Source organism: Nostoc sp. UIC 10890 (assembly GCF_054786515.1).
On record NZ_JBSGKF010000005.1, the window covers coordinates 1 to 57,671 of the forward strand.

At 39.2% G+C, this 57,671-nt stretch carries 42 protein-coding genes (1 of these 42 running past the window's edge); 26 read left to right on the plus strand and 16 right to left on the minus strand.

Annotated features, from left to right (window positions below; genetic code table 11):
- The coding region (locus ACWATR_RS33625) for a hypothetical protein (protein WP_460342679.1) at positions 1-4,443 on the minus strand (4,443 nt) is incomplete at its 3' end.
- Between the two features lie 49 nt (positions 4,444-4,492).
- On the opposite strand from ACWATR_RS33625, the gene ACWATR_RS33630 reads away from it, so the two are divergent.
- Positions 4,493-5,023, plus strand: coding sequence for a hypothetical protein (locus ACWATR_RS33630; RefSeq protein WP_460342681.1), 531 nt, complete (start codon positions 4,493-4,495; stop codon positions 5,021-5,023).
- A gap of 79 nt (positions 5,024-5,102) precedes the next feature.
- On the opposite strand, the gene ACWATR_RS33635 is transcribed toward ACWATR_RS33630, so the two are convergent.
- On the minus strand, positions 5,103-5,459 hold the full coding sequence (locus tag ACWATR_RS33635) for a hypothetical protein (RefSeq protein ID WP_460342684.1): 357 nt from the start codon (positions 5,457-5,459) through the stop codon (positions 5,103-5,105).
- A gap of 211 nt (positions 5,460-5,670) precedes the next feature.
- The gene (locus tag ACWATR_RS33640; protein ID WP_460342687.1) at positions 5,671-6,090 is read right to left on the minus strand and encodes a hypothetical protein; all 420 of its coding nucleotides are present in this window, start codon (positions 6,088-6,090) and stop codon (positions 5,671-5,673) included.
- 84 nt (positions 6,091-6,174) lie between these two features.
- Between ACWATR_RS33640 and ACWATR_RS33645 the strand changes: the two genes are divergently transcribed.
- The gene (locus tag ACWATR_RS33645) at positions 6,175-6,981 is read left to right on the plus strand and encodes a hypothetical protein (protein ID WP_460342690.1); all 807 of its coding nucleotides are present in this window, start codon (positions 6,175-6,177) and stop codon (positions 6,979-6,981) included.
- A 67-nt stretch (positions 6,982-7,048) separates the two neighbouring features.
- Here ACWATR_RS33645 and ACWATR_RS33650 read toward each other — a convergent pair whose 3' ends face one another.
- Entirely contained in the window at positions 7,049-8,296 is a 1,248-nt protein-coding gene (locus ACWATR_RS33650; RefSeq protein ID WP_460342693.1) for a ParM/StbA family protein, read from the minus strand.
- A 261-nt stretch (positions 8,297-8,557) separates the two neighbouring features.
- Positions 8,558-9,100, minus strand: coding sequence for a hypothetical protein (locus ACWATR_RS33655; RefSeq protein ID WP_460342696.1), 543 nt, complete (start codon positions 9,098-9,100; stop codon positions 8,558-8,560).
- Positions 9,101-9,976: 876 nt separating this feature from the next.
- Here ACWATR_RS33655 and mobV point away from each other — a divergent pair.
- The 17 genes from mobV (at position 9,977) to ACWATR_RS33740 (ending at position 31,696) form a co-directional block, all read left to right on the plus strand.
- Positions 9,977-11,731 carry a MobV family relaxase gene (gene mobV / locus ACWATR_RS33660; protein WP_460342699.1) on the plus strand — a complete coding sequence of 585 codons (1,755 nt, stop codon included), beginning with the start codon at positions 9,977-9,979 and terminating at the stop codon, positions 11,729-11,731.
- Positions 11,732-11,854: 123 nt separating this feature from the next.
- Positions 11,855-13,477, plus strand: coding sequence for an ATP-binding protein (locus ACWATR_RS33665; protein WP_460342702.1), 1,623 nt, complete (start codon positions 11,855-11,857; stop codon positions 13,475-13,477).
- A gap of 5 nt (positions 13,478-13,482) precedes the next feature.
- Positions 13,483-13,998 carry a DUF192 domain-containing protein gene (locus ACWATR_RS33670; protein ID WP_460342705.1) on the plus strand — a complete coding sequence of 172 codons (516 nt, stop codon included), beginning with the start codon at positions 13,483-13,485 and terminating at the stop codon, positions 13,996-13,998.
- A 108-nt stretch (positions 13,999-14,106) separates the two neighbouring features.
- On the plus strand, positions 14,107-14,706 hold the full coding sequence (locus ACWATR_RS33675) for a hypothetical protein (protein WP_460342708.1): 600 nt from the start codon (positions 14,107-14,109) through the stop codon (positions 14,704-14,706).
- A gap of 235 nt (positions 14,707-14,941) precedes the next feature.
- A complete protein-coding gene (locus ACWATR_RS33680; protein WP_460342711.1) occupies positions 14,942-15,247 on the plus strand; it encodes a hypothetical protein in 306 nt (101 codons plus the stop codon).
- The gene (locus ACWATR_RS33685) at positions 15,225-18,041 is read left to right on the plus strand and encodes a hypothetical protein (protein WP_460342714.1); all 2,817 of its coding nucleotides are present in this window, start codon (positions 15,225-15,227) and stop codon (positions 18,039-18,041) included. The genes ACWATR_RS33680 and ACWATR_RS33685 overlap by 23 nt, the downstream gene beginning before the upstream one ends.
- Positions 18,042-18,275: 234 nt before the next feature.
- A complete protein-coding gene (locus tag ACWATR_RS33690; protein WP_460342717.1) occupies positions 18,276-18,998 on the plus strand; it encodes a hypothetical protein in 723 nt (240 codons plus the stop codon).
- Positions 18,999-19,066: 68 nt separating this feature from the next.
- Entirely contained in the window at positions 19,067-20,167 is a 1,101-nt protein-coding gene (locus tag ACWATR_RS33695; protein WP_460342720.1) for a hypothetical protein, read from the plus strand.
- Positions 20,168-20,172: 5 nt separating this feature from the next.
- Complete coding sequence (locus ACWATR_RS33700) at positions 20,173-20,937, plus strand: hypothetical protein (RefSeq protein WP_460342723.1); 765 nt, start codon at positions 20,173-20,175, stop codon at positions 20,935-20,937.
- Positions 20,938-20,942: 5 nt separating this feature from the next.
- Positions 20,943-22,502, plus strand: coding sequence for a TrbI/VirB10 family protein (locus tag ACWATR_RS33705; RefSeq protein WP_460342726.1), 1,560 nt, complete (start codon positions 20,943-20,945; stop codon positions 22,500-22,502).
- The gene (locus ACWATR_RS33710) at positions 22,499-23,227 is read left to right on the plus strand and encodes a hypothetical protein (RefSeq protein WP_460342729.1); all 729 of its coding nucleotides are present in this window, start codon (positions 22,499-22,501) and stop codon (positions 23,225-23,227) included. Before ACWATR_RS33705 ends, ACWATR_RS33710 begins: the two co-directional genes overlap by 4 nt.
- Positions 23,224-24,438, plus strand: coding sequence for a hypothetical protein (locus tag ACWATR_RS33715; protein ID WP_460342732.1), 1,215 nt, complete (start codon positions 23,224-23,226; stop codon positions 24,436-24,438). Before ACWATR_RS33710 ends, ACWATR_RS33715 begins: the two co-directional genes overlap by 4 nt.
- 106 nt (positions 24,439-24,544) lie before the next feature.
- A complete protein-coding gene (locus ACWATR_RS33720) occupies positions 24,545-26,317 on the plus strand; it encodes a type IV secretory system conjugative DNA transfer family protein (protein ID WP_460342735.1) in 1,773 nt (590 codons plus the stop codon).
- Positions 26,318-26,706: 389 nt separating this feature from the next.
- Positions 26,707-27,198 (plus strand): relaxase/mobilization nuclease domain-containing protein, encoded by a 492-nt coding sequence (locus tag ACWATR_RS33725; protein ID WP_460342738.1) that lies wholly within the window; start codon positions 26,707-26,709, stop codon positions 27,196-27,198.
- A gap of 222 nt (positions 27,199-27,420) precedes the next feature.
- A complete protein-coding gene (locus ACWATR_RS33730) occupies positions 27,421-27,831 on the plus strand; it encodes a hypothetical protein (RefSeq protein ID WP_460342741.1) in 411 nt (136 codons plus the stop codon).
- A 216-nt stretch (positions 27,832-28,047) separates the two neighbouring features.
- On the plus strand, positions 28,048-30,879 hold the full coding sequence (locus ACWATR_RS33735; protein WP_460342744.1) for a DUF3854 domain-containing protein: 2,832 nt from the start codon (positions 28,048-28,050) through the stop codon (positions 30,877-30,879).
- Between the two features lies 1 nt (position 30,880).
- On the plus strand, positions 30,881-31,696 hold the full coding sequence (locus ACWATR_RS33740; RefSeq protein WP_460342747.1) for a hypothetical protein: 816 nt from the start codon (positions 30,881-30,883) through the stop codon (positions 31,694-31,696).
- A 223-nt stretch (positions 31,697-31,919) separates the two neighbouring features.
- Here the strand turns inward: ACWATR_RS33740 and ACWATR_RS33745 are convergent, their stop codons facing one another.
- Positions 31,920-32,693 carry a sensor histidine kinase gene (locus ACWATR_RS33745; RefSeq protein WP_460342750.1) on the minus strand — a complete coding sequence of 258 codons (774 nt, stop codon included), beginning with the start codon at positions 32,691-32,693 and terminating at the stop codon, positions 31,920-31,922.
- A 264-nt stretch (positions 32,694-32,957) separates the two neighbouring features.
- Between ACWATR_RS33745 and ACWATR_RS33750 the strand changes: the two genes are divergently transcribed.
- A complete protein-coding gene (locus ACWATR_RS33750; protein WP_460342753.1) occupies positions 32,958-33,641 on the plus strand; it encodes a response regulator transcription factor in 684 nt (227 codons plus the stop codon).
- 52 nt (positions 33,642-33,693) lie between these two features.
- Here the strand turns inward: ACWATR_RS33750 and ACWATR_RS33755 are convergent, their stop codons facing one another.
- The 4 genes from ACWATR_RS33755 to ACWATR_RS33770 are packed head-to-tail and all read right to left on the minus strand — an operon-like array spanning position 33,694 to position 36,892.
- On the minus strand, positions 33,694-34,347 hold the full coding sequence (locus ACWATR_RS33755) for a DUF6753 family protein (RefSeq protein WP_460342756.1): 654 nt from the start codon (positions 34,345-34,347) through the stop codon (positions 33,694-33,696).
- Entirely contained in the window at positions 34,313-35,029 is a 717-nt protein-coding gene (locus ACWATR_RS33760; RefSeq protein WP_460343288.1) for a hypothetical protein, read from the minus strand. Before ACWATR_RS33760 ends, ACWATR_RS33755 begins: the two co-directional genes overlap by 35 nt.
- Positions 35,030-35,045: 16 nt before the next feature.
- Complete coding sequence (locus ACWATR_RS33765) at positions 35,046-36,020, minus strand: nucleotide-binding protein (protein WP_460342759.1); 975 nt, start codon at positions 36,018-36,020, stop codon at positions 35,046-35,048.
- A 41-nt stretch (positions 36,021-36,061) separates the two neighbouring features.
- Entirely contained in the window at positions 36,062-36,892 is an 831-nt protein-coding gene (locus ACWATR_RS33770; protein ID WP_460342762.1) for a hypothetical protein, read from the minus strand.
- A 485-nt stretch (positions 36,893-37,377) separates the two neighbouring features.
- On the opposite strand from ACWATR_RS33770, the gene ACWATR_RS33775 reads away from it, so the two are divergent.
- Positions 37,378-38,031, plus strand: coding sequence for a hypothetical protein (locus ACWATR_RS33775; RefSeq protein WP_460342765.1), 654 nt, complete (start codon positions 37,378-37,380; stop codon positions 38,029-38,031).
- A 167-nt stretch (positions 38,032-38,198) separates the two neighbouring features.
- Here the strand turns inward: ACWATR_RS33775 and ACWATR_RS33780 are convergent, their stop codons facing one another.
- The gene (locus ACWATR_RS33780; protein WP_460342768.1) at positions 38,199-38,504 is read right to left on the minus strand and encodes a hypothetical protein; all 306 of its coding nucleotides are present in this window, start codon (positions 38,502-38,504) and stop codon (positions 38,199-38,201) included.
- 1,436 nt (positions 38,505-39,940) lie between these two features.
- Here ACWATR_RS33780 and ACWATR_RS33785 point away from each other — a divergent pair.
- Positions 39,941-40,156, plus strand: coding sequence for a hypothetical protein (locus tag ACWATR_RS33785; RefSeq protein WP_460342771.1), 216 nt, complete (start codon positions 39,941-39,943; stop codon positions 40,154-40,156).
- A 144-nt stretch (positions 40,157-40,300) separates the two neighbouring features.
- On the opposite strand, the gene ACWATR_RS33790 is transcribed toward ACWATR_RS33785, so the two are convergent.
- On the minus strand, positions 40,301-41,260 hold the full coding sequence (locus ACWATR_RS33790) for a tyrosine-type recombinase/integrase (RefSeq protein ID WP_460342774.1): 960 nt from the start codon (positions 41,258-41,260) through the stop codon (positions 40,301-40,303).
- A gap of 280 nt (positions 41,261-41,540) precedes the next feature.
- Positions 41,541-45,125: a plasmid replication protein, CyRepA1 family gene (locus ACWATR_RS33795; protein WP_460342777.1), complete on the minus strand. Its 3,585-nt coding sequence runs from the start codon at positions 45,123-45,125 to the stop codon at positions 41,541-41,543.
- A gap of 1,131 nt (positions 45,126-46,256) precedes the next feature.
- On the opposite strand from ACWATR_RS33795, the gene ACWATR_RS33800 reads away from it, so the two are divergent.
- The 3 genes from ACWATR_RS33800 to ACWATR_RS33810 are packed head-to-tail and all read left to right on the plus strand — an operon-like array spanning position 46,257 to position 50,575.
- Positions 46,257-47,675, plus strand: a complete 1,419-nt coding sequence (locus ACWATR_RS33800; protein ID WP_460342780.1) for an NB-ARC domain-containing protein — start codon at positions 46,257-46,259, stop codon at positions 47,673-47,675.
- Between the two features lie 12 nt (positions 47,676-47,687).
- Positions 47,688-49,535, plus strand: coding sequence for a protein kinase domain-containing protein (locus ACWATR_RS33805; RefSeq protein WP_460342783.1), 1,848 nt, complete (start codon positions 47,688-47,690; stop codon positions 49,533-49,535).
- 38 nt (positions 49,536-49,573) lie between these two features.
- A complete protein-coding gene (locus ACWATR_RS33810) occupies positions 49,574-50,575 on the plus strand; it encodes a hypothetical protein (RefSeq protein WP_460342787.1) in 1,002 nt (333 codons plus the stop codon).
- On the opposite strand, the gene ACWATR_RS33815 is transcribed toward ACWATR_RS33810, so the two are convergent.
- Complete coding sequence (locus ACWATR_RS33815; RefSeq protein WP_460342790.1) at positions 50,536-53,037, minus strand: CHAT domain-containing protein; 2,502 nt, start codon at positions 53,035-53,037, stop codon at positions 50,536-50,538. The genes ACWATR_RS33810 and ACWATR_RS33815 overlap by 40 nt on opposite strands.
- A 14-nt stretch (positions 53,038-53,051) precedes the next feature.
- On the minus strand, positions 53,052-55,508 hold the full coding sequence (locus ACWATR_RS33820; RefSeq protein ID WP_460342793.1) for a two-partner secretion domain-containing protein: 2,457 nt from the start codon (positions 55,506-55,508) through the stop codon (positions 53,052-53,054).
- 33 nt (positions 55,509-55,541) lie between these two features.
- Between ACWATR_RS33820 and ACWATR_RS33825 the strand changes: the two genes are divergently transcribed.
- Positions 55,542-56,327: an SDR family NAD(P)-dependent oxidoreductase gene (locus ACWATR_RS33825; RefSeq protein ID WP_460342796.1), complete on the plus strand. Its 786-nt coding sequence runs from the start codon at positions 55,542-55,544 to the stop codon at positions 56,325-56,327.
- A 182-nt stretch (positions 56,328-56,509) separates the two neighbouring features.
- Here the strand turns inward: ACWATR_RS33825 and ACWATR_RS33830 are convergent, their stop codons facing one another.
- Positions 56,510-57,671, minus strand: partial view of an FAD-dependent oxidoreductase gene (locus ACWATR_RS33830; protein ID WP_460342799.1) — the 3' portion only. It continues 215 nt past the right edge of the window; only the last 1,162 of its 1,377 coding nucleotides appear in the window; the start codon falls outside the window, past its right edge; its stop codon occupies positions 56,510-56,512.

Sequence of the window (57,671 nt, forward strand, 5' to 3'; positions counted from 1 at the left end):
AGCTTTAAACCCATTAGCCACCTCAATAATCCGTTTTTTGTAATTTTCTGGCTTCCCTAACTTATCTGCGGCATTGTACCAATTTCTCAAATCATCAATAGTAATTGTCGGGGGCTTCTCTACGCCTAAAGGTTCGGTTTTTGCACTATTAGTAATCTCTGGTGTAGGAGGAGTACTAGAGAGTAATGGAGTTGTAGATTGGTTAGGTGGGGATTGTGCTGTTTGTTCTGGCGGTTTTAAAAATTGCGGTCGCGTGGCAAGGGAGCTAACGAGTTGCTGATATTCAGTACTTGATTCAATCACAGCCCCAAATTTCTTGGTCATGTTATCTAAAGTTTTGGGGGGAATTGAACTATTAACCAAGTTAAATACTGCTAAACCTTTTTTGGTTTCTCTAATAACATTTTCGCGTGGGGCAAGCGAGAATTTAACATTTTGAGCAGTTAACCATTTAGCAACAGTATCAGCTTTATGGTTGTCAACAGCCAAGCCCATGACTCCAAGCTTTTTGTTTGATTGGGTAGAAAATAGGAATGTGGGACGCTCTTTAATATGATGTAGAATTGGCTCACTGCTATTAATCATCTCTTGTTGTTGGGGATTAACCGATTGAGTCCCAAAAACTTGGAATTCCTTCGTCCAGTTCTGGGGATACTCAATAGTACTGGGGTCAATTTTGGCGCAGACTAATGAAAAATTACTTTGAATAATAGCGGGTGCAGGTGTCAATTGTCCGCTTTTGAGTAGCCCAAGCTGTTTGAGCGCGTCTTTGTCCTTTTTGAAGTGCAGTACTCCTAATGGTTCACCATTCAAAAACACAGCATCTCTGGTTTTTAAAGGTGGCAAATCGATAGTCAGTTTTCGGTAATCTTGGTCATTAAATGTCTGACCAGAAAAATCATAGAAGTTAATTTTATTAATTTTGAGGAGATTACCATTTGGGGACTCACCCAACAAAAAAGCTTGATCTCCGGTTTCGGAGATAGAAGTAAGTTTCAACTTCAGGGGCAAAGCATTTTTTAGGTAATCAACTTGTTTTAACTGTTCGACAGAATCACTGTCTAACTCACCCAAAGTTTTATTATCAATTTTGAGCTTGACAGTTTTATCAGTCACCGGCACAGTACCAAACTCTAGATTTACGGGTTGGTCGTTAAAAACAAGTCCTGCATAAGAGAAGTTCTTGAGTTCGCGGATGGTAATCTCAGTCGGCTCGTTTCCTGGTATTCCAATAGTGGCCTTTGCAGTAGCAGGTTCCACGCCAACGAAATTAGCTTGTGCCTTTGTGCCAATCGGTAGCTGTCCAGTTCTGGGTTCAAGCATGGCGAATTCTTTATATTCGCCGTCAGTATCCTGTACAAATAACAGTCTGGAAACGTGGCGTTCGTGTCCCGGTGGGTGGTGGCTAGCCCTAATTTCTATCGCGTGTTTTTCGCTGGGATTCCAGTCTCTACCCAAAAATTGATTCGCTTCATTATTCAGCGTGACTAACTTTGGTTCAGTAAATTGCAACTGCTCCAGTCGGGAGATAATCTCATTGGGGAAAGCAGCGAAGGCGAAATTGGAAACTTTTTTAGCGTAAGCCTGGGGGTTTGCGTTTTCTTTACGTGCAACTTCCAGTTCATCTTGGCGGGATGCACAGATGTTCCAAGCGGCGGCAGCCGCAGCAAGTTTGTCTGACTCTGGGATTTTCGCGTAAAATGCAACAGCCGCATCATAAGCCTTGGCAAAGAGTAGTTTAGTTTGGCTTCTAGTAAGTTCTGGTTTAAATTCTAGTACTTTAGCCCCCTGCGTGGCCATCCCCGGTTTGAGGTTATGGTCAGTTATCGACTGTTGGCTAACTGTCCCAAGATGACGGTATGCGGGTTTCCCATCTTTATCAATTTCTCCATTAATCTGGGCGACTGCTAGTAATTTGTGGGGGCGTTCACTACTTGTAAATTTAATTTCTTCTAGGCGAATGTTCAACGTCTCGGCTTTCCAGATTTCAGGATGCCCGTAACGGGTGAGATTGGTAATTTCCAGTTTGCAAGACTGTGGAGTTTGCACAATTGCGGATGGCCCTTTCTCGGTTTCACGCCGTTGGGACATCCGAACCGCTGCGTTGAATTTCTGGTCAAACTCGTACTTCGCCGCGATCGCTGCAAATTTCTGCTGTGGTGTAAATTCTACCCCTTTGAACAAGTCTTTAAACTGGACGATGGGGCGCGATTCTAACTGTGATTCTTGGAAATATTTATTAGTTTGATTAATTAATAATTCTACTGGGGAGTAGCCCTTTGGTGTTATCCCCGTGTTTAAATAAACTGAACGCGACTTTTTATCTTTAATATAGTTAACATCACGATACAAGTAGCGGCTGTTTTCCCTGATTTTATCCATCTCAGGTTTTTTAGCACTTTTGAATAAATCAACCGCTATTTGGTTTTGATAACATCCCTCCTCAATCATACTCCGATACATCAAGCGGTTAATATCCATCGCTTGATGCATATTTTCTGGGGTTCTTTCAGAATGAGCAAGTTCAACAAACCCTTGCATATAAGGCTTGTATTCCTCTCTAATTAACTTTGGCTTTTTGCACTGTTCTTGCTCAAACAGGGTTTCGTAATGGTTAGAAACTTGGTCTAGATAATTTGATTTCTGCTCAAAAGTACCGTAAGTTTTTAGTACCTCAATTTCTGATTCTAATGCCTCCAGTGCAGTAACCTGATTGTTGATTATGCCCACGCTGATGCTATCGCTCATGTGGATAGCAATTTTTTCAAATGGGGGCTGGGTTCCATCGGTGGGATCATAAAATGATTGCTTTTTTAGCTTAACTGTGGGGGAATAAGCGTTTTGGGGAAGATTTCTTCGCTCTGCCTCTGCTGTTAAATTGGGATATAAGCTGGCTTTTGCCACACCAATGCAGTCACCATCAAAATCTCGTGCTTGGCGTTCTGATTCGGTTTCTGCCGGGTCGATAAAATCAACATCGATTCCTTGCGCTTCTAACTCTGTAATTCTGGCTTGTATACGCTTGTGGTCTTCGTCATTGACTACAATTATGCCTTCTAAGGGTTCACCATCTGGCCCTAGCTGATCCTTAACATATTTATTATTAGAAACACACAAACCATTAGAATTAAGAAAAGGAGAACGGAAGTTAAGAATTTTTTCTTGCTCATCAAGCCAAGAGACACAGATTTCACCATTTTTGAGTTCCTTGGATGGAATAATCATTCCTCGGTCAAAAGTAAGCCTTTTCCCTACAGCAATATCTCGCCACTCACTTTGTACAAACCGATTTAATTCCTGTTTGACCTTCTCTGTTTCTAATAACTGCTGATGACCAAGTAAATCGGCTTTAATGAGTTTGTACATGAATAAGTCATCTTTGGCGGGGTCATCATCTAACTCCTGATCTGCATCTAAGTCATCATTTGTCTCTAAGTTTTTAATATCTGTTTCAAGATTTGTGACTTCTCCTGTCTTTGATTTGTTTTGGCTCAATGATTCTTTACGTTTTTCGTATCTTTCACAATAGTATGCAGCAACATTTCTAGGGTCATCTTGAATAGAGGCTAGTTTTTCAGCTTGTACCTCTAGTGACTCGGCAAAATCTTTAATTCCTTGGGGGAAAGATGCCAGCAGTTGGGAGATAGACATCTGACCTTGTTGAGATTGCCCTTTTTCAGCTAACCAAATATTTTGCTGATATAATCCTGGTTGAATTTGAGGTTTAGTGGGGCCTTTGGGTCTATCCTTATCTGTTCCCTTAAAACTGCTTACAGGGAGAATTATATCAATTTTTGGTTTGTTATTTGGATCTGCATATTTGATTTCATCTAGCCTGTATGGTCGCAGTGTTCCTTTGCCAAAACGATATTTAGTAGTATCTTCTCCTACTCCATCTACCCAACCAAATCGATGCTGAATTACACGATAGCTTTTATCTGCTTGGAATTCTCTTAAGGTTACTTTGTCATAAAGTTGTGTTGAAATCTGCCCATAACAGTCACCAACTAATTTATATGCCAAATCATTCGATAATATTCCTCCATTTTCACCCCGGTTATTAGTAGAATCATCTACTACCAGAATGCTTAACTTTTCGTGAATTGAATTTTTACAAGCCCCAAGGAAGATTGAACCATAAGCTCCACGGTCTTTACTATCTGGACAAATTTTTTGAATCGTTTCTAAACATTCTTTATCTCCATAAAGTAAGCGAGTCTTAGAAGATAGCAATAAAATCTGTCCATCTGGATGATTATTTAATTCTTCGGCGGTGCTGTATTCATCTGAGTGTCCAAACGAGAATTCTTTGCCAGGAAAATAAAATTCTAATAAAGTATTACTGAGCTTTTCAGTTAAAATTGATTGAGAGCTAGTTTTGTTATCGTCTATATAGATCCACTGATTTAAACGAGGGTCAAAATGCTTCAATTCTAAAGCCATAACTGTTAAGTGAATTGATGAAAATTAATCAACTTTTGAGGAGATTTATATGTCAAGAATTAAGCGTTGGATAAATATGCACAAGGATGAGTTCCATCCAGATGGCAGCTTGAAAAATGAAGCTCGACAAGAAATGTTATCTGTGGGAATGAGTAATGAGGCAATTGATGATTATGCCTCTAGGCTAAAAGCAAGATACGACGAGTGGAAGCACCTGGACGAGACTGACCCAGAGCCGTGGCCAATCTACACAGCCTACGATTTCTTTACTGAACAAGAGAAAAAGGAATTTAACCCCGATGGTTCTCTCAGACCTGAATATATAGAATATGCTCAGAAAATTGGTATCAGTGAAAGTGCCCTGGAACAGCTTGAGTGGCGCAAGAAAATCGAGGTTGATGATTACAACAAAGTGTCTGCTAAATACGCAGAAAAGGGTATTAATTTTGGTGCATGGCAGATGAGAGGAAGGATTGAAGATAGCAGAACTTACGTTCAACGTCGGCAGCAGATGGAGCAAGACCTGCGTAACTTTGAGGATGCTGACAGTCTGCCTTTCGACAAAGACACAGCATATTAGGTGAGCCTAAGCATAGTGAGGAATAATATAAGCTGAAAGGGTTAGCAGACAAGGCTTTCAGCTTTTTAGCAAAATCTTTTTAATGAGGTTGAACAGCAGGTGGGTTAGCAGCTGTCGATGGTTTGACTCTGGCGAATGCCCCATTAAAAAAGGCAATCATTCCTAAGATGGCGAAGGCTGTAATGATTACTCTTTGCAGTGAATTGAATGTCGAGCGTTCTTTGATTACTTCAGCCCACATCACTTGCAGTTGGTCTTGTGTTGTTTGCTTTGAAGCTAAATAATGGAGAGCTTCAATACAAGGGGATATGTCTTCCCCTTGTTGAACCTTCTGATACAACAGATTTTCTAGTCGCTCTTTCTGTTGAGGGATAGTAAATGAGTCTGTTGCTTTTTGAGAGTGTGTACCGTTGTGGGTTGGTAATTGTAGTGTCATAGCTTTAGTTCAAAGTTGGAAAAAGGTGTAGAACAAATATTTGGAAGAGGGGGAAAGGTTAAAGGGAAAATTCTATCCCTTTCCCCCTAAACTTTCTTCATAAGAGCTACACCTTTAGAGCATGTGAAACGCTAACGAATAAGCCAAAGTTTAGGTCTTCTAGCCCCAAAAAATCAATAACCAGGAGTCTACAAAAAAATCGTACTTTTGGCTAAATTTGGATTTCCAAGTCTTCGTTCTCTTGACTAAAGGATTGAAACTGGTTTTGTTGGGAGGCAAGTACTGATGGTTGATTCGGTTGAAACGGACTTGTACCGTCATTGAAGATTTCTTGTGCAAGTGTGCGTCCATCCCCGTCAGTATCACTCTCCAAGATATATCCTGCAACGTGTTTAGGCATTCCTGCTGTTATGGCTTGCGCTAGTAGAGCTTTAGTAAATTCTGGTGATGCTTCACTCTCGCTCAAGACTTGCAATACAGACTCAGCATCAGCAGTAGTCATTTTAGCGATGTCTTTAACTCCCGCTTCTTGCCAAACGTCATCGAAAAACTCCACTGAACGTTCATCAAAACTTTGAGACGCAGCAAATTGGGCTAGCTGTTGGGTGTAAAGTTCTTGGTCGTTATTCATATATTGTTAGAGTCGTGATGGAGCAGTTTAATAGTTGAGTTCAGCGCTGCGCGAAGAGTTGATGAAAATCTCGCACAGCTAATTATGGCTAAGAAAAATTTCGCCGCAGCCCAAGCAGTTGAGTTGTACATCGGCAACTATCGGTTTGACGCGATTAGAATTGTTGAAACTGAAGAATACCGGATGTCCCAAAATCATATCCTCGAAACAATTGGTATAAATAAAAACTGGTTGACCAGGTTACAGTCTAGCTTACCCCGTGTGAACAAAACCCTTATGGAGCAAGGCTTAAATCACGTTACAGTCCATGCGGAATATACGGTTAAAAATACAGTGACACGTGCTGTAACGTGGTCATTGAAAGACGTTCGGATCATCTGGCGTTACTTTGATAAACAAGGAAATCATCAAGCAGCAATACTGGTTGATGCACTTGCTGAAGATTCTCTAATCAGCAGGTTTAATCAAGTCTGGGGTAAGCAACACACAGTCGAGCAACGCCGGATAGATGATTGCCGCATTCTCTCTACACCTTGCCCGTGGACTAAAATGTTTGAGGCTGAGTTTGAAGAGAATTTGGCTCGGATCAGTAAGCTGCACAAAAAGCACATTAAAAATGGCTTGTACTATTGGGAATTCATTTATAGTTGGATGACACCAGAGGAAAAAGCCAAGCTCGACACTGTTAATCCCGTTCTTGCAAGTGGGCGAAGGAAGTACAAAATACATCAAATGCTTTCTCATGAAACAAAGGAGAGATTATCCCCACATGTCACATCAGTGCTGATTTTAATGAAGTCAGCCAATTCGGTAGCAGAACTGAGGCGGCTGGTGCAGCGACAGTATGGGGTAGATCAACCGAATCTGTTTGATGGCTGGGATGTTAAATAGTTAGCTTGAATTATGCGATCACTCAGAAAGTTGGCTGACTCTATGAGCGATCGCACTTCAAAATGTTTCAACTGTTTAAAGGTTGTTCAGCCTCACGTTTTTTGGCGTATTCACGGAGTTGGGCAAGGCCAGAAGTAGGGGTAGAGAGTCGTGATTTATTGGGGTCAGGGACTAAATCTTGTCTGCGGTCGTAAACAAAGTTCTTGTCTAACATCAATATATAAGTAATGTGCGCCGTCCAAACATCAGCGACGCGCTCACCAAGACCCTTAGTATCAAGAGGAGCAGGGAATTGTACACCGCCATTCCAAACAATAGGTATACCTTCATTTTGAAAGTGGTCAGTTAACTCCTTCTTGACAAAATCAGCAGTCCCACCACAAATGAGAATTTCATCAAGTGAAGGGATGTTTCGTATCCAACGTACAAGAGCGCGACAGTAATCAGAGCGAACTTCAGGGAGAATGTTTTGAAATAATTTTAAGTCGGCAGATACACCTTCGGGTGTGGCTTGGCGGGACAAAGAACGCAAAGGCTCAAAGTTGCCCTTACCAGCAGCAATGATTGCAGTCACTAAATGTTCATCTTCTTTGGACAAGCCTACAGCAGTGCGTTGGACAAACTGCTGTACTAACCAATTCATACCTAAATCAGTAGTTTCAGCCAAAGCCGGATTCCCTTTTTGGCTGAGAACGAAACTAGCGTTCCGGTAGCCAAGCATCAGCAAACCGATATTTTTTTGGGTATATGATGCAGCCAGAGTGCGACTGCGGTATATCATAATGCCACTGCCTTCCGGGGCAACATGAAAATTACGCAGCTTACCTTTTAATTTGTTGGTGGGAGTTACAATTCCCCGGTTGAGTGATTGCCCTAACTTTTTACCGAGATTATGAGCATTACTAATTTCTCCCGGTGGCATCAATACTTGGACAAAGGCATCAATATTATTGGTATCAAGCTGAAACTGACGGCAAGCTAACCACAACAAACCAGCCAGTTTTGGTAAAGCATAATGAGATTTTAAATCCCGCAGTGCAGAAGTCCCAGCAAAAACACTTTTTGCCAATGCACCCAAAACATAATACTCATCGCCCATTCCGACCCAAATACTGGTGTTATATGAGTTTGGGACGAAACGCGCTACAGAAGTTTTAGAGACATCAGCGATTTCAGGTGGCATTGCTAATACTATTGGCACACCTGAAGGATAAATTTGAGCGATCGCTTTTGTCTCACTGCCACCAATGTCAGCTGAGATGACGATTTTGGGAGTATTAACAGCAGGTTCAGGATTTGGATTCGGTTTATTCATGAATTACCTCAAAAGATTGAATGTGTAGCGGTTGCATGGTGGCAAGCGTGGGAGTTCTGGAAGCGCGGGAAGTGTGTCCGGGGTAGGGAGTGTAAGAAGCGCATCGGTATTTGACAAAACAAGGTTAATCAAAATGATTACTCAACAAAATCCTTAACCTCCTATACCTCCTATACCTCCTACACCTCCTACACTCCCCACACTTCCCTTGCACCCTCTCATCCTTATAAACTTGCCGAAATTAAACGTACTATTTCACGACTAAACCCCAAATAATTTACTAGTCCTTCTCATTTCCTCTGTTATCTCTACAGGTATCAAATCCTTCTCGTAGTCATAATCTTCTTCATCTGGAAGCAAAAGTTCTTCTCTAACTTCAACATCATTAGATATAGATAGTGCAGTCGCTGAGTCAGACCCTTGAGAATTGACAAGCTCTGTCTTGTCCAGTGATATATCGTTGCTAAGGGTAGCACCTGGGTAGTCAGCAGTGGTATTCATTAGTTGAACAACAGTACTTATTTGAGGTGAAATCCCAAAAACCTCGCGGATCAGAGAAGCCTGACCTTCTAATTGTTTGATTGACCAGATTGCTATGCGTCTTAATTCCTCGTCACGCACTCCTACAGAATGCATCACAAAAGGTAGCCAGTAGGCTTTGAGCGCATTTATAACAAACTCAGAAAAATCTAAATCTAGTTTCAAAGGGTTCGACTTGAGGTAGGTAATTATTTTGCCATCCAAACTCTCAAGAGAACGCTTAATTGAGATTATCTCTTGCTTTACCTCATTCATATTATTCATTCAGAAATTTTCCGAAAACAGTAATCCAAATATTTCCAATGACTCAGCGAAAAGTCCGAGGCGCAGATGGGAAGCCCCATAAATAAATTTAGGGGTCTAATTTAGGACGTATTATTTTTTGTGCATTTTGAGCGTAAATCAATTTAATTGCTCTGAAGCCTTTGAGTAGAAGGGAATCTAAAATCTTTATCCTCTGCTCACTGCTCCCTCACTCGCCTATTCCCATGTTCTTTTGTTAGAAAGCTTTCCTGCTCCATGCTCAAGAGCTTCTTTGCTTAAGAGTTATCAAATAAGAATTCAGTTTGAACTCTGTATGACTGACTCTGAATAAGTAGGCTTAACACCCTCACTAAATTATAGATTTAGTGGTCAACTTTTGTACCTGACTCCAAGTTTAAATTTATTGCATTAAAACAAACGAAGACTCATGCAAAGACAATCGAACAAGTCTACTAGCCTAAATAATAGATTAGCACTCTAATTAATTTTTCAAACTTCACTCACCCTATCTTTTAAAAGTCTGGCAATCTACACAAAACTAAAGTAGATTCACTGCTAAACTGTATTGTATAATACAATTCCCCACAGGTAGTTATCGGGCTACCACACAGGTGACACCTAGCTACCTGTGGAGCAAAAAAGTAGTGGTTTTTTGTGATTTTTGATTTTCCCGACAGGTAGCTGTGTGGTACCCCTCAAGGTAGCTAGCGAGGAGCGATAAAATTGCCGAAAATCAAAGAATCAGCCGCCTCTAAATAAACGTACCTAGTACGCTTATTTTTGCTATTCTTGATTTGGTCAAAATGCCATTTTTAAGCTTGAGTAAAAATACTCAATGAGCCTAAAAAATAATTTTAGTTATCAGATGAAATATTGTTGACGAGAGAAAAAAGGTGGGCGGGAATGGCGTATGCGATCGCTCGTTTAAAAAAAATAAAGCAGAAGGATATAGGGAGTAGCGCGTCTCACACATCTCGTGAAAGGGAAACACCGAACGCTGATTTGTCGGTAGAGAATATTAGGTTTATAGGCAGCAGCGATCCCGAATCAAGGTTAGAAGATTTGGTGATGGCAAAGATAAATGAGGCTCCGCAACACAGGAAGATAAGGACTGACGGTGTTTACTGCGTCGAGATGTTACTGAGTGCATCGCCAAGTTACTTCCGTGCCTCATGTCCAACCCAGGCAGGGTATTATGAGCAAAATAAATTAGATGTTTGGCTAGAAGCGACGCACCAATGGTTGTCTGAGGAATACGGTTCGCGGATAGTCAGGGCAGAATTACATTTAGATGAAGCCACGCCACATATTCATGCTTACTTTGTGCCAGTGGATGACCGGGGCCAGCTACGGTGTAATCACTTTTTCGATGGGCGGCAGAAAATCCAAGCATTTCAGGACTCCTACTATGAAACGATGCGGCTGATTGGTTTGGAGAGGGGGTTGAAGGGTTCCAGAGCCAAACACGAGGATATAAAGGATTTTTACCGGATAGTAGAAACTGGGCAAAATCTGGAAGTATCAGAGTTGAATTTGGAGCAAATCAAAGCCAAAGCCGCAGATCGAGACAGGGCAGCCCGTCAACTTCGACAAATGGAAGCAACAGCTAGAGAACTGGCTCAAGCTAATGAACTGCTGCAACAACGCCTTGCCCAATTAGAGAAAGAGAAAGAAAAATATCGACAACAAACTCAGCAGTTGCGTGACTTAGCCTTGGAAGATGTGGCTTGGGAGTTAGGTTTAGACTTTAAACCCAGTCAATCTAATAGGTGGGTAGGTCATGGGCACATCATTAATATAAATGGGGATAAATTTCAGTCCGCCTCCCCAGGAGTAGAAAAGGGGGGTGGGGCAATAGATTTGGTGATTCAGGTGAACAATTACAATTTGCGGCAGGGTTTGGCATGGCTCAATGACAGATTTGGGGAATCGGGGGCAGAACGAGCAGCGATCGCAGCAGTCAAGAAACAAACAGCAGATATTCTTCAAACCGAACCAGCCCCCAAGTTTGTGCCACCAGTTGAGGATAAAAGCAAGTGGACTGGAGTACATGACTACTTGACTCACTTCTGGGGGCTACCTTCAAACTTTGTACACGGATTTCACCAATCGGGGTTAATTTACGCTGACTCTAAGCAAAATGCAGTGTTTGTAATGCGAGATTTGAACCAACAGGTTAAAGGGGCTTACCTTGAAGGAAGTGAATTTAAGGGTTTGGCAATTGGAAGCGATCGCACAAACAGTTGGTTCCATTTCCAGTTGGGTGAGCGAGGAACGACCAAAGTAGAAAAAGTGGTGCTTTGTTCCTCAACGATTGATGCTTTCTCATACGCAATGTTGGAATATTCCAAAACTGGGTCAATACCAAAACAGCGAACACTGTACATGGCACTTGCTGACCCCAAAAGTACACCTGTGGAGCGATTAGAGGATATTTCTCAAATCAAAACGGCGTTCAACTCCGATGAATTTGGAGAAGCTACGGCACTTGCTGTTAAGAAATTACTGCCCCAGGTTAGACGCTCAAGACCCAAAACAGTCTCTTGGAATCAGGATTTGTTACTTGAAAAGTCCCTACAGCAACAACAACAGCAACAACAGCGTAAGTCAGAAGCAGATTTGAGTCTTTAGTGGCGATTGCTGCCTGAGTGCGAATAAAAAAATGGCCAAAAGTATGAGAAACTTGGGTACTTCAGACTGTGAGTAGAAAGTGAGTCAGCCTTTATTATCAGTTTGATGCTCAATAATTTACCTATGAGTTCACAACTGATCAAAAGAATATTTTCTTTACGCGAACAGAACAATCCCTTAATAGCAGTGGAATCTCCATTGCAGGAGAGGATAAGCTTACTTGAAAACCTAACTAAAGAAGGCATTAATCTTGGTATTAATTGTTATCTCTGGATGTTAGAGGATGACAGATTGTACCAGTTAAGAATGAGTAATTCGGGATTGGCATTCTCAGAAATTAAAGAGTACAAGAGAATCGCTTTTAAAGTTGTACGCGAAGATTCCTTTGAAATTTTGCGGTTTTGGAAGACAAGCCAGTTGCAAGGGATGTTGATCCTGGAAGGGATATACCCGTGGCTAGGGCAAGGAGGGACGAATGCAGATTTCTTCCTGACAGCAGAATGGATTAAGTCAGCCCTGATTAACATTAAGCTTTACAATGATAACTCTGGTAAAACAGCTTTGTTGCTGGGGCCAAACGCAAGCCTGAAGTCAGATATAGCAGGTCTAATACCGACAATTACCCAAGAGTTACCCACGGTTGAGGAAATTAGTGATTATCTGCCAAAAATATTACCCGACTCAATTACACAAGCCCAAATCAATGAAATAGCGAATACTTGTGTAGGGATGTATTTAGTAGATGTTGAAACAGCAGTAAAAAGTGCGCTAGCAATTGACAGCAGTGAATTAGTTAAAAAAGTTTCTGCTTATAAAATCGAGTTATTCAAACGAGTTTACAATGTGGAATTTCTGCAACCGATGACAGTTTCAGTCGGGGGACTGGAATTAATGCAGTCAGCATTTAAGAGATACAAACGACTCTTAACACCGTTGGCGAAGTCTTACAACTTGCGGCTACCAAAAGGTGTTTTACTGATTGGCCCACCCGGAACAGGTAAATCTCACTCAGCCAAGGCTTGTTCTCAAATACTGGGATTACCCTTAGTAATCGTGGAGTGGGGTAATTTCCGCAGTTATGGAAATATGGCAGAATACAAGCTTAAACAGTTATTGGCACTAGTAGACCGGATCAATCGTATAATCTTATACCTGGATGACTTTGATAAGGGATTTGCAGGTGATGATGATTTATCACGAAGACTAGCGGGGATGTTGTTAACCTGGATGCAGGAAAGAACAAGTGATGTATTAATAATCGCTTCAGCCAACAATATCCAATGGCTACCACCAGAGTTAACCAGAAGTGGGCGATTTGATGAAATATTCAAAATCGACTTACCAAACAACGGCGAAAGACATTCTATATTTAAGATTCACCTAGCAAGATTTGATAAACGCTTTGCCCTGGATGGAGATGCCTTTAGCCCAGAAGAATGGCAAAGATTATTGAAGGTAACACATCGTTGTGTCGGTGCAGAAATTCAGGCAATTGTCGAAAGGGCAGCAATCTCAATATTCTGTCAATTGTTTGGTGAAGATACTCCAGCACCAAAAGATTTGCCGCCATTAGAAATTACCCTAACTGCACTATTAGAATCAAGAAAAAATGTAAATCCCCTGGCGATACGTGAAGCTGACCGAATAGAAAGTATGCGTAATATTGCAGATTTGCAAGGATTACCATCTAGCCCCGTGGATTCATCAATATATAGCGTGGGCGATGTTGATATTTTTGGTAACTAAGTTTTATGCAAATACTAAAGTTTCAATCGAAAATCAATTGGTACGTTGCTGGCTTTAAGATGCTAAACATTGCTGGGCCACTAGCTGGAATATCAGTAATTTTGTTCACAGCAGTAGTATCTTATATCGAAACTCGTCCCCAAAAATTGCCTCTTCAGTATAAACTTATTCACAATAACCAGACTTTTTATTTAGAGGCGGCAAATAAACCACAAGAACTTGAGATTGGACTCAAATGGAGAAATAATCTAGAGAGCGATCGCGGAATGTTGTTTAACTTAGGTCGAGAGTATAATAATGTACCCTTTTGGATGCACCAAGTCAAAGTACCCTTAGATATCATATACCTTAAAAATAATCTGGTGACAACAATAATTCGCAATGCACCACCATGCCAAAAAAATCCTTGTCCAATTTATTACGGTGTCGCTGCGACACAGGTTTTAGAACTTAAAGCGGGTGCTAGTAATATTCAAGTTGGGCAGAAATTAGTAATAGAGTCTATACCTAATAAATTGTAACAAATATTCCCTGTAGCCAAAAGGACTAGTTTTTTTTGTACTAGAGTCTGTAGGATTTTGAAAGTGAGTTGTGAATAATGTGGATAAGATTTCATCCACTCACAAATTATGCAGATATCAGACTACGAAAATCCCAACACAACAACCTCTGGGACAAGACAAACAGCAGTTCTACCATCAAAAAGAAAGAAAGCGATTGAAGGTAGCACTATTGGGCTGATGGGAGTAACAGGAGCATTAATGATTCTGGAGATGTCAGTCCACAACATAATGCTTGGAGGATTGATGATCGCAGGGGCAATAGCAGTTGCAATTCCAAAACAAACACAGGCATTGCTAACAAATTTTGAAAATCTACAACGGAAATGGGGAGTAAATTTATATGCAATATTGTTTGCATTTCTGTCGTTAATATTTCTTTTGGATTTTGCTTCTTCGCCAGCCGAAGCCCAGTTTTTTAACAATGCTCAAACCTGGATGACTGGTGCTTTCGGCAATGCTGGTAACGGGCAAACACAAGCAGTTATAGTATTGTTCTTTAACGTATTGAGAGGTTTATTTCTACTTTATGTAGGTATCAGTTTGGTAAGAATTGTTCAAGCAGCCCGAAACGATGAAGATTGGCAGACATTAGCCAGGACTCCATTAATTATCGTACTTTCAGTCTTTGTTGGAGACTTAGTTACTGGTCTAATTACTGGAGCTTGAAGAAGAATTCAGATGTTCTGGATTCAGGAGTCAGAATCACTCTTTATAGGGATATAAAAATACTGTTTATTCCTCTGCCACTCCTACAGAATTCATCCCTGTTTTCTGACTCCTGACTCCTGAATCCTGTTTTCATAACTGTTAAAAACAACACCACCTTAGTCGCAGCATTTCTTGAATGAGAAAAAGTGCCCTGATTCAAGAAATGCTTCATATTAACAAGTAGTAAAAAAAGATGAGAGATGAAAATAAATTTAGAAGTGTAAATAGAATTTTAGGAGATAGACCCCGATTAGGCCCATTTCCCGCCGATCAGATTTTCCCTTGGTCAGTTATAGCAATATTAAATGTATTTGTTTTCAACTATATATTGAAAACAAGTTGGTTAGGCACAGGATTAAGCATCGCTTGGGGATGGGCTACATGGTGGTTACTGTCATCAAATCAAGAATTTTTTGGCAAGTTTGTGCCAGTGCCTCGGATTATCAGAGGATACAAGCGGAATAACTATAAAACTTATGGCAACAAAGCAGACAGATAAGATCAAGAAACAAAGGTTAGAAGCCGAGCAAGTTAATGTAGTAAAAACTCTTACCCCCTTTGAAGACATTATCCATTTAGCTGGGGTTTGCGATGTCGCTTTGGGAGGGAGAAAAAGCATAGGAGCATTAATTCTCAAAAATGGGGAATCAATTCAAATTAAATTCTGTTTTGATTGTGTAGGAATTCATTCTAACTTAGCCTCTGAGCAAATCCTCCCAATCTTTGAGAGCATAGAGGCAGGTTTAAAAGAGATCCCATCAGCAGAGTCGTTAACCATACATTTGGGTTCCTTTACAGACGATTATTCGAGGCAATCTGAATTAGAGTCTATGGAAACCAATTGTGATCTTGAGCAACTGAAATTGCTAATTAGGAGTGAAAGGTTACGAATCAAAGAACTAACCCACTCTGGAGTCAGGAAGAACAAGTTTTTAAGATTATGGTGTACTTATACAGCGCTAGCTGAGTCAGAAAGAAGCCAAGACATTGTAGAGTCGGCAATCCGAAAGTTAGAGAAAGTTTGGTTTAAATTCACCGGAGAAATTCACGCTTTTAACAATAGTAGGATTGAAAATATCCTCAAAAATTCATTTAGTGATGGTTTTTTGCAGTGGGAATCGTTGCTGAGTAACAAAATGAAACTAGGAATCAGAGTTTTGAGCGCTGAGGATATTTGGAAAGTCTTATGGCATCAATTTAATCTGACATCACCGACACCAATTCCTAATCCTTTAATGATTAGTCAGACTCAAGGATTAGTAGAAACTCAAACTAGTGATTTTCACATTCGGCATCATCTCTTGGAGAATGAAGAATCTGTTCCATTCTTAGATCGGCAATGGGTAAAGATTCAAGATAAATATATTGGGGTGATGAATTTCAGCCAAAAGCCGGGGGGCTGGATAGATGAACGCTCTCAATTACGATACCTTTGGGAATTAATTTCCAAAGAAAGTATCTCAGATACAGAAATTATCTGTCAAATCACTAAAGCTAATCAAGCGATTACCAAAACTAATTTACAACGCCTTACTAAACAGTCAATTACATCAACAGCCTTATCAACAAGTAAAGGAAACATCGATGTGAAAGCTGGAATAAATATTGAAGAATCTGTAGAGGCGCAACGAACCATTTATAAAGGAAGCGTTGTACTTTATACCGGAGTAGCTTTTCTTGTTCATAGAAAATCAACAAGAGAACTCAATCAGGCTTGCAAATACTTAGCTTCCTACTTTTTAAGACCAGCAGCAGTAGATCGAGAAAAAGAATACGCCTGGAAGACATGGTTGCAATGTTGTCCCTTTGTTTGGGAACCACTGCTAGCAAAACCTTTTAACCGCAGACTGCCATATTTTAGTTCCGAAGCACCAGGGCTGATGCCTTTGATTCGTACAGCTACAGGAGATCAGGCTGGCTTTGAGTTGATTGCCGAAGAGGGAGGTACACCAGTACACCTGGATTTGTACAAACAGCATAAAAACATAGCAGTTTTTGGTGCAACTCGTTCGGGGAAATCAGTACTAGTGGCTGGAATTTTAACACCTGCACTTGCTCAAGATATACCAGTAGTAGCATTAGATTACCCCAAACCAGACGGGACATCGACATTTAGTGATTACACCAATTTGCTAGGTCAGGATGGTGCATACTTTGATATTTCCAAAGAGTCGAACAATTTGTTTGAACTACCTAATTTGAGGGGGATGGATCAAGAAACCATTAATGAAAGATTGAATGATTTTAAGGAATTCTTGAAATCAGTCTTAATGACAATGGTGATTGGAACTAGCGTCATTGGCGTTAGCCCTTCCATGATTACTAATATTGAATCTATCATTGCCCTAGCCTTGAAAACGTTTTTTAATGATGACGAAATTAAAGTTCGGTATAAGTTGGCATTAGCCGCAGGAGTTGGCACAAAAGCTTGGTTGGACACTCCCACATTACAAGATTTTTTGAATTATTGTTCACCAGCATTTCTCAAGATAGATTCTATAGCCAGCAATAGCCAGGAAATTTTATCAGCCTTGGAGCAAATCAGATTGAGATTAAAGTACTGGCTCTCCACAAGAGTTGGAGAATCAATTAGTCGTCCCTCGACTTTCCGAACTGATGCTAAGTTGCTGGTATTTGCACTGCGGAATTTATCAAGTGAGGCAGATGCAGCGATTTTAGCTTTATCGGCTTATGCCGCAGCCCTTCGACGTGCTTTGTCTTCTAAAGCCAGTATTTTCTTTCTGGATGAAGCGCCGATTCTATTCCAATTTGATGCGATCGCCGAGTTAATAGGAAGGCTTTGTGCCAATGGTGCAAAAGCAGGGATACGGGTGATTCTTTCGGCTCAAGAACCAGAAAGTATTTACCAAAGCAAAGCCGCTGCGAAAATCTTCGCCAATATTACAACCCGATTGATCGGCAGAATCCAATCTTCGGCTGTAGATCCCTTTGTTGATAGATTTAAATATCCTTACGAAATCATTCAAACCAATAGTACAGAGGCTTTCTATCCAACAAAATCCGGCATTTACTCACAGTGGTTATTGGATGATTCAGGCAAACTTACATTCTGTCGTTATTATCCAGCACATTGTTTATTGTCCGCAGTCGCTAACAATCCTTATGAACAAGAATTACGAACTCTATTCTTGAAAAAATATCAAGATAATCCAATACTCGCACAAGTCAAGTTTTCTGAAGATTATATCAGAATGGTTCGGGGAGAGCCGTTATCTCCAACAGCCCAAGAATTACTTAGGAGTTTAAATTCTAAAACCTTAGTCGTCAACTGATTGTAGGTTGCAAATTGCAGATTGACCCCATAACTAAAGTTAGGGGCTTGGAATTGATAGATTTTAGATTTATTGATGATTTTAGAAGGTAGATTATAGATTATCCTCATTAATAAATTAAGGGGCTTGATTTTTCAATCTGCTTTTCTTTAATCTCCAATCTCCAATCTTCTCGGTAACATCAATGTAGAATTCTTCTTCATCAATTCAAGGTAAAAAAGGGAGTATTTCAGTATGAAGAGAATTAAAAAAAATAGTCTAGCTGCCATTATATCTAGTGGAGTTACAAGTCTATTAATCACTGCACCCAGTTACGGAATATCACTAGACTTAAATACTTTTGTGGCTGAAATTAGGAATCAGATTCAGAGCGAAATGAGCCAAATTAGCAGTATAGCTTCAGATAAAATTAATAATTTCTGGGCAGCAGCCCAAGAGGATGCTAATTTCGCAATTAATGGTGCTACTGGTGTGATGGGTGCGCCAGATCCAGTTGAAAGTGGTCAGCGTTTGAAAGTATCCTTAGCATCCGGCTCTGATTGGGCAACAGCATCGACGCAGGCACAAGACTTACAGCGAGAAATTACTAAAGCATCAGTCTCTGGTGTATTAGGGCAACTTGGTCAGCAAGATACTGCCAACAAAATAGATCAAACTACACAAACGGCTCAAGATGCCTCAAACCTGGGACAGGAAGCGCAAGATATGAATGCCTCACAGAATATTTTAAAAGTAATAGCAGCCCAAAATAGTCTGGTGGTTTCGATGCTGGCACAACAGCGCACTGATTCATTGCAATCACGCTCTGATACCGCACAGTCTAATATGATGCTGACCCAAATTGCAGAGCAATTAACAGCAAATCGCCAAAAAGAAGATATTCGAGAAGAAGGATTAATTTCTCTCAATCTCGAAGTTGTAGGTATGTCTGTGCTAGATCCCACTTATGCACCTTAATGGTGCAAGGGTGTGTTCGCAATTCGCTTTTTCGCCCATTCGCAATTCGCAAAAGAAAGGATTTTTGTATGTATTTATTAGCGCAACAAGTGCTTGGTGGTGAGCTAGCCAAAAAAGCATCTGAAACAAGTGTATTCATATCAGCAGGATTTGATGATTTATGGAATAAAACTTTAGCTGGTGAACTGTACAACAGTATATGTACGGTCGGGGCATTATTTGCAGTTGCGACATTAACTTTTTTCATGATTGAGTGGACAAAGCAAATGATCAATGGCGATGAGCAACGAGCTTTCACTGATTTTATCTGGCCCTTGATTGTGGTGGTGTTGTTGTCAAATCATGGCAAAGTGCTAGGAAACTCGACGTTAGGGATTAGGAACTACATCAACAATGTAAATAATATGGTGTTGGTACAAACGGCTGAAGGGCTAGATTTAAGAGTCGCATTTCAAAAAGCAGCAGGGGTATCAGCTGCTCGTAGTGCTATTGGATTAGCAATGGAAAGATGTCGCAGTTCTTCATTACAGCCGAATGAATCAATTGCTTGTCTACAACAGGCTAAAGAAGATTTAAGCCAAAAATACCCGTCTGCTTTTGATCAAAATAGTGGCCCCTTTAAATGGCTGATGGATGGGATAGATAAAGTCATTGATGCTCCGATTGATGCAATAAAAAATAAAAGAAATCCAGTTCAGATATTATTCTCTTCCATTAGTGGTTTTATTGGTTCTGGCGTTACTTCAATAATTTCATTGGTGATGCTGTCGATGAATGGCTCATATCAATGGGCAATTGAATTAACAATGTTAGTTACAGCATTTCTCGGCCCGCTTGCTGTTGGGGGTTCTTTATTACCTTACGGAGCGAAATCAATTTACACTTGGCTGATTGGTTATTTCAGTATTGGAATATGTAAACTCTCTTTTAACATGATTGTTGGTTTTGCTGGGCAACTAATCTCTGATTCTCAAGCAGATCAACCCATGTTCTTCCTGTTTACAATTGGCATTTGCGCTCCCTTCTTGGCTACGGGATTAGCCGCAGGTGGTGGTTTAGCCCTGCTACAACAAATTAATAAAGCCTCAGAGACTTATGGTGCGATTGCCGCAGAAGCTGGCATTGCAATAATCACTAGAGGTGTTAGTTTGGCGAAGTCTAGGAAATAAGAGATATGGTCAACACGAAAAAGCGAAAATCAGAGCCATTACAACTACTGCAATTTAATAAATCCGTCCCGACAAGAATTGGAATCATTTCATTAGTAGGATTTTCTTGTGCAGTATTTTCATTACTATTGCAATTTCTCAATTATGGAGCAATCAGAGGATTAAGTAAAAAGCAATTAGCTTTAGTACAGTTAGATGATGGCAAAACTATTACTGCTAAATCAGTAGACCAAAATCAACGTTCGCCAGAAGTAATCAAGAAGTTTGTTGGTGATACGTTCACTAGAATGTTTAGCTGGGATGGGTTAGTGAAAATTGATAACCATAAGGGAGAAGTAATTACCAAGCAAGACAGAGGAATAGATATTGATGCAGTAAGTGGAAAAAAGAAAGTTACAACTAAGGCTTATGAAGCTGCTTTTGCAATTAGTGAAAAACAGAACTTTCGAGCAGCCTTTTTACAAAAGCTGGCAGAACTCACCCCCAGCAGAATATTTCAAGGAAATATGCAAGCGTCTTTAATTCCTCGTTATATTGGAGAGCCGCGATTAATTAGAGATGGGGTCTGGCAAGTAGATATCGTCGCAACTATTGTGACTTTTACAACTTCTGATAATACGGGACTTGGAATTACCTTCAATAAGACTGTGACTGTCGAAGCAGTGAATACGCCACAAGAAATTACTGCTCTCACTGAACTTTCTCGGAAAATCTATGAAGCTCGGAGCGCTGGTTTAGAAATTACACAAATCAATGATTTGAAACTCTAATAATTATGTCACTAAAAAACGAACACCAGAATTTGACTATAGATCAAATCTTGAGATTTTCAGAGGATACAAATGATGGACAAAGCAGAGAAAAGCCGGAGGACTCCGAAGAATTTCCATCGATTACCAAGCACACTGTCACTACTTCTCCTTGGTCAAGATTGGGGATAATCGCTATTCCTTTTGGCTTAGGGTTTTTAGTAATCTTTTATTTTCTTAATGGCATATTCAATCCTGGTAGAAGTCCAGAAGCGATAACTGCCAAAGCTGATAAAACATCCACAACCTTGGAGAAAGTCGAGCAACAAGATGGTGATGTCTATGCCAAATTAGCCTTGAATAAACAAGAAGATGAATTGAATAAGATTAATCAGAGTAAGGAGGAAGTTAAAATTAATAATAAGCCTGCAAGTGTTGCAGCTTCGCCATCAACATCAACAGCTAGACCTGTAGCACAAACACAAAGTCCTAGCCCTAGACGATATTACGTTCCGAGTAGAACTAACCCGACTATTTCATCACCACCTCGTAATCCAACGTTGCCAAGAATTAGTAATCCTTTTAGGACTGTTACGCCGAAAACAGAAACGCCAACAGACGTGATAGCCGAATTTAATCGACTTCGCAGCTTAGGATCTTACGGAAAAATCGCTTATACGCCTACTTCAAATAATCAGCAGATATCAACAGAGGCAACATCCTTTCAAGCACCGAGTACAACACGAATTCAACTACAGCCACCTAATAGTGCTTATACAACACAGCAAACACGTCCTAACTTTTCTAACAGTACGCCCACAGAAATTGAGAAAATTCGCCCTCGTTGGTCAGCCGATTCTAAATCTGATAAACAAATAGCAGATGGTAATTACTTGCCTCAAGAAAACCAAATTCTGCAACAGCGTAAAACTCGTTATTTAGTTGTCGGAGAATTTGCAAATGGTGTTTTAGTGACTTCAGTCATCAAGCAGCAAAGCGAAAATCGCTTCCAACAACAGCAAAATCCAGATGATACTAAACGCTATGTTGCTAGATTAACGGCTGATTTGCGTGACAACTATGGAAATGTGGCAATTCATAAAGGCACAATATTTACCGTTGAACCCCTACAGGTTGATGGTGGCTCTTATGTAACTGTGCAAGTCACCAGCATTATCAAAGATAACACTGAGTATCCAATTAGTAGCGGTGCAATTTCTGTATTAGGAGAAGGCGGCAAACCATTACTAGCTAAACAGTTCCAAGATAAGAAAGGGGGAGGTTCTGACTTGACTGTGGGATTAGTTAGTGGTTTGGGTCAAGTAGGAGCAATCCTGAATCAATCTGATTCTACGAGCAGTGTAGTTAATTCTGCTACTGGGACATTTAGCTCTAGCACGACTTCAAACAGCCAGCGCAATATTGGCGGGGCATTCTTGCAAGGTGCTTTTGGCAAGCTTAGTGACACCATTGCTCGCCGTGCAGAAGCTTCTAACCAACAAATTACCCCTCACAAGAATGTTTGGTATATCCCACAAGGGACGAAGATTACCTTTTTGGTGAACCGTTCTCTGGAGTTGCCATGAAGAAACTGATACTCCTCTTAACGATTGGACTGTCCTTACTTCCAATCAAAGTGATAGCTCAAAGTACAGTCCGCACCGTAAAGCAATCTCAGGTTAGTGGCAGTACTGCCAAGCTGCAAAAAATTAAGGTCTGGAATGGTTCGGGCGTATCAATTTCATTTTATGAAGTCAATGAGATGGTAAAGCGGGTGTGGATTGACGATCCCTCCCAAGTTTTGATTGACACTGATGGTTGTTTAGAGGGAATCGACCAGAATTGTCAAAACAGTAGTGCTGGATTACTTCACTTACGCCGGATTAAAAAGCTTCCGGTTCCAGGACTGCCGCAAACTAGTGCAACTTTGCTTACAGTGATTACTCAAACTGCTTCTGGCTCACGCAAAGTTTACCATTTTCAAGTTACCCCATCTAATTCCCGTCCTGAATACAGTCAAGTGTCAATTATCTCAGATAAACCATCTTCAAGAGTTACTCGACCCAAATTATCGCCATTAGTACAAACTATCAACACCATAAAACAAATTAGAGCGGGGATGAGCGTAGCGATTAGTAATGGTTCGCTCTCCTCATCTGATGAACTTCATAATCGGATTGAGCAATTCTTGACTCATTTTCAAGCTGGAGAGCAAATGCCTATTGCTGCTCTTCAGGCTGGTGTCTCACTTAATTTAGTTAACAAATTAATCGAGCTTGGACAAAAAAACGGCACAGAGGGAAAAATATGAAATCATCAAAGCGTTCGCCCAAAATTAGTTTTGACACGATTCGCTATTTAATATTGTTTGGATTGCTCGGAGGATTGTTTATTCACAGTTTTTGGAAATATGGAATTATGAATCAGGTAATTGGATTTATACTGCCCAAAGCCTCGGCACAAGTCCCATTTGTCAGTAGCAACAATGGCTTGATTCCAGACTGGTCAAAAATGAAGTTTCAAGACATGATTGTATCTGAATCTGGTAATGTGACTTACCCATCCGTGAGAGGTAATCAGACTAGAACTTGGCAAGCTGGACAAAGTATTGGCGATTTTATGGAGCTTGGAGATTTTGAAGATGCTAATCTTAATATTGAAAAGCTTAACCTCAAGGCGATATCTCAGGCATTAGCTATTGATTTAGATGGTTTAAAGCTTGATGATTTTGGAGTCATCAAAACTCAAACCCTTAGCGATTTAGTCAAAGCTATACCTGAATTAGCTAATCAATCAGCCAGGAATGTCGCACCAATAGCTGACTTTTTTCGCCAAATGGGTATCAGCACTAATCAAAGAATTGGTAATGTTGCTAATTATTACAACTTCGACAATATCCCTCTCGGCAATAAAATTGATTTGTCTAAATACAAGCTGACATCGATTCCGGGAATTGAAAACTCATCATTTGATGAATTTGCTAATTGGCAAGATACTCTCATTTCAGACATTCCCGGATTAAAAGATTTATCTTGGAATAATTTTCCTACCGTACCAGAGCCGGATCTGTCTTTTGTTGGGCAAGTAGATTTGCCTTTGGGAGATATAGAAGCTAACCGGATTCGCAGCATTTCTGGCAGTTATCAAGAAGGTTTTAATGTCCCTTGCAAGTCCCATAATTGCGCCCACTTTGAAGCTTCAGGTCTTGGTCAGACCACTGGAGCGCAATGGATTTCGGGTCAAGTCCAGAAAGTTAAAGGTGGCTATGGAATTTTAGCTGTAGCTAATGGTGGCCTTGAGCCAACTGGTCGTCATCCCTTTGGCAAATCATTTAAACAAGTTGTTTGGGATATAGATGAATCAACCGGTTCCGTTAACACTGCTATGTTTTTCCGTTTCTGCAAGAATATTCCCTTTGTTGGTCGCACTTGTACCCCCTATTTTATCGGGCCAGTCCCATTCATTACTTACTATGAAAAAGACCCAATTATTTTTGGTAGTCCTTCTACTGTTCCTGATTAAATAGCACTAATTCATGTAGAACCTAGCCAGGAATATCAATAATTTACACTTTTCTTATTTCCATTCCGTCCCCAATTAACTATTGTTACTCCTGAATTGTTACGTTATGAGCAATAATTTCACTACTTTGCAAAGTAATCAACCTTTTCGATTCGAGCATCTTCAAAATCCATATAGCGACATTGGCAAGTACACTCATCATTTGTTTAAACCAAGTGGATTAGCAATTATAAGTATGTTGGCTGCTTACATTTTAATGAGAGTATTTTTTGGCGATGGCAGTAATAAAAATAAGATTGCTACTAGCTATTGGGGAGGAACAAAGGAAACTAATACAGCTAAGAAAAAAGCATTGCAACAGATAAAATCCCCTCGGTGTGATAGTGTCGCTTTATATATTGGTAGACATCAATTCAAAGGTACAAAAAAACAAAGTGGTAGTCCAAAATTACCGATTTATGTTCCAGAAGTGCAAAGGGGAACTGCTGCTATTGGCGCACCCGGAAGTGGGAAAACTTTTAGTGCCATTAATCCCATGTTATTTTCCGCAATTGACCAAGGTTTTCCTATTTTACTATATGACTTTAAATATCCATCTCAGGCGAAAATCGCTGCTTATGCTAAACTTCTTGGCTACGATGTTCATATTTTTGCCCCTGGTTTTCCCGAATCCGAAGTTTGTAACCCATTGGACTTTTTAAGAGATTCTTCTGACGCTGAAAACGCTCGGCAGATTGCCACAGTCATCAATAAAAACTTCCGCATTCTAAACAATTCTAATGAAGATGGATTTTTCGGCCCCTCTGGGGATCAGTTAACCCAAGCTGTATTGATGTTAACCAAAGAGTTTGGAGATAGAGCAGATGTCATGACCAGTGCTGCCATCTTGTCTAGTGAGCAGATGATTGCCCGGTTAATGTCTGCTAATCTCAACCCTTGGGTCAAGATTGCCTTTGGTCAGTTGTTCAGTTCCGCCGCAAGTGAGAAAACTGTTGCTGGCATTGTTGCCACAGCTAGTATCATGTTTACCCGCTTCATGGCTAAGAACACACTCGGTTGCTTTATTGGTAAAACAACTTTACCACTCTCAATCAAGGGTAAACAAATGATTATCTTTGGTTTAGACAGAGAGCGCCGCGATGCTGTTGCACCCTTGATGACTAGCGTTCTCCACATGACCATCGCCCGAAATATAGCCAAAAAAAGGCAAGATCCTTTGATAGTTGCATTAGATGAACTGCCTTCTCTTTATTTACCTGATTTATTCAGATGGCTTAATGAATCACGAAGTGAGGGTTTCTGCGGTATCCTCGGCTGGCAGAATATGGGGCAACTTGAGAAGAATTATGGACGCGAAGTTGCTAAGACCATCCTTGGTGCTTGTAGTACAAAATTTATTTTCAACCCTGGGGAGAACGAATCAGCACAACTGTTTTCTTCCTTTCTGGGAGATGAAGAAATTAGGTACAAACACAAAAGCCGTTCTACTGGTGGTGGAAAGAGCAATAATACCATTAGCGATCAAGAAAAAACTAAAAAGCTCTTTGAGTCCGCCCAGTTTTTGAAGCTCCCAGCCGGGAAGTGTGTTTTTATCAATCCTGCATACTCCAATACAAAAGAGGGGTCTGTTCCTCAGTTAAAAAGCATCAATATTCCTCAATTTCTCCGCGATATCGACAGATACAACGAAAAAAAATGGAAGCCAGTTGTCAGTAGATTAGCCCGCAGAAGTACTCAAAGATATCCGACTCAGCACGACTTAGATTTGAGAGTGGATGATGTCAATAAGCGTTTCCCTTTACCTGTCAAACAAGACAACAATCCTAACAATAAAGTTTTAAATGTTGGAGAAATTAAATCAATTCTAGACAATAAATAAGAATTCAGTACCCAGAATCCACGAGTCAGAATAAATAAATAAATAAATATTTTAATTCTACTGAACTTCTTATAAATTCTGACTCCTAACTTCTGACCGTCGCTTCTCGAAATTCAAAATTATCAATTCAAAATTCAAAATTAATTAAATAATTTTACAATTTTGAATTCTCTAAATTGTAAACTTAAAATTTAATTGTAGCAATGCTTACAAGTCCCTTAATTTATTAATGAAGACATAAAAAGCACAGTATCATTATTTAAAGTCTCTGCTTTATACGTGGTTTTGATAATTTTGAATTTTGAATTTTGAATTTTGAATTGTTTTGACTCCTGACTCCTGTATTCTGCTTCATAATGCTCAGATTCCAATTCCAAGGATAGTAAACAATGAAAATGATGATTAAAGAATATGCTCTTTCTGATTTTGAGATAATTAACCAATTAATGCAGACGTTGACCATTCACTCCGGTAATCTTGTTAACATTCATGCTCCCGCTTGGATAATTAATAGTTATCAGGTTTTTAGTAAGCAAAGATCAAGATTAAAAAAGGTCGGAATTTATGTTCATATTACTTTGAAAAGTTTCCCAATTACTCTATCCTTAGATGTTTCTAAACAAATTCTCAATGAATATATCCAAGGTATCGGCTGGGATGATTTGCAATATGTCACTTTTCTCAAATTTCATCAAGACTTCTTAGAATTCCATCTTATCTTTAATCGCGTGATGCCATCAGGGGAAGTAATTGACTTAAATTGTCTCGGTGCTAAACCACAGCAGTATGACGTTTTACAAAAATCTTTAATAAATATTATCAAGTCAGGCACAAGGCAGGAGGTAGAAGTCAAAAAGAAGGGTGTGGGGGGTAGGGTGTAGGGTGTAGTAGGGAACACAGCATTGGTGGGGGCTTGAAACCACGGGCCTTTGCAATGCAATCGTCTTAAAAGACGGGGCTTGTACGTTCGCGCAGCGTCTCGTAGAGAAGATCGTTGTTGGAGCTTTCTCTACACCCCACACCCCACACCCCACACCCTGCCCCTTTGGGGCTTTGTCAGAACTGCCTCCTTCAATAAAACAACATGGGAACTGAGGTGAAATATGTTTGATGAACGGCATTTACAACTGGTTTCTAGTTATGCTAAAAGCAGCGATTATTTTGCCAGAAATGTCATAGCACCTTTAATAAAATATGTTTGCGCCGACACTGTAGAACAGTGGAATAAAAGAGCAAGAATTGAACTTGGAAAAGATACTTATGCTCTTAAACTTGATGGAGGTGGAGGTTATTCTTGGACAAAAGTTGATCCGAAAACTAATAACTTTGTAACAGTAGACCCAGATGAAGCTAAAGAAGTTGAAAAAATTGTCGAACAATCTTTAGCAAATACAAACCCTCCTCAGCATTCGCCACCTTCTACAGAATCATTATCAACGAATACATCTATAACCCACTCCAGGACAAACAATTCTTTAACCTCTGATGATTCTCGCTCCGAAATAGAGTTTTAACGAAGTCGGAAATAGGAAGTCGGAAGTCGGAAGTAAAGACAACAATTTCCGACACTTAGGGGTTAAAATCCCCATCCCCTATGGGTTGCGCGTTTTGCGTTGGGGTTAAAATCCCCATTGCAAAACCGTACTTCGGACTTCCGACCTACGACTTCCGACTTCGTTTTAATACCGTACTTCCGACTTCCGACCTACGACTTCCGACTTCGTTTTAATATGGATGAATTCGTTAATTTACGCCCAAATCATATCGAGCCTAAACACTGGCATGAACTGGTAGTTGATAGCGCCATTCATCCGATTATTGCCTCTGCTAATTTTAAGTCTTTATATTATGATTCCATAGAGCAGTGCCATGAATCTTGGGAATACTTGATGTATAGTGACCAGATTGAGCGTAAAAATGCTGGTCGCTTAGGTGATAAAACTCTCCAAGTTTACGCATATCTTGATTCTACTGATGGTTGGTGGTGTGATGCTGGAGTTGACCCCCGCACTTTCTCTGATTTACAACCTGGGAATAAACCAAAAGAGAAACTTTGGGGCTGTTACAAGCCTGATTCTCCTAGACCAGATCCTCAAAAAACTGGGAAATTTATCAAATATGAACATCCCTACAAAGTTGAACTTAGTATCTTCTTATTAGAAGTACCAAAAGAAATTGCTGAACTGATTTACTTCAAAGCTGGCGTTAATCCAAGCGCCTGCGATCGCCAATCCGGTTTTTGGTATTCTGTGTGGAAACACAATATACCAGTAACCATTGTTGAAGGTGCTAAGAAAGCTGCGAGTGTTTTGACTCAAGGAGATGCTGCCATCGGCTTGCCAGGGGTTAATGCTGCATATCGCTCTAAAGATGACCAAGGTTATCCAATTGAGAGCAAATTACGCTCAGAAATTGCCATGTTTGCCACTCCTGACAGAGAAATCAGAATCTGCTTTGACCATGATTCTAAAAGTAAAACTCAAGTCAACGTCGGCAAAGCTTTGATTAAAACTAGTCAACTTTTCCTCAATCATAGGGCTGCTGTCAAAATAATCACTTTACCCGGGCCAGAAAAAGGTGTTGACGATTTGATTGCTGCACTTGGCGCAGCTGCTTATGAAAAGCTCAAAGCCTTGGCGGTTTCTTTTGAAGATTGGCAGCAAGATAACCCTTTACCTGACCTGCGACAATTTATTTTTCTCAAAAATGGACAAGAGTTAAAGCTTAAGAGTGCGGAGAGTGTAGGGGGAAGTGAGATTCTCCTCACACCTTCTACAACTCCCACACCTTCTACAACTCCCACACCTCCCACACTCCCCACATCTCCCCTACCTCCTCTACCTCCCCTACGTCCTCTATCTCCTTTATCCCGTACTCACCCTCTGTATGCTGCTATCAAATCTATACAAGTACAACAGACATCATTAACCCAGCAAACAGAGTCAAAAATTGCAGATTTTCCACAAACTAATTCCCAAACAAATGATCAAGTAATTATTCCCGAAGCCTCTCTGACTCCCCTGCCTTCCCTACTTCCTTTATCCCCTACTCGCCCTCTGTATGCTGCTATTATCAAATCCATACGAATACAACAGGCATTATTAACCCAACAGATAGAGTCAAAAATTGCGCCTCGTTTGCAAACTAATTCTCAAACAAATAATCAAGTAATTATTCCCGAAGCCCCTCAATCTCAAGTTAGTCCGCCTTCAGAACAGAGCAGCACTCATAACTCACAAAACACGGAATCAATATCAGTCGATGAATTAGACGAATTAGATGAATTAAACCTATTGAAACGCCGTCGTCGCCAATCCGAAATTATTTCTGACACCATAGAGGATAACAAAACTTTTGTTGAAAAACTCTCTAGTCTTAACAAGGATTCTTTTGAATCTAGCAGTATACCTACTGCTAACAGTTGGGTCAATATCAAACAGGTAACAGTTTATAAACAAACAATCCCTCGAAAGTTTTTAGAAGCTAAACAAAATCAAGACATTGCTTTTACTGCTAGAGAGCTTGTCAAGAATTATGGCGTTCAACAAGATGATGGCTCTACAGTTTATCGTGCCGATGCTTTTCTTATTAAAAAGAATAAATCTACTTATACTATTCATCGTCGTCAAGCGACAAACTTAGATAATCCTATTATGGAGTTTGAAGCCTCACAATATCATATTAATATTACTCAAAAACCTTTAGATAAGTTTTTACCTATAGAACGCCAGGAGTTTTTAACGGTTGCAGATACCTTAAAGCAAGGTAAAGAGCTACCTGACCTTGATGAAGACCCCAGGAAAATTGCTAACACCCTAAGTTCACTTTCTCCTGATGGTACTCATAAAATTCTTGAAAGTTTTAAATCTTTAGAAGTTTTAAAAATACTTACAAATACTCTAGAAACCTTTAATTCTCACGATTTAGAATTAGGTAGTTATCGGATTACTTATACTTCTAATGATGAAAATAGTGGTGATATCAAGCTTTTAAAAACTGAACATAACGGTACTACTAGAGTTGCTGTACACCTAGAATTGAATCGTACTGATGAACAAATGAGTCATCTAGTTCACTCTATGGCTATTAACTCATTAGAAATTGACAAACTCAGGCTGATGGCAACTAAACTTCAAATCCCAACAATTAATTCTGCTGCTAATGCCCACGCGACTCGTGATATTCCTTTGCCACTTCATCCTGCATTAGCTGAAGTTTGGAGCTTACTGGAAACTTCTACCAGATGGACATCGGGAGCAAATCAAGGTAATGAAGGTTTTCGTGAGCGATTTCAAAAAGACCCCAATGCTAAACTAACTTTAGGTGAGCAGTCACAACTTTATTTTAAATTTTTAATTCAAACTAAAGAAGAAATTATTATTAATGGGAAAACTGATATTATTTTGCCACCACTTAGCCAAATTACAGAGGATTTAAAATTGTTACGTGAACAATCTATTAATAATTTTTATAGTCCCAGGATCGATCTCATCGAAACACAGAAGCCAACTCAGGAAAAACCTCATAACCCAGAACCTCAATTAAACAACTTGGAAGTTTAGTATGCAATCCACAGATGTTAGAGAAACTATCGCCTCCATTAATCGTGGGAGCGGAATCTCGAATAATATGATGGCTTATCGGCTGGCTCTCATGATGGAGAGAGTGCCACAGACTACGGTGCAATCACCCATTGAATTAGATTCCCAATCACGTCAAAATCTTGAAGATAATCTCAGAGGTATTTTGACCAAAAGCACTCAAAATATTGAAGATTATAGGCAACAACTTAAAAATCAATATCTCGCTGAATATTCTCAAAAGTTTGGTGGCTCTCAACCCGAAAAAACTGTGACGGAGCAGCCTAATGATTTCTCTAGAGTTGAAAATCTAATTACCCAAAGAAAGCATATATTCCTCCAACAAATGATGGCTCAAGGGGAATCAAACGTTAATTTAACTCCCTCCACATCAGCAAATCAAGAGCTTAATAAACAACATCAAGGCAATGACTTTAGCAAAAAGTCCCTGATTCCTGCCGTTGTTCAAACTATCATTGCTAAAGGTCAAGATACTAAAAATGAAGGCCGCGTTTATGAAGGTATTCTTTATAGACTTCAATTACTTATTAAAGAAGGTATACAGTTTATCAATATTAACCGCAAAAATGAATCGAATCAAAAAGCTTTTGCTGCATATAAAGACCACACTAACGAGTTTACAATTACCTTGAATAACCTCTCAACTGAAGAAGCACAAAAAATCGTTGCTTTTAATCAGCAACGGATTACAAAACAACAAGCTCAACCTCCTATTCAAACTGATAAAAATCAGGAATTTTCTTTTGATAAAGATGATAATCCCGATCTCGGAGATTAGGCGCATTCAACTAAAATACCCCATGACTAATCCAAATATAAATCCACTGATTAAGAGATACCGTCTTAATATTGGATTTATTTTCACAAAAGGAGCAATTATTGTTGCAAGAAATATGTAGAATGTGGCTTCAAATATATCAGTGCTGAATGTGATAACCGCAGCAATAAACAGCCCAGCAAATATCAAACATCCAACTACATACTCTATCTTGTCCCATAGCTTAGTGTCGTCCAGGTAGCGCATGAGTCAATCTCGGCTTTTTCGGGATTGTAGCATCTACTCCATAAGAATTGTTGACTTGATAGGGAAATTTTATTGTAAATATCGTTCCCTTACCGACAACGGAATCTACAGACAGTTTCAGCCCATGAGAATAAGCTACCATCATTGCAATATACAATCCTAACCCGGAGCCAGGTGAAGAAACAGTCCCACGATGAAAAGGTAGAAAGATATTCGCCAAATCCTCTGGTTCAATACCAACACCTGTGTCTTCAATTAAAACTACCAAGTCATCACCCTGGTTCAACAATCGCAAGAATATATCACCTGTCTCTGTATATGAAAGCGCATTTTGAAGTAGATTTGAACACATTCTATAAAGATGTATCGCATCTCCTTTAACCCTGGTTCCATGCAGATATCCTGTACAAGTCTCGTAGTGCAATCTTAAGCCCCGATTAATAACTTTTGGCGTATACTCTTGATATAAATTATTCAGTAAGTCGCCAAAATCAAATTCATTAATCAAGGATGGATTCAACCCGATAACTCTATCTCTTGACTGATGACTTTGATACCTATCTATCAACTGAATTACTTGATTATTTGTCTGCCATAAGGATCTCAAAATTGTTTTTATCTCTTGTAAAGTACTACCGTACTCTCCATCCATCATTTGCTTTAAAACAACTGACTCATTGACAACCGCATTTGATACGTCATGCAATAATGTGGAAATATTAATTTTATTTATGAATTTTGCTTGGGACATATAGCCACTCCTAAACGAAATTTATTTTTTCTTACCAACTGATTTCTCGCAAATATTTTTACTTTTAAGTATAACTAATTTTTTGCAATATATGTTCTACTTAAAACCTGCGTCTGAAATTAGTTTGCAAATATTTATATTCTAATTATCGGGAAAACAACTAATACTTGTTTTTAAATTATACTGGTTTCATTCAAATATTTATGGTATAAAAAGAGGAGAGGTTAAAGATTAACTTCCGGTGCAAATATTCTCGGTGCAAATATGACTATCATGACAATTCGGGTAGTAGTAATTGAAGACCAAGAACTATGTAGACTTGGCATTAGAACGGCGATTGCACAAGAATCAGACATGGAACTGTGCGGTGAGGCTAGCTGTGGATTGGAGGGATTAGAGCTAGTCCAGTCAACAAATCCTGATATTGTCTTACTTGATATTGGGCTACCAGACATCAACGGACTGGAAATCGCAACCAGGATTAAGAAGCACACCCTATCCAAAGTTATTATCCTCAGTGCTTATTCTAGTCAAAATATGATTAACGAAGCTTTTGCCTGTGGTGCTGATTCATATTTCTTAAAGACAACCAAGATCGACTCGATTAAAAACGCTATCCGTTGTATCTATCAAAACGAAGAATATCTTGACCAAGCGATTATCAAGAGATTTCTGGAATTGAACCATCGTCAGAGTACAAAAATTAAAGGCAAAAGATATAATGAGTTGCCTACAACTCAAGAAATTGAAATTCTCAAATTAATTGCCAGTGGCTACTCCAATAGGGAAATCGCTAATCAACTTTTCATTAGTATTAGCACAGTCAAATCCCACACTGGCAACCTTTTTCTGAAGCTGGGAGCTAGAGATCGCGTCAATGCCATTATTAAAGCTCAAAGTTTTGGCTACTTAGAACCTTCAACCCAAGACTGGAGAGCTATTGGGTAGTTCATTATTTGTCAATTCTGGCTCCTGGCTCCTGACTCCTGAATTCTTACCATTATTTCTTGTTCTTTTGCATTTGAATCAAGCAATATCCTTTCAAGCGATTTTCTTCTTGACAAGCAGTCAGAGTTTGTTGATTATCAACAAAAAGCTTATAAGTTTGCTTACCTTCGCTAGATTTTACCCATTGTAAAATCTTCAAGTCGTTGTTTGACAAGATGACTGATTGATTTTGTCCCAAGTTAGTCATCACGTTCCAAGTTGTAAATGAAGCAAGCATCGCACCGGCTGCTGTCACTCCTCCTACCAGAGCGCAGATAGACCAAAAACGCATCTGAGAATTTCCTGTAGATAATCGCATCTCTTTTGCTGGCGATGATGTCGAGGATGCAGATGATATTGATGCTTGTATCAGCAAAGGCATTTGTTCAGTTAATACATCACGCACAGCATTACTGACTACAATGTTGTTCATTGATTGGGCTGTTTTAGAAGTATTCGCCACTTTCTCTTCGACTGTTAGTACCCAAGCTTCAATCATTGCCTCCATTCGTGCTTGCAGTGAAATCATTGTCTCTTCATATCTGCCAAGTGTTGCCATGACTTGAAACATCGGGTCATCTTCTGCTAACCCCACTTGATGCGCTGTTTCAACAATCCTCTGTTGTTCGGCTTCAGAATACCCCTGCAATATTTCTGATCTTCTCACCTGCTGATACTCCTAAGTAAATACTTGCGACTTGATTATTTTTTACAGCATCAAAGAAATTTTTTAGCCACTGATAAATATATGAGCGATATAGCACATATAGGGATTGCTCATGAAAACATTGTGAGTAAGGTTTGCTTAAATCCTCCATTCCTTGATAGTGATCTCTGTGCAAGGCTGTTAATCTAATTTCTGTGCCCCCAATCAATGGCAATTTTTGCTGTACTAATTGGTTGTACTCTTTAAATCTTGTATCAAAATGTTGATTTTTTACTATGACATAATTAGCATTGTCCGTTGCAAAATCTAGTAGCTGCAAAAAATATTCCATGCAATCACTTCTATGGGAAATTGGCTGTAGAAATGTTAACTTCCAGTTGAGTTCAGCCAAAACAGTAAAAAAATCTGCCTCATATATGTAGTTACAGGTTTCTTCGATATATTGTCCCGGCATATCTACAAAAAGCACATCTAATGAGTCATTAAGTAAATCGTCTAACACCAAATCCGGGTTGTCAGTGAAAAAATTTAAGTTTTCTATTGGTACTATACCTTCATAAGCTTTGAACTTATTACGGTTGTCATGGTTATAAATCTTAACTGTTTGATGTTGACTAAGGAATAGTTCAATCAATAACTTGATAACTGTAGACTTTCCCACACGCGAGTCACCTACAGTCATCACTACACGTCTACAACTAGGGAACATCGTTTAATCCTAAAATGCTTTTTGCCAATCCAACTTGTTCCTTAAATTTACTAATCCAAGTACTTACCCTTCCTTTAACTGATGGCTTTTCTCTTTGCTCTATTCCTTGATTAAACGTCAAGCTATTCTTATCTAAATAATCATAAGCGTGTTCTATTAAATCTGGCATCGTTATCTCAATAAAGGGAATATTGCTTTCTACTAAGATATCCCTCATCGCTGTTATGTCTGACGATTCTTTATATCTTACAAAATTGTCTGGCGAACCGAAGAATAAATTCTTCACTACGACATAATCTACTTGGTCTTGACAAAAATCATATAAAGTTATTAACTGCTTTACCGAATCCATTACTCGACTAATTACAACTACAATTGTTACTCGCATATCATATAATTCATCAACTGTAGACAAAAATTTCATTTGTTGTACAACATCTTTTAAAATTCTCATGGACTGTGGTGGTAATTCCAATAAGAATAAAGACTTTCCGGGAATAACTGCTCCTTCTGTGTCTAGACTATCCTCTATTAACTCTTTCAAATCATCTAAAAAAATGTCTACATTCCCTTCTGTAAAAAAATCTAATTCTCTCACTAAACATTTATCGCCATAAAATCTGCTTAAATGAGAATTAGATATGTCCGCATCAAAAGCCAAAAATTCTTTTTTCATATCCAAATATGTTTGCGCTAACCCTCTGGCGAAAGTACTTTTCCCTACTCCTCCTTTATCTCCTGTCACTATCACTAATCTCCGACTCCACTGTTTTTTATTGCTAACTGCGATTTTTGTTTGTGGCAGGACTGTATTTACTACTTCTGTTTTTTCACCTATAGTTACTGCTTCTGGTATCTGATGTACATCTTCTGTACTTTCTGCTTCTGTTGTTTCATCTGTTAGCAAGAGTAATTCTTCTGCTCCATTAACGATTTCTGCCTCATCATTTAAAATAGCTGTCATCTGATTTTCTCCTCTATTTCATGTTTAATCAGTTTCGGGGTTTAGTCCAGTGCTAGCATCTCTGCTGAAAAGTAGTCTAATAGGTTTAAATACATTGGTTTTAAATCCTTGAAATTGTCAATTGATTTATTAACCATTGTTCCCATAGCTTGTAATATTAATCCCTGTTCTAGTACCTGATTTAAATCCGACTCATTTATTTTTCTGAAATGATAATAAACTAACAAATCTAATGATTGAGCTATCAATAAATTTTCCGACCGGATCACCAAATCTTCATAAATATATTCATAACTGCTGACTGACCTTAGTACTGTCTTCAATACTTGAAAATATCTGCTTCTAAACTCAATCCCATTTAAATCAACAGTCTGAGGACAGCTAGCTGGCAATGGAAGCTTTTTAAAAATAAACTTCAAATATAAATCAATACTATTTGATGACCAAGAATCACTACTTTGAAAATACAAATACTTGATCAAAGAATCTTTTTGAGAATAATCTATTTGTTGAAATAAGTATTTAGGCTGCTCGATTGCAATCATCGTCACATCATTTTTAAACACTGGCATCACATTTGTTCTTACCCATTGCATAAATTGCCTGACTACATTGTGTTCTACTACACTTGTTCGTGATATTAATGAGTGAATCGATAGAGCGCTGAGTGTTGATACCAAACTCACTTGATTATTCTCCATCATCACTAATCGTTTCTGAACTTCTATTGACCTCACCAAATCATCATTTATTGGAGCTACTATTTGCAATACATCCACTGCAAATAACTCTAGCCCTGTTGGTGTTGCTATCACTCTTACTACACAACTTGATGGATGCTCAAATTCCCAATATCGCCAAACTTCTACCATTTCTCCACTAACTTTTTTGTTCTCCCTCCTCTTACTGCAAAAGTTAACTTTTTACCATAAGAAGATACATTGCATACTTGAAAAAGAATTCAGCTATTTTGAATGAGTGTAGCCCAATGACTATTGCCCATGCTGAATTCTTACTTAGACACTATGGCATATTCCCCCACTTCAAAGGAATCGCTCGAAGTCTAAAAAAATATCGTACTTCTGGCTATTGCTTTTTGTTGACATCCTGTTATAAAATTAGCCTTTTTCTTTGGATAAGATTAAATTACCCGGAAAAGTTAGTTTAAGTTTTTTAATAGTTAATTACTCTTTTTAGCTTGCTATTTAAAATCGAATCATTATATATTATTAGGACGAGATTTAGCTCACATTAATCCCATAAATACATAAAATTTCTTTTCAATATTGAGCTAAATTTAGCTTTTTTACTATCTAATTCACTCACAATAAATTGTCGGTTATCAGGTGAGAATAATATGCTTTTCAAAACTTCACAAATCGCCATTACTTTAGCTTTGCTCGTCGGTGGTGGTATCATCTCTTGCCAGAGTAAAACGCCTGAACAGACTGCCAAAGAAACAGAACTTGAGTTGATTGCTGCAAAGGAAAAAGCAGAAGCTGCCGAAATCAAAAAATTTGTTGACAGTACTCCCGATCTGTATAGAGTTAATTGGAAAGTTTGTAGTGAAGGGTTTCTCGATCGAGACAACAACGGCTGTAAAGAAAGTCGAGATGTCCGTGCTAAAGGTTTTCCTGAAGCCGTCCTTGTTTGGGGGCCTGTTCAAGAGGTGAAGTTTGTCACTAAGCGTCATTTCAGTCCCAATATGCAAAGTGTTGGTTTGTTTGTCAAATCTAAAGGTTGCCTGAAATTGGGTAAACCCGAAGGAGGAGATCAGTTTTACAAAATACACGAATTTTCACTTACAAAAGGTTCTGCCCTTCCAAATCCTGACAGCGCTAAAATTGATAAACTTTCTCCTGAAGATAAAACCAAAGCTATACGAGTAGCCACCAATAACGCCGAAGACGAAATTGCTTCTTTAAACAATTTCGGTGTTTCTTCCAGTGGATTTATACCTACTACTGCTTTGCAACCTTGTCTCACCCTTGAAAAATGGAACAAGCTTTGAAAAAGAATTCAGCACAGCCTGATAGCAGATCAGCAAAGATAGGAGCCATCGCTCACCTCAAAAATCATCAAATCCACCACGCTGGATTCAGCTTGATGGACTCGATAGGTAAACAGGCAACTCCTGCATTCTGGCGACTGACGCATGTATTCTGTTTCGATAAAATACTAACTTGCTGGCTGATAGAATCCTGTATTTTGGTTAAATTCCCACCCAACACCGGATCTATCTTTGCCCTTACACCATGCTACAAAAAGCGGTGGGGGGAGTTTAATTCGCTCCTTGCGTACAGTTTCCTCACTTACACCAAGTCTCTTGGCTAAACCTTCTTCAGTTAACGGTTGCATTCGAGGAGTATGCCCTTGGAAGGATGAATTGTTGTAGTACGATTTTTGGCCCCGCTTTTGTTGGTTGTTGAGATAGTCTTGAATTTTAATGATCGCCTCAGCCAACTGTGTCATTCGGGCTGTCATCTTTTCAATTTTTTCTTCTAAATTGGCGAGATTATCAATTACTATGGTTTGGTTGCTATTAGATTCATTTGAAAACTCTGACTCTAGCTTATCAAGTCTTTCGCAAATAGCTCTTATCGTTTCATTATTTGGACTACTGTGACTTTTATTACTCGCAGCTAAGTACTCTTCTACACTTGCCTTAATCTTTGAGTCTAGGCGTTCGTCTAAATCGTTACCACCTGTTGTATCAATCTTATCTTGAGAATCGTCTAAGTAGAGTTCGATAAATTCGAGCAGCGTGGCTGTTGCAGTCGTCCCTTTCGAGTTGCAACAGGCGATAAACTGCTCCCACTTCCTTTGGTAACAGTTGAAAGATGCTAATTTTTTTTCCGCCCTGTATTGCTCATGGAAAGCGTATCATCTAGGTAAACTTGGACTGCCCACGTTTATTAAATCGTGTAATTCATCATGATAAATTACCTTGATAGTATCATCGCCAAATGTGTCAGCGCATTCTTCAAGCGATGGTTTTTGTAAAGAGATGCACTGCCAACGGCTACCATTGGCGATCAACAATTATCTCAGGCTTAAACACTTGCAGGATTCCTTTATCTAATTTTTGCTCATCGAAACAGTGCTGAGTACCTAGTTAGATTGCTGAGTAAGAAAGCAATAATTGCATCCAGTACAGTAAGTCTGTACCCCTACGGGGATCTTGCTACGCATAGCGTCTCTAAAAGTTGCCCCTGCTTTTAAGCCCTGGTGTCCATTAAAGAATTAATTGTCAGTTTTAAATAATTAGTGTCCAAACGCATCGGAGAAAAGTTTGAGTTTTTGGCACGCAAGTTTTACCCGTTTCTTGAAGAATTTTTTATAGAGCAATCAAACCACTCTCAAAAAATAAACTAAAAATGACTCTATAGTTTTATGGCGTGATAACGATTAAAAAACGGGCTATTCCGATAAGCTTGATTTGGCATGAAAGCAACAGAAGCAGGGAAGAATTTTGTACAAGTTTCTTAAAATAAGCACTTTTGCCCATTTTCTTTAACCCAAACCTACACCTGTAATATTTGTATACTCAAATGCTAAAGTATACTCTTTGACCTAATGCATCACTTATTAACTATAAAGTCATTATTAGTTTATTTTTTTCACCTATTTTAGGTTTTTCTTTTAGAGGTGTATTTTTAGGGGGAACCACAAAAAAAAGATCCCAGCCTGCATCGAAGAAAGGTAGTGTCTAGGTAAACTGAAACGAAAAGTGATTGAGTCAGTGTAAGCATATAAAAAAGTTCAACAATTCTAGTCTCTCAAAGCATTGATTTTTCGTGGTTGGGTGCAAGTCCACGTAAAAATAAGTTGAACAATTTGGGGATGGAAAAGGGATCGCTCTACCACTTTTTCAACACAAAGACACCAAACTCAAATAAAAAAGTTCAACAATTAGGAGAGTGATTCTACCCGAATGTGGGCGCGATGGGCTACGCCCCGCCGGAGGCGATCGCTCTAGTAATAACGTAGCGATCGCCTCCGGCGGGCGGTTACGCCATCGCACGGCGGTAAGACTTGCGAGCGATTCATGGACGGATGCCTGGAGCGGGGTAAAGCACCCAACAGAAATTGTAGAACTTTTTTATTTATTGTTGGACTTTATTATTTGTTGTTGAACTTTTTTATTCCTCTACAGTCAGCGCATCACTTATCTTGATAATCACTAGACCGCATCATGTAAAGGTGATTATTGCGTGTGCAACACGAGCGATGGCGTATCTACTATAAAGTGGTCGGTTACGCCATCACCCAATATGGCATTATTCGCCGTAAGGAATATGCAACAATTGAACGGCTTGGCGCTTATATTCCTCAGAACGCAAATCGTATTTCTGCGTGGTTGCTGGGTCGGCGTGTCCTGCCAGTCGGCTCACCGTCAAAACATCAACACCAGCAGTCAACAAACTAGTAATAAACGTGCGTCGAAAATCATGTGGGCTAAAAGCAGCTACTGATGCACAACTCGCCCGTTTGCGAAGAATCGTCATCACAGCTTGGTCAGTCATTCGCCCAACCTTTATATGACCACCTCGCCGTACAGGACAAATTAACGCTCCGGGCACATTACCTCTCTCTACAAGCCAATCTTCTAAAGCTGCTACCGCCCCGGAGGGCAAATACACTGTCCTCGACTTCCGCCCCTTACCCTTGCGTACAAGCAAAGAACTATCTTCTGTCTTGTAATCTACCGCGTCTAATGCTACTAACTCCGACCGACGTAAACCAGAGCCACTGAGAATCGCAATTAGTGCTGCATCTCTTTTCCCAATTAGAGTGAGGTCGTTTTTGCAATCGCTCAAAAGTACAGCAATTTCACTCGGTTTTAACAGTCGTCCTCTTAAAGGTGAATCTCCCTGTACACTTTTGAGATTTATTGCTGTTGCATAATCATCAGTACTTATTAATCTCAAGTGATGGGCTTCTTGCAACACCCGCCGTAAAGCACAAAGCATCCGGTTGACAGTCGCTGGGGCGTACTGTTCCATCAAAACTGAGCGAATTGCAGCCGTGTGCTGGTAGCGCAACTTTGACCAATCCAATGACAATGCATCACTCTCAACTGGAGCCGTCAGCATTCGGGCGATGACATTTAGCGATTTCTCCATCGTCCGCCGTGAACCTGATGTCAAACTCGACAAATAAACTGCGGCAGGGTGAACTGTCAACGGCCTGGGCGCTGCTAAAACTAAGTCAATTTGCCGTGTCGTTTCTCTTGCCATGACGATTCAGCATACACCTGCTGTCCTTGAGCCAAGTGCATCTCTAAATCTTCATTCTCCCACCAATCGATTGCGATTCTCTCCCAAGGCACTTACAAGTAATAAAATGCCCAGTCCCGCTTTAACCCCATTTCTCAAGAGAAAAAATAGCTTTGGTAAACTCTAGTTTCCATAACCTATTTTTTCGATTCCTGAAGCAAACATTGGCAGTGTAAGGATTTGGGGTTTTTGTTATCAAGCAGAGGGTAAACGCACGAATCTATAGGTTTTCATGGTTAAGTTACCCGTCCACAGGCAACACATCTTCACTTAGCAAGGCGTAAAATTCCGGGATTTGAGCCTCGACAAGTCGCAATTCACTCGCGGCGATCGCCTCAAGTTCCAGCACCGTCTCCCAGCGCAAATCACTCTGCCATCGTTTGAGAATGCCTTTAATTGCGTCTACTCCACGAGAAATACCAGAGCGAAGTATTTCTACGCAATGAAGTAGAGTAATCCGGTCAGTTTGGGGCGGAACATAAACGGTAGTATCCTCCCCTTGGCAATGGGAGTTCCCTATAGCATCAAGGGGGGGTGTGGATACGTCCTGCTGATTGGGGTTTACATTATACGCAGCAGGGGTTTGAGCAGCGTAATAGGTTCGATTTTCTTTTTGATTACGCTTTTCCACGCGATGAGCAATTACATGCATTGCAAATTCTAATTCCTCTTTAGATAAAGAGAAAAGTTTCACCTGTTGACCCCGTTTACCTTGCTTGCGGAAAGTCAGCTTTAGCCCCAGCTGCTCTAGTAAAGTCGCCAGCAACCAAATAGGTTTACAATCATGTGGAATAGTAAACCCAAGAATTGCTTTGACGTGAGCAGCACAATGTATAGCGATCTCCGTCATCTTGAGTAAGGTGGAATCGTCGGCGGTAACTTCATCACCCTTCATTAAAGAAGTGAGAATTTGATGCAGCCCCAGGTTAAATCTAGCAAGCCACCGTGCGGAATAATTGCCCCAGTCGATGCACAAAGGTAGATTGTCGCGCTCGGTGCGGTCTTTTTGGGTGACAATTGTTGGTGGTGTAGGATAACTTTGCCCGGTTTTGGGGTCAGTAAACGATTCTTCGGGTGGGGCTAAAATTGCCTCAAGTCCAGCTAAGGCTCTAATTAATCGACCACCTTTATCCATTTCTACGAGCGATTCGGTTACTTCGATGCCGTAAGAATCAGAAATGCGAAACTTTTCACATTCAAAAATTTCATTAGGGTCAAGGTAATCTTTGCTCTGACGGGCACGGTACTCGCTCAAAGTAATATTCTTAGCCTTGGCAACAGCCGAATTGTGGGCACTATCCAAAGCTTGTGCTGCCGCTTTTAGACTTTCAAGGGATTGCTCATCATCATCACTGCCCACATATATAAATGTATTGCCCATTTCTGTGAGCAGCGATCGCAAATCATCACGCAGATTATTCAGAGAATAGTGGCGGTTAGCCATAATTTGGCAGTAAGCCTCAAGCGCCCAATCTTTCTCTGCGCCCCGCTTGCCTGTTTGACGGTCAATCCGCAACAGAAAAGCGGTCATTTCATTGGTTTGGAGCAAGCGCTCTTTAATCTTGGTAGCATTGGTATCCTTGTAACCAAAGGGAGGACGCGGGGCCACCCAAATATGAAACGGAACTTTTGGACGATAGCGGTACAACTGTTGGGCACATTCGGTAGCGGTTTGGGAAACGCCGTGAAAAACACCAAACACCAAATCGAAATGATACTCAGAAATATCGACACCAGTACCCAGGCTGGGAGAGGTGAACAAGGCATCAAAGTTTTTGACGGCGTTGGTGATATCTTTAATGAAAGCGACGTTTTCATCACTGCCAGAATTATCGGAATGTACAGACCAAATCCGCCATTTTTGTGGTGTATTTGATTGGTCAGAGTTAGGTTCAGAGTACTTAATAGTAAAAGACTTTTCGAGTTTCTTGATGAAACGCTTACTGTCACTGGCTACCATAACTTTCAGACCTTGCATTAGTGCCGCCGAAATCTGGGCAACTAGGGCGCTTGAATTGCTGCCTTCGTACCAATATATAGTGCGTGAGCCATTTCTGAATTCGTTTTTGACGATGTAAGGAATTTCACCTACTGGTCGCATTGCCCGAAAGAAGTCCACTGTCAGGTCATCCATGTGTGCGTCGGCAAGGACAACCAGGGGCGCGTTGTATACTATATATTCCAGTACCTCCAAAATTGCTGCACGGTGCTGTTTACACGTATTACTGTGTAGTAGGTGGGTAAGGTATTGGCAAGCCTCATCAATAAATATGCAGCCGTAAATTAGCGCCTGGGTATTGAGTTTGTGCAAGCTGTCAATAGTAATACTAAGGGCTTGGGCTTGGGCTAAACCTGTGTAACCCAAGTCTGAATACATCGCAGTTCTCAGGCGATCGCTTAAATTCTTCAGCAGGTTGACGCGATGCCCGTTGTTGAGGAACCGAGCGTCGGGGTTTTGCTCACGCCACCAGCGCATAAGTTCAGTTTTCCCTGTACCCATATCGCTCCAGAGTACAACTAGTCCTTTTTCTGGAAAATGGAAAGATTTTTTGGGATTTTGAGTACTGGGTTTAGGGTCAGGGCAGTCAGAAATTATTAACTCTTGTTTTCCTTCTCCCTCACCATAGCTTGTAGAGCTAACACTTGGGGTGAACAATTGCTCTTGTGAAATATCGTAAAGTGGCGGAGCGGATGAACATTTTTCCTCCAGATCAGGAATACAGAGTGCTTGGGTCAAATATTTAATATTGACTGTCACATCCGGTTTGTACTTAGAGAGTCCCCATTTCTTAGCTCGATAGGAGCGCTGGTAGTCGGCAAGTGATTTGGCATCGTCTATGATTGCAGTTAGTAAGACATTGGCATCTTCGCCCCGCGCCACAACAAAATCATCAACGCCTTTTTCTGGCCCCGGCAGTAATGCAACTTCACATAAGCAACCAGCCGATTCGATTGCTTTTGCAGTGCGAACAGTGGCTTGAAACACCGACCACCTGGTTTTAGAAGAAGTTTCGTAGTCAAATAAAATAATGAACTTGCGTCCCGCCTGAGCCATTGGTACTAAGTCAGGATGCAATCGTTCATCAAAATCCCGTCTTCCGACCCGCCCGTTCCAAATTCCCGGAAGTGCGATCGCTACAAACCCCAGACTCAGCAAGCAAGCAGCCTTTTTTTCCCCTTCGCATAAGATAATCGGAATCTCTGGGTGTTGCTTTATCCACTCCCAAAATATTAATGGATTGAGTTGATCCAGCAAGCGCAATGCTAAAAGTGAATGATAGCGCTTAATTAAATAGCGTTTTGCAACTTTGTCCCAAATGGGGTTAGCGACATCGAAGTAGGTAACGCGGTTGGGAGTTTTTGGGGGTGACTCGTACTTAACTGCCTTGCCTTTTTGCCAATCAATGCGCGGGAAGTTGGGCTTAATTCTTCCCCACTCCATCGGTTGCCAGTTTTTGAATGGGTCAAGTGATTGAATCCACGTCCCACCCAACAGCAAATGCTGATACAGCTTTAAGTATCCATCGGTGACTCGCCCTGCATTCTTGCGTGGGATTTTATCAGATATGAACAGGAAATCATAAACTGATTCTCCCTCTACATGGAAAAAGTTGCGCTTAATCAACGCCGGATGAATGGCGCTACCAGCTAACAACTCATGGTACTCCGCAGCCGTGAGATTGTTTGGATATTCAGTTGGAGAGGCTGCGCCTGGGTCAAGGGGAAGGGGCAAAGGGGAAGGGGAGGAAGAATTTGTTAACTCTTCCCCATCCCTTTTCCCTTTTCCCTTTAACCTTTCCCCCGTTTTCTTAGGGGTATGGTTCATCGGTTCTCCCCTCGGAATTCCTTAGAGAAAACTCTTTCAAGCTGCAAAACTCTTGCTCTAGCCTGGATATTCCGAAAATTTCCCTTCGTCACAGCACAAAATTGCCATGCGAAAGCTGCACTCGACCCCATACGCTCTAACACTGCGCTCTTGGGGCGTTCTCTGTTTTTCACGGTATTTTCCCCTGATAACTTGGTTGACAAGCTCAGAGGGGGTTGTATCAGTTATCAGTCAACAGTTAACAGTTATCAAATAAAGGTCTACTCCTACTGATAACTGGTAACTGATAACTGTTATTCGCGCTGCTGCTACTTTTAACTACAAAAATCGCAATTTCTCTTCATCAAACTTAGCTTCATGGAAACTTATGAATTTCGATAGCCAAAATCCACCGCAACAAATAGACATTTTGTGCGGCAACTCCTATAATGGAGTAGGTAGCGCGGATTTAACTCTCGGACAATCTTAGTGGGATCACAGTCGCCAAACTATAAAGCCCACTTATCTTGTTCCTTAGAGATCAGCCCCGCTCTGAGGTTATATGATTTTCAAAATTCGGAAAAAGCGCTACTCCTTAGTGGCGCTTTTTCCGTTAAACTATTTGCTCTTTTAGTGTACTCACCTCTATTTTTCGCTTTACATAGGTAATAACCTGATTTTACAGAAGTTATGGACTTCTGGTATTGAATAATAATTTGACTCTTTGCTTTTAGCTTCTCCATGTTTGTTAAGGGTCGAGATGAGGTTTGACAATCTCTCATAAGAAGTGCAACCACCTACCTTCGCTAAAGTTTTTCGTTTAAATACCACCTATGACAGATGCTAAGTTTAGGTTAAAACATCTGGATAGTCGGATCTTCATACAACTTGACGAGGCTAAAGATTAAGCACAAATACTTATGAGCGGTTTTTGCGTGTAAAATTAGTCAGATTTAGAACATTTTGGTAGGCTAAACGTAGATTTGTCAGTACATCCAGAAAATTCTACAATGTAACATTTTAATCTTATACCCTGGATGCTCTATTGTAACAAGTCAGCTTTGGTTAAGAAATATAACAAACCATATATAAACTTTTGTTAGATTAGTGAAATAGAGTATCAGTTGTAGTAACTCAGTAGTGTAAGCGTGTATGGATTCAAATGTGAATTTAGACAGAGTACTAGAAATTTTGGAAGAGCGAGTGCTTCAATGTACTGGAAGATATTTGACTGAAGCTGAAATTGCTGTAATTAAAGGGAGTTGGGACGGTAAAGACTATAAGGAAATAGCCCGTGATAGTGGATACACGATGCAGTATTTGCAAGCAGGAGTTGGTTCACCTTTATGGGCAATGCTTTCAAAAGTCATTGGCGAAGGAGTACAAGTTAAAAAACTTACTTTAAAACCTATTTTGCTTAAAGTAGTAAAAAAGGATTATTTCAAAAAGCTAAAAGCATTAAACCAGAACGATGATGGTTTAGTGGGCAAAACTATAATATACGGAGAATTACCCAAGGTAGGTTTGTTTTATGGTCGAGAAAAAGATATTAAAGATTTGAAATACCAAGTCAATATTTTGAAACAAACTTGTATAGCTATAACTGGAGTTGGAGGAGTAGGAAAAAGTTTTTTAATAGCGAAATTAATTGAAGAAATGCTTTTAGAAAAACCGGATAACTATGAATATGTAATCTGGAATACATTGACTCGTTATTCGTCAGTTGATGAAATAGTTGCTAAATTAATTAAGAATTTTAATTTAAACGGCGAAAGTAAAAACTTTAATGAAAAAATCTCTTTGTTATCAAATTATCTTAATACACATCGGTGTTTGATAGTATTAGATGGATTTGAGAATATAGCAAATGTAAAGAATTTTGAGCAAAAATTAGAGTCTGAAGATTTTTTTATTGGATTGACACGGGAACCTCATCAAAGTTCTATCATCGTAACAAGCCAAGTACCTTTAGAAGAAATTACTTATGTGACTAAAAAGTTCTCTTTTCTATCTTTACGATTAGAAGGTCTAGATGAAAGAGCGGCAATACAAATGTTGTATGAAAAAGGTTTATCAGGGGAAGAATGTAAAGAATTAGTCGAAACTTATCGTGGTAATCCTTCAGAGTTAGAGGTAGTAACTGACCGAATTCACAGATTTTTTGGAGGAAGTATTAAAAACTTTTTCAAATACAAATCCACTGTAATTGGCCCTCGACTACAAGCAATGCTAAATCAACAGTTTGGTCAAGCAGGTTTTTTAAATAATCTTCAAAAGCAAATAATGATTTATTTAGCAGAAGAGATATCAAAAGATTCAAGTTTTATTCCCTTTTCTAAACTTGTTGATGGATTAAAAGAACGATTAAATTCAGAATTATCAATTTCTGAGCTTATAATGGCATTAGAAGTTCTAGAGCAACGCTCATTAGTTGAGACTAGTAAGAAATTCAGTAGACAAGAAGCTAGTTATAGCTTAGAGCCAGTTGTCAAGAAGTACATATTAGCAGATCCACTGGGCTTAGTGTATGAACAATCGAGTAAAACAAAAATCAGCAATTCCAGCTATTAAAGTGTATGATCCGTGGTTTATTGCATAAATCACCTTTGCTCCCAACGCAATAATCCTAATGACGCTGAAAACTGTTTAGCTTGTGGTACTCCGTTACTAATAAATGGTCGCATACGTTTACTGCGTCCTTTGAGTAGTATTGATGAAGAGATACCTACTTACACAGAGGTTTTTGAAGTTGAGGATGCTGGCACAAAATTGCATCCAGGATTTCAAATAAGAGTGATGAAAATATTAAAATGGAATGAGCCAAAATTAGTTGAATTAGTTCGACAAGAAGCGCTAGCGTTACAGGTTATCGAACATCCAGGAATTCCTGAGTCCACTATGGATGATTACTTTGCTTTTCCCCTCAAGGGTACTCGTATAGAATTGCATTGCGTCATAATGCAGAAAATTGAAGGAGAGAACTTACGGCAGTGGTTAGAAGCTTATGGTCGAATTTCGCAAGAAGTGGCACTTGAGTGGTTTTCACAGTTAATAGATATTATTGATTTAGTTCATCGCTCTGGCTTCTTTCACAGAGATATCAAGCCAGAGAATATTATTTATCAGCCTGGCAGCAACAAGCTGGTACTTGTTGATTTTGGTGCTGCACGACGAATTACTAGAACCTACCTAACAAAAATTAGCACTAGTGGGGGAACGAGGACAGGATTAGGAAGTGGGCATGAAATAACTTCTATTGTTACACCTTTTTTTACCCCACTTGAACAAATTGAGGGACAGGCAGTACCACAATCAGATTTTTATGCTTTAGGTCGAACTTTTGTAAATCTAGTTACTGGTATATCACTAATGGATATACCAAAAAACCAAGACAGATCAAGACTAATCTGGAGAAAATATGCGCCTCAAATTGACAAACCGTTTGCGGATCTTCTTGATGATATGATGGCTCCCGCTCCAGCGCAGCGTCCAACAAATACTAAAGTAATAATACAGAGGCTTAAAAAGCTTCCTCTACAAACTAAGGTTCAGAAAGTACTTAAGTCCAAAACCTTTATATTTAGTGTATTTATTGGATTTCTTACTTTAGCAGATATTGGGATGCTTAAGATACTCTTGCCAGGGCTTGCTAATACTTTAATAGCTGGAGGAGAAAAATTAGAAATAGCAAATGATTCTCAGAAAGCGCAGCAAAAATTCAACTTGGCCCTATTACTTTCTCCTCAAAGCAAAGTTTCTATTTCAACTTTCTATTTCAACAAAGCCTCTAAGAATTTGAATAACCCTGAAATAGCTAAAAAATATTATGAATTAGCAATTAAATACAATAATCAAGATATATCTGCCTACAATAATTTAGCTATTATCTGTCAACAATTAAACGATATTAATTGTGTGAAAAATAGTTATAAAAATCAATTTAAATTAAAACATGATAGCTGGGAAGGACATTACGGATTAGGTAATTTCTACGAACAGCAGGGGAAATATGATCTAGCAGAAAAGCAGTATGAAATAGCTATGGCAACTAGCGATCAAGCAATATTTGCTGTTGCTGCTTTAGCAAGATTGAAAAATAAAAGAGGCGATGACAATGGAGCAGCTATTTTAGCTTTACAAGGTTTAAATAAGACTAACAATCGTGAGCTAAAAGCATCTTTATATAAAGACTTAGGCTGGTCTAAATTAATGCAAAATCATTTAACTGAGGCAAAAGGGTATTTAGAAAAAGCGATTGAATTAGATAGTCAAAGAACAGATGCTTACTGCTTGCTATCTCAAGTAGAAGAAGCGCTAGGAAAAACGGATGATGCTAGGATTCATATAGAAGTATGCATAATAGCTAAATCTAGTCTGCCAGAAGTTTTTATGTGGAGGCAGAACTTATTAGATCGTATACTTAAAAAGTGATAAAAGTTAATTATTTGTAATACTAGCTAGTAATAAAAGTGAAAAAGCGTACTTTTTTGAATTTATTCTGCTTGAGTACTATTTTAGTGATAAATATGCCATTAGGGGCAAGCGTGCCGCTTACAAGAGTAAGAAGAAACCAGGTTCGCTGTGAGCAGCCAATTGGAAGGGTAGTAAGTAAAGGAGATGAACATTTTGGGAAAGGGAGCCTTATTTGTGAAGGAGAGAAATTAGAAGTTTTGAATGGTGGTTATATACGAATGTTATGCTTTAGTTCGGGAAGCCTTTTAAATTTATTTAGTGGAGTTATTTCTTCTGATAAATGTGCTAAACCAGAATCATATTTACCTAACTGTAATTCTACTGATGTAAAACTGTGTCAGATCCGAAAAGGTGGAATAGCAGAAGGTAATAAGCCTACGATTATTTCTCCTTACACTACCTCGATATTAAATCCTCGACCAGAGATAACTTGGACTCCTGTTAAGAGTGCTATTTCTTATAAAGTTCGGTTAAGTAGTTACGAATTTGAGTGGGAAAAAGTTGTAAATCAAACTCAGCTTACCTATCCTGCTGATGAGAAAGAATTACAACCAGGCAATGCCTATAGAATTGATGTTTTTGCTTACAAAGACGGCTATGCTATTACCGCTCACTCAAGGATTGTTAACCTGCTGCCCGTAAGCTACCAAGAGGAGATTGCACAAGAGGTTAAACGAATCAAAGAATTAGGATTGCCTTCGGATGAAACCGTCCTTGACATAGATGCTATTTATATGTCGAGAAATCTTTTAAATGAAACAATTGAGATATTAAAGGCACAAACGGTAGCAGGCACTCGAAATCCTAGTATTTACAGGGTGTTAGGCGATCGATATTTAAGGGTACGGCTACCAAACTCAGCCAAGCAGGAATATACAATTGCTGTTGAACTGGCTAAAAGTAGTAACAACTCAGTTGAGTTAGTAAAAGCGCAAGAGGGGTTAAAATTAGTGGATTTTTATAACCAACTTCCAACAAGTAAGAAAGGGGCCCAATAATAAGGCTTATTTTTATATTTAGGATCTGATAATAGACTCAATTGTGCAAGCCTTAGTGCTTCAGCTTTAGTCTCGCCATTTTTCAAACCCTTATAGAATTCTCTCATAACTTGAGCAGTAGAGTCGGCATCTACTTGCCATAAGGTTGCTACAGTGCTTCTTGCTCCTGCCTGGACTGCTATTCCAGCAATACCCAAAACAGAGTGCTTGTTACCTTTTGCTGTTTGGCAGGCACTCAAAACCAACAATTCAATTGCATCTTGACTATTTTGAGTTGTACCTTTGATTAAGCTACCGAAATCTCTAATATTGATTACCTTGTCATACGCTAAAAGTACTGTCTTAAAGGGGTCAGAACTGAATTGTGCGTGAGTGCTAATATGAACGATTGGAAAGTTATTTTGACTCAGTTCTTCTTCAAATCGTTTAATGGTAAATTTATCGTCTAACAACGCTGTTGAAGACTTAGTTTGTTTCTCAACATCTTTTACTTCTTGTGCCGTTTGGAGCAGTGGTTTTGATCCTTGAGGAGCATTTGGATCTGTAGAACTAGGGCTATCTTTAGACAAACCAACAATTAAAGCTTTCAACTGATCTTCATGTAAAGATTTAGGTTGTCTAACTCTAGAACCTAGAGTTTCTGCAATACTGAAGTGCTCTATTAAATAATCTTTGCCATCATACAACAACCCCATCGGCAGGCTTTGAAAAGATTTATCCAAGATAAACACTAATGTTCCTGAAGGAGGGAGATATGTCTTAATAGGTGCAATTAGCTCTTCATAAATTGCTTGAGAATACGAAATAATTATTCTCTCGTCAGTAGTAGAAAGTCCTTCGTCTTGTAAGGTTTCTAAAAGATGATCTACATTTGCTCTTACTTTTTTTGAATTAACTGAATAATGGTGAAGGGAGCCGTTTGTTGACTGAACAATTACTTCTATAGTATTACCCAAGTCAATAATATGAATTAATGCTGGAGCGCTGTTAAGATTTTGAAGCTGATTCAAAGCAACAAGGTCAATTTTACCGCATCGCAGAAAGTTCTCTAACCGTGCTATTTGTAATCCTTCATTTATCTGTATTACTCGTTTTAAATCAGGATTAGGAGATACTAAAAGTAATCGCATATAATTACGATATGTCGGCTCCATCTCATCCTGAAAAGAAAACTGTAAATCTCCATTAGTTGACAGAAGGCTATCACGAACTTGAGCCATATTTGCGATGGCTGCATCATAATTTTTAAGCGCTAACTCGGTTTTACCCTGTTTTTCGTAAATCTGCCCTAACTGCTGTTGCCATTTGTAGGCGATATCTGAAGCTCGAATTGATTGAGCTAATCCTAAAGCCTTACTAAAATATGTCTGTCTTTGTTCTGTTTGTGTTGATAATGTCCCCAGAGTCCCGAAACTATAAGATAACCATCGGGTACTATTAATAGTTTGAGCCATTTGGAGAGCTAATTTAGTATATCGAATTGCTACAGATTTTAATTGTTCATCTGGAATCTGGCTAAGGTTCTTAGCGAAGTTCAATCTAGCATGAATAGATGACTCAGGTGAGAATTGGGAAAAGGCGGAAGAGTTTTCATCTATTTGAAGCACCAATGCTCGAATCTGTTGATTAATTTGGGTACGAACATTTACTTTGTTTGGTTCATTTCTGAGCCATTTCTCCCAACTTATCAGTAAATTCAAATGATTCAACTGAGCTTGTAGTTTAGCTAGATTTGAGATACTTGGGAGATTTTGGATTAATCTATAATATTCTAACGAATTTTGCGCTTTCTGAGGAATAATAGTAGCAATATTATCTCGGAAAAGCGGTTCTTCTATCCAGGAGTATTTATTTTGCAATTGTTGGTAAATTGCCTGTTCAATATTACCTAAAGACAAATAAATTGCACTGATATTTTCTGAGGATACAGGTTTAGCAAGGGTTAATGTTTCTTGCAGGACTGTTTCCGATTCATTCAACTTACCCAAAATTCGTAAGACTTCTCCTAGATTTTGCAATCCGAGCAAGTTAAGTGATGTTGGTTTTTGTTTATTAACTGCCGCTCTGAGTTGCTCTTTTTGAAAAAGAGTAGCTTGCTGTGGTGCAGTATCACAAATCAAATCATTTCCATTCAACTTCAAAGTTTCTAAAAGTAGATTGCAAGCTTGTTTATGTAAGCCTAACGACTGGAGAGCAAGGTTTTGATTAATCAGGCTTCTGGTAATCCCTTCTTGATCATTAAGTTGGCGATAAATTTTTGTAGATTCTTTCCAAGTATCTAGAGCTTCGGCTGCCTGAGCTACAGCCAATTGCTCCTGGCCTAATGAAGTCAGAGATTCCGCTTGCTTTTTGAGAAAATCCTTTTCGACAGTCCGGGCACTGGAAGAGGATTGAATAGCAATTATGGAGAGCCATAAAAAGCTTGATAAGAGATATTTAAAGCTAGATTGGAAGATGATCATTTTTCTATTTTTTATCAATGAGGCATTGAAAAACAAGAGTTTGCAGACAGCGAAGCATTATCCAAGTTTGCCATCATTACTTGGTCTGTAGTCAAAACTAAATTTCCTTGCTCATCACGAATCAAAACGTTGGCTTCTATGATTTGTGTAGATTGTTTGCTTGTTGATGAGTTTGTTTTTTGGTTTTGGGGATTTGAAGCAAAGTTACTTTGTCCCATATCATTAAGTATCATGGCATCAGGATTAGGTTGTAAACTTCGAGAACTACTAACTATAAAATTACTTGCTTTGGTGGCTACTTGCCTCTGGCAAATGGAGGTAATTTGAGGAGCTTCGGAAATTTCTTTTGCTTTTATTTCGGTTGTGTAAATGTTAGAATTAACAATGTTAAATTGAATATTCCCGTTAATTCCGTATTTGGAACTAGTTGTTATTAAGCTATTAGGACTAAAAAATAGTCCTTTAGCATTAATTGTGATATTTCCACCACGACCTGTGAAGGCATTGGCTGTAATTCTGCTGTTTTTTGATCCAGAAATTATATCTGCATTAATTGCGATATTTCCACCATTCCCTCTGTTGTCAGCAGATGTTGAAATCGCACTATTTTTATTCATCTGTAAATAAGATGTATTAATAAAAATATTACCACCATTACCAGAGATAGTTGATGCTGCAATTGTACCTTGATTTAGACTGATTGAATCAGCAGCATTAACGAAAAGATTACCTGCTCCTCCAAACCCGTCATTTCTACCGCTAAGAGTAGCGCTATTAGTAATAGTTAATTTTTTCGTATTAACTGTTACTTGCCCAGATTCACCAGAAGCAATCGGAGGGAGATTAAATATTTGTTGGACAATTGAAGGTGCAACAGTAGAGGATGAGGACAAGCTACTTCTAAAAAGGGATGGAGATCCTTGCAAGATTCCATCTATATCTATAGAATCAGAAGCGTTAACAATAAGGTTTCCAGCATTGCCCGATCCTGTAGTAGAAGTACTAATTATACCGCCATTAGTAATGATAAGCTTTTGTGTATTGATTACTAATGAACCAGCATTTCCTTTATTGAAAGTTATATTTGAAAAAGAACTAGGAGTGAATAAGGAAGATCCTCCCGTTACTTTAATTAAATCTGCGTGTACTTTTACGTTGCCTCCATTGCCTGTACCGAAAATAGCACTACCTAAAGAAGCTCCGTCTTCAATAGTTAGTTTTTTTGTTGATAAAGTAAGATTGGCTCCATCTCCTGAACCATAAATAGTATTAGAGATAGTACTACTAATCGAAGGATTTATCGAACTAAACCCTTTTATTAGTACAGAATCGGAGGCATTTACTATTAAATTACTAGATTTTCCTAGACCTTGTGTAACTGTTGCTATTCCTGAGCCTCCTCTTAGACTCAGTTGCTTAGTATCTACAATCAAATTTCCTCCGTCACCTTTTGCTCCTAGATAAATTATTGAAGCAAGACCGCTACGGGCTTGACCGTCTGCTGAAGTGCCACTTATATCTATAGAATCAGTGGTTGTGACGTAAAGTGTTCCTCCTGACTTCTCTCCCAAAGTGCTATTTTCAATCTGGGAGCCATCTTGTACTGTTAATTGCCTAGCTTGAATTTGAATATCCCCTTGCCCCTCACCACTAGAATCAACAGACGCTCCTTGAAATAGTTGAATGCTTTTAAAGTTTTGTGCAAGATCATAAGTAAAATTAAAACCATTATTCGTAGAGTTAAGTTTGATCAAACTTCCTGACCCAACACTTCCTAACTCTATCCGCCCCCCAGCAGTTTTAAGAGTCCCTCCATCCAATATTAGGTCGCCTCCTACTAATGCTAATGTTTTATCTGGTTGCACTCGTAGAGTATTAGTCGTATCAATTAGTTGATTTGTTTTTCTAGTTCCTTGACCATCACCTTTTACTTGAATTGCGCCTGGATCAGTACCATATTGTAATCCTATTGGGGTATTAATACTTAGTAAAGGTGTATTTTCAGGATTTGTAGCACTAAAATCCAAATTATTTGGAAACTTCAAAGTAGTTGCTGTGCTAGCTATAAATGAACCTCCAATATCTAATCGTGCATCTTTTCCAAAAATAATACCATTCGGATTAATCAAAAATAGATTAGCAATACCATTAGCTTTAATAATTCCATCAATATTGGATATTGACTTCCCTGTTACACGGCTAATAATGTTTTGAATGTCTAAAGCATTATTGAAAAAAGTAGAAGAACCAGTTGAAGTAGAGAATTCCTGAAAGCTATGATATAGATTATTCCCTGCTCTAGTTCCTCCAGTGATTTCAATAGTATTATCAGAAACTGTAGCGAGAGAGTTTTGAGGCAAAGTTTTATCTGGAACAATCTGGGCTGTAACGGTTTTATTAAATAAAAAGACACAAAATAAGCCTAAATCAACTAGACATATTTTTATAATTGTTTTAAAATTTGTGGGCATAACTAACCTCTGGTTTACTCCAAAATTAAACTTATGACTACTGCTTTAATAACAGGAGCTTCTTCAGGAATAGGAGCAGCATTTGCAAATGAATTAGCTGCCCGCAAAAATAATTTAGTTTTAGTGGCAAGAAGTGAAGAAAAACTTCAAGAGCTTGCCCAAAAACTCCAAGAAGAACACAAAATCAAAGTACACATTTTAGCGAAAGATTTGACGATAACAACAGCGGCTGTTGATATTTTTAATGATCTGATTGAAAAAAATATCACTAGTATTGATACTTTAATTAATAACGCTGGGCTGGGGGATTATGGGCTTTTTAGTGAAAGTCAACGAACGAAACAACTACACATGATTCAATTGAATATAACGGCACTAGTTGATTTAACTTACCAGTTTCTTCCCCAAATGATACAACAAGGCAGAGGCAATATTATTAACATTTCCTCAATAGCGGCTTTTCAAGGGTTGCCATATATGGCCGTTTATGCCGCTACAAAAAGTTTTGTCCTTAGCTTTAGTGAAGCTTTGTGGGCCGAGAATTCTAAGACAGGAGTCAAAGTACTTGCTGTGTGTCCTGGCCCTACAAATACACAATTTTATGAAAAAGCTAGTTTTGATAAGTTTTCCAATGAAGCAGAATCACTACGCTTGGATAACCCTTCAGAAATAGCAAGGGAAGCTTTAAATGCTCTTAATTCAGAAAGTTCTCATATTGTTACAGGTCGATGGGATAATAAAGTAATCTCTGGAATTTCACGTTTTTTACCTAGAGAGATTTGGTCAAAAGTTTTGGAACAAGAGTTTCGCCCTAAATAGTAATTATCAAAACAGACTTTAGTCCTTTTGGAGTCAGAATACCTTAACTGTATTCTGACTAGGAAAATTACTAGTGAAGCTCTCTAGAGCCTGCGTTTCCTACAAAAAAGTAAGTTAGCAAGAGGGCTTGATAGAGAACGTCTATGGTTTGGCTTTTGAATTCTAAATAACTGAATTATTCTTCAAGATTTATTTGCTAGAGTATAGTAAATTGCTCTGGGGCTAAAAAGTTTTAGTGGGGAGATAATTAAATTAGTAACTTGCAGGAATAAAATGTTCATTTCTGGAAAAGACACAGTTCCCAAAATAAATTTTTGGCTATACCATTGTGTAAATTTATGCAATAACCCTCGCTTCTGAATGGATGGAAAAGTAGAAGGAAAAGCAGAGTCTTGAATTGTTGCTACATTCCAATGGGGAAAATTGCTTTTAGCTAATTCCTTTTGAAATTTGGAAGATAAAAAATAGCCATCGCTCGACCAATTTTTTTGCTTTTTCAAACAATTGCGTAAAACTAGTACAGCAAGTGAGCTAACTGTTAAACCCTGTCCATAAACAGGGCATAAGGCACAAACAGCATCACCTAAAGCTAAAAAGCCAAGTGGCAATTCAATTTTTTCGTAATGGCGGAGTCGATTAGCATTAGCACGATAAGCATAGATAGGAGAGATAGGCTCGGCATCTTTGATAAATTCATAAAACTTGGAACTCGGTAAACTACTGGCGAATTCTAAAAAACCCTGCTCGTCAACTGGAGGAAAGTCTCGTCCGTAACCTCCAAGAGTAGCAATCCATTCTCCATTTTCAATTCTTGCTAAATATCCTAGACGTTTGTTATTAGGGGGGACTTGAGGAATTAACATTACTTTCCCTTCAAATGCCAAATTTTCACCTTTTTTATAACGCCTTGTGGAATACCCTAAATGTGGATCAACTATACTCTCAGGGGGACAACTAAATTTCAACTTTTCTAGCCATTTTGGAGCAAAAGAGTGTCTGCCACTAGCATCAATAACAAATGAAGCTTCTTCAAGTCTCTCCTCTGTTGCTCCAACAGGATGTAGCAAAACGCCAGTGATTTTTTTTTCGTTATTACATACTAAGCCAGTTGCACGATGCCTCTGCAACCAATATACATTTCCTAACTGAGCGACTCTTTTCCGTATAGTCCACTCTAATAATGGACGACTACAAGTATAAGAAATAAATTCCGAGGGAGATGCAGCAATTGCACCCCATCCGACATTCGGGACTAACCTAAAAAATTCTTGTGCCCAATCTATTGGTAATGCGCCATTAAACTGTAATTCTTCACCTATTCCAGGAAATAATTCTTCAAGAATT

Bases quoted from the DNA above. Each gene is read 5' to 3' on its own strand.
- ACWATR_RS33770 (WP_460342762.1), bottom strand. From the start codon at position 36,892: ATGGTAGAAGTTTGGCGATATTGGGAATTTGAGCATCCATCAAGTTGT.
- ACWATR_RS33825 (WP_460342796.1), top strand. From the start codon at position 55,542: ATGACTACTGCTTTAATAACAGGAGCTTCTTCAGGAATAGGAGCAGCA.
- ACWATR_RS33740 (WP_460342747.1), top strand. From the start codon at position 30,881: ATGCAATCCACAGATGTTAGAGAAACTATCGCCTCCATTAATCGTGGG.
- ACWATR_RS33795 (WP_460342777.1), bottom strand. From the start codon at position 45,125: ATGAACCATACCCCTAAGAAAACGGGGGAAAGGTTAAAGGGAAAAGGG.
- ACWATR_RS33735 (WP_460342744.1), top strand. From the start codon at position 28,048: ATGGATGAATTCGTTAATTTACGCCCAAATCATATCGAGCCTAAACAC.
- ACWATR_RS33705 (WP_460342726.1), top strand. From the start codon at position 20,943: ATGTCACTAAAAAACGAACACCAGAATTTGACTATAGATCAAATCTTG.
- ACWATR_RS33640 (WP_460342687.1), bottom strand. From the start codon at position 6,090: ATGAATAACGACCAAGAACTTTACACCCAACAGCTAGCCCAATTTGCT.
- ACWATR_RS33745 (WP_460342750.1), bottom strand. From the start codon at position 32,693: ATGTCCCAAGCAAAATTCATAAATAAAATTAATATTTCCACATTATTG.
- ACWATR_RS33670 (WP_460342705.1), top strand. From the start codon at position 13,483: ATGCAAATACTAAAGTTTCAATCGAAAATCAATTGGTACGTTGCTGGC.
- ACWATR_RS33650 (WP_460342693.1), bottom strand. From the start codon at position 8,296: ATGAATAAACCGAATCCAAATCCTGAACCTGCTGTTAATACTCCCAAA.
- ACWATR_RS33765 (WP_460342759.1), bottom strand. From the start codon at position 36,020: ATGACAGCTATTTTAAATGATGAGGCAGAAATCGTTAATGGAGCAGAA.
- ACWATR_RS33635 (WP_460342684.1), bottom strand. From the start codon at position 5,459: ATGACACTACAATTACCAACCCACAACGGTACACACTCTCAAAAAGCA.
- ACWATR_RS33815 (WP_460342790.1), bottom strand. From the start codon at position 53,037: ATGATCATCTTCCAATCTAGCTTTAAATATCTCTTATCAAGCTTTTTA.
- ACWATR_RS33680 (WP_460342711.1), top strand. From the start codon at position 14,942: ATGAGAGATGAAAATAAATTTAGAAGTGTAAATAGAATTTTAGGAGAT.
- ACWATR_RS33760 (WP_460343288.1), bottom strand. From the start codon at position 35,029: ATGACTGTAGGTGACTCGCGTGTGGGAAAGTCTACAGTTATCAAGTTA.
- ACWATR_RS33750 (WP_460342753.1), top strand. From the start codon at position 32,958: ATGACTATCATGACAATTCGGGTAGTAGTAATTGAAGACCAAGAACTA.
- ACWATR_RS33665 (WP_460342702.1), top strand. From the start codon at position 11,855: ATGAGTTCACAACTGATCAAAAGAATATTTTCTTTACGCGAACAGAAC.
- ACWATR_RS33645 (WP_460342690.1), top strand. From the start codon at position 6,175: ATGGCTAAGAAAAATTTCGCCGCAGCCCAAGCAGTTGAGTTGTACATC.
- ACWATR_RS33700 (WP_460342723.1), top strand. From the start codon at position 20,173: ATGGTCAACACGAAAAAGCGAAAATCAGAGCCATTACAACTACTGCAA.
- ACWATR_RS33730 (WP_460342741.1), top strand. From the start codon at position 27,421: ATGTTTGATGAACGGCATTTACAACTGGTTTCTAGTTATGCTAAAAGC.
- ACWATR_RS33710 (WP_460342729.1), top strand. From the start codon at position 22,499: ATGAAGAAACTGATACTCCTCTTAACGATTGGACTGTCCTTACTTCCA.
- ACWATR_RS33630 (WP_460342681.1), top strand. From the start codon at position 4,493: ATGTCAAGAATTAAGCGTTGGATAAATATGCACAAGGATGAGTTCCAT.
- ACWATR_RS33655 (WP_460342696.1), bottom strand. From the start codon at position 9,100: ATGAATAATATGAATGAGGTAAAGCAAGAGATAATCTCAATTAAGCGT.
- ACWATR_RS33800 (WP_460342780.1), top strand. From the start codon at position 46,257: ATGGATTCAAATGTGAATTTAGACAGAGTACTAGAAATTTTGGAAGAG.
- ACWATR_RS33775 (WP_460342765.1), top strand. From the start codon at position 37,378: ATGCTTTTCAAAACTTCACAAATCGCCATTACTTTAGCTTTGCTCGTC.
- ACWATR_RS33685 (WP_460342714.1), top strand. From the start codon at position 15,225: ATGGCAACAAAGCAGACAGATAAGATCAAGAAACAAAGGTTAGAAGCC.
- ACWATR_RS33675 (WP_460342708.1), top strand. From the start codon at position 14,107: ATGCAGATATCAGACTACGAAAATCCCAACACAACAACCTCTGGGACA.
- ACWATR_RS33720 (WP_460342735.1), top strand. From the start codon at position 24,545: ATGAGCAATAATTTCACTACTTTGCAAAGTAATCAACCTTTTCGATTC.
- ACWATR_RS33790 (WP_460342774.1), bottom strand. From the start codon at position 41,260: ATGGCAAGAGAAACGACACGGCAAATTGACTTAGTTTTAGCAGCGCCC.
- ACWATR_RS33725 (WP_460342738.1), top strand. From the start codon at position 26,707: ATGAAAATGATGATTAAAGAATATGCTCTTTCTGATTTTGAGATAATT.
- ACWATR_RS33820 (WP_460342793.1), bottom strand. From the start codon at position 55,508: ATGCCCACAAATTTTAAAACAATTATAAAAATATGTCTAGTTGATTTA.
- ACWATR_RS33695 (WP_460342720.1), top strand. From the start codon at position 19,067: ATGTATTTATTAGCGCAACAAGTGCTTGGTGGTGAGCTAGCCAAAAAA.
- ACWATR_RS33690 (WP_460342717.1), top strand. From the start codon at position 18,276: ATGAAGAGAATTAAAAAAAATAGTCTAGCTGCCATTATATCTAGTGGA.
- ACWATR_RS33780 (WP_460342768.1), bottom strand. From the start codon at position 38,504: ATGACAGCCCGAATGACACAGTTGGCTGAGGCGATCATTAAAATTCAA.
- ACWATR_RS33715 (WP_460342732.1), top strand. From the start codon at position 23,224: ATGAAATCATCAAAGCGTTCGCCCAAAATTAGTTTTGACACGATTCGC.